The organism is Janthinobacterium sp. GW821-FHT03A03 (assembly GCF_059421435.1).
This window is the reverse complement of the sequence record NZ_JBWKUZ010000024.1, coordinates 1-55,805: the sequence shown is the minus strand read 5'-3', so window position 1 is coordinate 55,805 and position 55,805 is coordinate 1. Positions and strand designations below refer to the sequence as shown.

At 63.2% G+C, this 55,805-nt stretch carries 51 protein-coding genes (1 of these 51 running past the window's edge); 28 read left to right on the top strand and 23 right to left on the bottom strand.

All coding sequences use genetic code 11. The features are described from left to right. From mnmE to rpmH, 5 genes are all read right to left on the bottom strand, one after another. Positions 1 to 1,016, bottom strand: the 5' portion of a protein-coding gene (mnmE, locus tag AC07VI_RS26370; RefSeq protein ID WP_086147321.1) for a tRNA uridine-5-carboxymethylaminomethyl(34) synthesis GTPase MnmE. Its footprint begins 364 nt before the window's first position; only the first 1,016 of its 1,380 coding nucleotides appear in the window; the start codon lies at positions 1,014 to 1,016; the stop codon falls past the left edge of the window. Between the two features lie 186 nt (positions 1,017 to 1,202). Then, a complete protein-coding gene (gene yidC, locus AC07VI_RS26365; RefSeq protein WP_086147320.1) occupies positions 1,203 to 2,930 on the bottom strand; it encodes a membrane protein insertase YidC in 1,728 nt (575 codons plus the stop codon). A gap of 11 nt (positions 2,931 to 2,941) precedes the next feature. After that, the gene (gene yidD, locus AC07VI_RS26360) at positions 2,942 to 3,202 is read right to left on the bottom strand and encodes a membrane protein insertion efficiency factor YidD (protein ID WP_010401993.1); all 261 of its coding nucleotides are present in this window, start codon (positions 3,200 to 3,202) and stop codon (positions 2,942 to 2,944) included. Then, on the bottom strand, positions 3,199 to 3,651 hold the full coding sequence (gene rnpA / locus AC07VI_RS26355) for a ribonuclease P protein component (RefSeq protein WP_226936366.1): 453 nt from the start codon (positions 3,649 to 3,651) through the stop codon (positions 3,199 to 3,201). Before rnpA ends, yidD begins: the two co-directional genes overlap by 4 nt. An 8-nt stretch (positions 3,652 to 3,659) precedes the next feature. Beyond that, complete coding sequence (gene rpmH, locus AC07VI_RS26350; protein WP_010401996.1) at positions 3,660 to 3,794, bottom strand: 50S ribosomal protein L34; 135 nt, start codon at positions 3,792 to 3,794, stop codon at positions 3,660 to 3,662. Positions 3,795 to 4,418: 624 nt separating this feature from the next. Here rpmH and dnaA point away from each other — a divergent pair. The 6 genes from dnaA (at position 4,419) to AC07VI_RS26320 (ending at position 12,103) form a co-directional block, all read left to right on the top strand. Further along, the gene (dnaA, locus tag AC07VI_RS26345) at positions 4,419 to 5,813 is read left to right on the top strand and encodes a chromosomal replication initiator protein DnaA (protein ID WP_034754339.1); all 1,395 of its coding nucleotides are present in this window, start codon (positions 4,419 to 4,421) and stop codon (positions 5,811 to 5,813) included. A 274-nt stretch (positions 5,814 to 6,087) separates the two neighbouring features. Then, positions 6,088 to 7,194 carry a DNA polymerase III subunit beta gene (dnaN, locus tag AC07VI_RS26340; RefSeq protein ID WP_086147318.1) on the top strand — a complete coding sequence of 369 codons (1,107 nt, stop codon included), beginning with the start codon at positions 6,088 to 6,090 and terminating at the stop codon, positions 7,192 to 7,194. Between the two features lie 80 nt (positions 7,195 to 7,274). Further along, positions 7,275 to 9,773: a DNA topoisomerase (ATP-hydrolyzing) subunit B gene (gyrB, locus tag AC07VI_RS26335; RefSeq protein ID WP_099375508.1), complete on the top strand. Its 2,499-nt coding sequence runs from the start codon at positions 7,275 to 7,277 to the stop codon at positions 9,771 to 9,773. A gap of 142 nt (positions 9,774 to 9,915) precedes the next feature. Then, positions 9,916 to 10,893 (top strand): bifunctional helix-turn-helix transcriptional regulator/GNAT family N-acetyltransferase, encoded by a 978-nt coding sequence (locus tag AC07VI_RS26330; protein WP_099420312.1) that lies wholly within the window; start codon positions 9,916 to 9,918, stop codon positions 10,891 to 10,893. Between the two features lie 150 nt (positions 10,894 to 11,043). Beyond that, positions 11,044 to 11,787, top strand: coding sequence for a hypothetical protein (locus tag AC07VI_RS26325; RefSeq protein ID WP_492991791.1), 744 nt, complete (start codon positions 11,044 to 11,046; stop codon positions 11,785 to 11,787). Then, positions 11,738 to 12,103, top strand: coding sequence for a GGDEF domain-containing protein (locus AC07VI_RS26320; RefSeq protein ID WP_492991793.1), 366 nt, complete (start codon positions 11,738 to 11,740; stop codon positions 12,101 to 12,103). The genes AC07VI_RS26325 and AC07VI_RS26320 overlap by 50 nt, the downstream gene beginning before the upstream one ends. Here AC07VI_RS26320 and AC07VI_RS26315 read toward each other — a convergent pair. Next, complete coding sequence (locus tag AC07VI_RS26315) at positions 12,082 to 12,450, bottom strand: hypothetical protein (RefSeq protein ID WP_492991795.1); 369 nt, start codon at positions 12,448 to 12,450, stop codon at positions 12,082 to 12,084. The two genes, AC07VI_RS26320 and AC07VI_RS26315, sit on opposite strands and share 22 nt — an antisense overlap. A 123-nt stretch (positions 12,451 to 12,573) precedes the next feature. Between AC07VI_RS26315 and AC07VI_RS26310 the strand changes: the two genes are divergently transcribed. Both AC07VI_RS26310 and AC07VI_RS26305 read left to right on the top strand, forming a co-directional pair. Continuing rightward, the gene (locus AC07VI_RS26310) at positions 12,574 to 13,572 is read left to right on the top strand and encodes a hypothetical protein (protein ID WP_099375504.1); all 999 of its coding nucleotides are present in this window, start codon (positions 12,574 to 12,576) and stop codon (positions 13,570 to 13,572) included. 161 nt (positions 13,573 to 13,733) lie between these two features. After that, positions 13,734 to 14,885, top strand: coding sequence for an AI-2E family transporter (locus tag AC07VI_RS26305; RefSeq protein ID WP_086147312.1), 1,152 nt, complete (start codon positions 13,734 to 13,736; stop codon positions 14,883 to 14,885). Position 14,886: 1 nt separating this feature from the next. On the opposite strand, the gene AC07VI_RS26300 is transcribed toward AC07VI_RS26305, so the two are convergent. From AC07VI_RS26300 to AC07VI_RS26290, 3 genes are all read right to left on the bottom strand, one after another. Beyond that, a complete protein-coding gene (locus AC07VI_RS26300; protein ID WP_086147311.1) occupies positions 14,887 to 16,617 on the bottom strand; it encodes a methyl-accepting chemotaxis protein in 1,731 nt (576 codons plus the stop codon). A 351-nt stretch (positions 16,618 to 16,968) separates the two neighbouring features. Further along, positions 16,969 to 18,588: a toxin-antitoxin system YwqK family antitoxin gene (locus AC07VI_RS26295; RefSeq protein WP_139842586.1), complete on the bottom strand. Its 1,620-nt coding sequence runs from the start codon at positions 18,586 to 18,588 to the stop codon at positions 16,969 to 16,971. A gap of 41 nt (positions 18,589 to 18,629) precedes the next feature. Then, positions 18,630 to 19,544, bottom strand: coding sequence for a DMT family transporter (locus tag AC07VI_RS26290; protein WP_086147309.1), 915 nt, complete (start codon positions 19,542 to 19,544; stop codon positions 18,630 to 18,632). A 100-nt stretch (positions 19,545 to 19,644) separates the two neighbouring features. Between AC07VI_RS26290 and AC07VI_RS26285 the strand changes: the two genes are divergently transcribed. The 3 genes from AC07VI_RS26285 (at position 19,645) to AC07VI_RS26275 (ending at position 21,726) form a co-directional block, all read left to right on the top strand. Then, positions 19,645 to 20,433 carry an AraC family transcriptional regulator gene (locus AC07VI_RS26285; RefSeq protein WP_086147308.1) on the top strand — a complete coding sequence of 263 codons (789 nt, stop codon included), beginning with the start codon at positions 19,645 to 19,647 and terminating at the stop codon, positions 20,431 to 20,433. A gap of 116 nt (positions 20,434 to 20,549) precedes the next feature. Next, on the top strand, positions 20,550 to 21,149 hold the full coding sequence (locus AC07VI_RS26280; RefSeq protein ID WP_070224777.1) for a MarC family protein: 600 nt from the start codon (positions 20,550 to 20,552) through the stop codon (positions 21,147 to 21,149). A gap of 31 nt (positions 21,150 to 21,180) precedes the next feature. Continuing rightward, positions 21,181 to 21,726, top strand: coding sequence for a DinB family protein (locus AC07VI_RS26275; RefSeq protein WP_099420317.1), 546 nt, complete (start codon positions 21,181 to 21,183; stop codon positions 21,724 to 21,726). Here the strand turns inward: AC07VI_RS26275 and AC07VI_RS26270 are convergent. Together AC07VI_RS26270 and AC07VI_RS26265 are read right to left on the bottom strand one after the other, a co-directional pair. Beyond that, positions 21,691 to 22,881, bottom strand: coding sequence for an MFS transporter (locus AC07VI_RS26270; RefSeq protein ID WP_492991800.1), 1,191 nt, complete (start codon positions 22,879 to 22,881; stop codon positions 21,691 to 21,693). The two genes, AC07VI_RS26275 and AC07VI_RS26270, sit on opposite strands and share 36 nt — an antisense overlap. Then, entirely contained in the window at positions 22,878 to 24,059 is a 1,182-nt protein-coding gene (locus tag AC07VI_RS26265) for a serine hydrolase domain-containing protein (RefSeq protein WP_492991801.1), read from the bottom strand. Before AC07VI_RS26265 ends, AC07VI_RS26270 begins: the two co-directional genes overlap by 4 nt. Positions 24,060 to 24,172: 113 nt before the next feature. Here AC07VI_RS26265 and AC07VI_RS26260 point away from each other — a divergent pair, with 113 nt between their 5' ends. The 3 genes from AC07VI_RS26260 to AC07VI_RS26250 all read left to right on the top strand — a co-directional run bounded on the left by AC07VI_RS26260 (position 24,173) and on the right by AC07VI_RS26250 (position 30,491). Beyond that, positions 24,173 to 25,063 (top strand): LysR family transcriptional regulator, encoded by an 891-nt coding sequence (locus tag AC07VI_RS26260; protein ID WP_492991803.1) that lies wholly within the window; start codon positions 24,173 to 24,175, stop codon positions 25,061 to 25,063. A 207-nt stretch (positions 25,064 to 25,270) separates the two neighbouring features. Beyond that, on the top strand, positions 25,271 to 26,977 hold the full coding sequence (locus tag AC07VI_RS26255; RefSeq protein WP_099375500.1) for a methyl-accepting chemotaxis protein: 1,707 nt from the start codon (positions 25,271 to 25,273) through the stop codon (positions 26,975 to 26,977). Between the two features lie 175 nt (positions 26,978 to 27,152). Then, the gene (locus AC07VI_RS26250; protein ID WP_492991805.1) at positions 27,153 to 30,491 is read left to right on the top strand and encodes a DEAD/DEAH box helicase; all 3,339 of its coding nucleotides are present in this window, start codon (positions 27,153 to 27,155) and stop codon (positions 30,489 to 30,491) included. Between the two features lie 124 nt (positions 30,492 to 30,615). Here the strand turns inward: AC07VI_RS26250 and AC07VI_RS26245 are convergent, their stop codons facing one another. Both AC07VI_RS26245 and AC07VI_RS26240 read right to left on the bottom strand, forming a co-directional pair. Beyond that, entirely contained in the window at positions 30,616 to 32,025 is a 1,410-nt protein-coding gene (locus tag AC07VI_RS26245; RefSeq protein WP_086146551.1) for a heavy metal sensor histidine kinase, read from the bottom strand. Continuing rightward, positions 32,022 to 32,732 (bottom strand): heavy metal response regulator transcription factor, encoded by a 711-nt coding sequence (locus AC07VI_RS26240; RefSeq protein ID WP_086146552.1) that lies wholly within the window; start codon positions 32,730 to 32,732, stop codon positions 32,022 to 32,024. Before AC07VI_RS26240 ends, AC07VI_RS26245 begins: the two co-directional genes overlap by 4 nt. 138 nt (positions 32,733 to 32,870) lie before the next feature. Here AC07VI_RS26240 and AC07VI_RS26235 point away from each other — a divergent pair, with 138 nt between their 5' ends. Both AC07VI_RS26235 and uraH read left to right on the top strand, forming a co-directional pair. Continuing rightward, the gene (locus tag AC07VI_RS26235; RefSeq protein ID WP_086146553.1) at positions 32,871 to 33,371 is read left to right on the top strand and encodes a GlcG/HbpS family heme-binding protein; all 501 of its coding nucleotides are present in this window, start codon (positions 32,871 to 32,873) and stop codon (positions 33,369 to 33,371) included. A gap of 11 nt (positions 33,372 to 33,382) precedes the next feature. Beyond that, the gene (gene uraH / locus AC07VI_RS26230) at positions 33,383 to 33,790 is read left to right on the top strand and encodes a hydroxyisourate hydrolase (protein WP_086146554.1); all 408 of its coding nucleotides are present in this window, start codon (positions 33,383 to 33,385) and stop codon (positions 33,788 to 33,790) included. 12 nt (positions 33,791 to 33,802) lie between these two features. Here the strand turns inward: uraH and AC07VI_RS26225 are convergent, their stop codons facing one another. Continuing rightward, positions 33,803 to 34,501 (bottom strand): glutathione binding-like protein, encoded by a 699-nt coding sequence (locus AC07VI_RS26225; protein ID WP_086146555.1) that lies wholly within the window; start codon positions 34,499 to 34,501, stop codon positions 33,803 to 33,805. A gap of 190 nt (positions 34,502 to 34,691) precedes the next feature. Between AC07VI_RS26225 and AC07VI_RS26220 the strand changes: the two genes are divergently transcribed. Next, positions 34,692 to 35,117 (top strand): YdgH/BhsA/McbA family protein, encoded by a 426-nt coding sequence (locus AC07VI_RS26220; RefSeq protein ID WP_086146556.1) that lies wholly within the window; start codon positions 34,692 to 34,694, stop codon positions 35,115 to 35,117. 4 nt (positions 35,118 to 35,121) lie between these two features. Here the strand turns inward: AC07VI_RS26220 and AC07VI_RS26215 are convergent, their stop codons facing one another. Further along, positions 35,122 to 36,771, bottom strand: a complete 1,650-nt coding sequence (locus AC07VI_RS26215) for a methyl-accepting chemotaxis protein (RefSeq protein WP_086146557.1) — start codon at positions 36,769 to 36,771, stop codon at positions 35,122 to 35,124. Between the two features lie 285 nt (positions 36,772 to 37,056). Between AC07VI_RS26215 and AC07VI_RS26210 the strand changes: the two genes are divergently transcribed. Together AC07VI_RS26210 and AC07VI_RS26205 are read left to right on the top strand one after the other, a co-directional pair. After that, positions 37,057 to 37,485 (top strand): EamA family transporter, encoded by a 429-nt coding sequence (locus AC07VI_RS26210; RefSeq protein WP_099375497.1) that lies wholly within the window; start codon positions 37,057 to 37,059, stop codon positions 37,483 to 37,485. Positions 37,486 to 37,558: 73 nt separating this feature from the next. After that, positions 37,559 to 37,924, top strand: a complete 366-nt coding sequence (locus AC07VI_RS26205; protein ID WP_034781254.1) for a hypothetical protein — start codon at positions 37,559 to 37,561, stop codon at positions 37,922 to 37,924. 130 nt (positions 37,925 to 38,054) lie between these two features. On the opposite strand, the gene AC07VI_RS26200 is transcribed toward AC07VI_RS26205, so the two are convergent. Then, positions 38,055 to 38,462, bottom strand: coding sequence for a hypothetical protein (locus AC07VI_RS26200; RefSeq protein WP_086146560.1), 408 nt, complete (start codon positions 38,460 to 38,462; stop codon positions 38,055 to 38,057). Positions 38,463 to 38,657: 195 nt separating this feature from the next. Between AC07VI_RS26200 and AC07VI_RS26195 the strand changes: the two genes are divergently transcribed. Continuing rightward, positions 38,658 to 39,470 carry an AraC family transcriptional regulator gene (locus AC07VI_RS26195; RefSeq protein WP_086146597.1) on the top strand — a complete coding sequence of 271 codons (813 nt, stop codon included), beginning with the start codon at positions 38,658 to 38,660 and terminating at the stop codon, positions 39,468 to 39,470. A 47-nt stretch (positions 39,471 to 39,517) separates the two neighbouring features. On the opposite strand, the gene folE is transcribed toward AC07VI_RS26195, so the two are convergent. Next, the gene (gene folE, locus AC07VI_RS26190) at positions 39,518 to 40,084 is read right to left on the bottom strand and encodes a GTP cyclohydrolase I FolE (RefSeq protein ID WP_034754386.1); all 567 of its coding nucleotides are present in this window, start codon (positions 40,082 to 40,084) and stop codon (positions 39,518 to 39,520) included. A 79-nt stretch (positions 40,085 to 40,163) separates the two neighbouring features. Further along, on the bottom strand, positions 40,164 to 40,997 hold the full coding sequence (gene nudC / locus AC07VI_RS26185; protein ID WP_492991811.1) for an NAD(+) diphosphatase: 834 nt from the start codon (positions 40,995 to 40,997) through the stop codon (positions 40,164 to 40,166). A 292-nt stretch (positions 40,998 to 41,289) separates the two neighbouring features. On the opposite strand from nudC, the gene AC07VI_RS26180 reads away from it, so the two are divergent. The 6 genes from AC07VI_RS26180 (at position 41,290) to AC07VI_RS26155 (ending at position 50,644) form a co-directional block, all read left to right on the top strand. Then, a complete protein-coding gene (locus AC07VI_RS26180) occupies positions 41,290 to 43,620 on the top strand; it encodes a catecholate siderophore receptor Fiu (RefSeq protein WP_086146562.1) in 2,331 nt (776 codons plus the stop codon). A gap of 375 nt (positions 43,621 to 43,995) precedes the next feature. Continuing rightward, a complete protein-coding gene (locus AC07VI_RS26175) occupies positions 43,996 to 45,309 on the top strand; it encodes a dicarboxylate/amino acid:cation symporter (protein ID WP_086146563.1) in 1,314 nt (437 codons plus the stop codon). A 108-nt stretch (positions 45,310 to 45,417) separates the two neighbouring features. Beyond that, positions 45,418 to 46,410 (top strand): porin, encoded by a 993-nt coding sequence (locus AC07VI_RS26170; RefSeq protein ID WP_086146564.1) that lies wholly within the window; start codon positions 45,418 to 45,420, stop codon positions 46,408 to 46,410. Positions 46,411 to 46,672: 262 nt separating this feature from the next. After that, the gene (locus tag AC07VI_RS26165; RefSeq protein WP_086146565.1) at positions 46,673 to 48,583 is read left to right on the top strand and encodes a sensor histidine kinase; all 1,911 of its coding nucleotides are present in this window, start codon (positions 46,673 to 46,675) and stop codon (positions 48,581 to 48,583) included. After that, positions 48,576 to 49,919 (top strand): sigma-54-dependent transcriptional regulator, encoded by a 1,344-nt coding sequence (locus tag AC07VI_RS26160; RefSeq protein ID WP_086146566.1) that lies wholly within the window; start codon positions 48,576 to 48,578, stop codon positions 49,917 to 49,919. The genes AC07VI_RS26165 and AC07VI_RS26160 overlap by 8 nt, the downstream gene beginning before the upstream one ends. Positions 49,920 to 50,008: 89 nt before the next feature. Continuing rightward, complete coding sequence (locus AC07VI_RS26155; protein WP_139842548.1) at positions 50,009 to 50,644, top strand: hypothetical protein; 636 nt, start codon at positions 50,009 to 50,011, stop codon at positions 50,642 to 50,644. Between the two features lie 6 nt (positions 50,645 to 50,650). On the opposite strand, the gene AC07VI_RS26150 is transcribed toward AC07VI_RS26155, so the two are convergent. Both AC07VI_RS26150 and AC07VI_RS26145 read right to left on the bottom strand, forming a co-directional pair. Beyond that, positions 50,651 to 51,394: a metallophosphoesterase family protein gene (locus tag AC07VI_RS26150; RefSeq protein WP_086146568.1), complete on the bottom strand. Its 744-nt coding sequence runs from the start codon at positions 51,392 to 51,394 to the stop codon at positions 50,651 to 50,653. Then, positions 51,391 to 51,963 carry a GNAT family N-acetyltransferase gene (locus tag AC07VI_RS26145; protein WP_086146569.1) on the bottom strand — a complete coding sequence of 191 codons (573 nt, stop codon included), beginning with the start codon at positions 51,961 to 51,963 and terminating at the stop codon, positions 51,391 to 51,393. Before AC07VI_RS26145 ends, AC07VI_RS26150 begins: the two co-directional genes overlap by 4 nt. Positions 51,964 to 52,149: 186 nt before the next feature. Between AC07VI_RS26145 and AC07VI_RS26140 the strand changes: the two genes are divergently transcribed. Continuing rightward, positions 52,150 to 52,998, top strand: a complete 849-nt coding sequence (locus AC07VI_RS26140) for a porin family protein (RefSeq protein ID WP_086146570.1) — start codon at positions 52,150 to 52,152, stop codon at positions 52,996 to 52,998. Between the two features lie 6 nt (positions 52,999 to 53,004). Here AC07VI_RS26140 and AC07VI_RS26135 read toward each other — a convergent pair whose 3' ends face one another. Next, positions 53,005 to 53,514 (bottom strand): GNAT family N-acetyltransferase, encoded by a 510-nt coding sequence (locus tag AC07VI_RS26135; RefSeq protein WP_086146571.1) that lies wholly within the window; start codon positions 53,512 to 53,514, stop codon positions 53,005 to 53,007. 140 nt (positions 53,515 to 53,654) lie between these two features. Further along, positions 53,655 to 54,434, bottom strand: a complete 780-nt coding sequence (locus AC07VI_RS26130) for an acetoin reductase (RefSeq protein WP_086146572.1) — start codon at positions 54,432 to 54,434, stop codon at positions 53,655 to 53,657. 285 nt (positions 54,435 to 54,719) lie between these two features. Here AC07VI_RS26130 and AC07VI_RS26125 point away from each other — a divergent pair, with 285 nt between their 5' ends. Continuing rightward, complete coding sequence (locus tag AC07VI_RS26125; RefSeq protein WP_086146573.1) at positions 54,720 to 55,136, top strand: hypothetical protein; 417 nt, start codon at positions 54,720 to 54,722, stop codon at positions 55,134 to 55,136. Here AC07VI_RS26125 and AC07VI_RS26120 read toward each other — a convergent pair. Then, positions 55,133 to 55,615, bottom strand: a complete 483-nt coding sequence (locus tag AC07VI_RS26120) for a DUF1203 domain-containing protein (RefSeq protein ID WP_086146598.1) — start codon at positions 55,613 to 55,615, stop codon at positions 55,133 to 55,135. The genes AC07VI_RS26125 and AC07VI_RS26120 overlap by 4 nt on opposite strands. Between the last annotated feature and the right edge of the window lie 190 nt (positions 55,616 to 55,805).

Below are 55,805 nucleotides of genomic sequence, written 5' to 3'. Positions count from 1 at the left end.
TTCCACACGCGCACCACGGGCACGCCTTCGGGGAAGGCGGCAACGATGGTTTCATCGGCCAGCGTGGGGCCGTGGTCGGCGTCAAGCAGGTGCAGGATGACGTCGGCCTTGCCGATTTCGCCCCAGGTGCGCTCGATGCCGATGCGCTCGACGGCGTCGATGGTGTCGCCCGCGCTGCGGATGCCGGCCGTGTCGATGATGTTGAGCGGAATGCCCTCGATCTGGATGGTTTCGCTGACCTTGTCGCGCGTGGTGCCGGCGATCGGCGTCACAATTGCCACGTCGGCGCCCGCCAGCGCGTTCAGCAAGGACGATTTGCCCACGTTGGGCTGGCCGGCCAGCACGACATTCAAGCCTTCGCGCAGCAGCGCGCCCTGCGCCGCCTGGGCAAACACTTTATTTAACGCTGCGATGACGGCCTTTAACTGGCCGCGCGCATTCGATTTTTCCAGGAAATCGATTTCTTCCTCCGGGAAGTCCAGCGTTGCCTCGACCAGCATCCTCAAACCCGTCACCTGCTCCACCAGCGCGTGGATGGTGTTGGAGAACGCGCCCGACAGCGATTGCGAGGCGGACTTGGCGGCCGCTTCCGTGGAAGCGTCGATCAGGTCGGCCACGGCTTCGGCTTGCGCCAGATCAAGCTTGTCATTCAAAAACGCGCGGCGCGTGAATTCGCCCGGTTCGGCCAGGCGCAGGCCGCTGTCCTTGCCCGCTTCCAGCACGCGCGCCAGCAGCAGCTGCAGCACGATGGGGCCGCCATGGCCCTGCAATTCCAGCACGTCTTCGCCCGTGTAGGAATGCGGACCCTTGAAGTGGATGGCGATGCCCTGGTCGATGATGGCGCCATCGCTTTCCGTGAACGGCAAATAGGTGGCGTGGCGCGGTTTCAGCGTTTGCGCGCCGAACAGGGCCGTCATCAACGGTGCAAGGTTTTTGCCGGAGGCGCGTACCACGCCGATGCCGCCGCGTCCCGGTGCGGTGGCGATGGCGGCGATAGGGGAAGAATCAAGTTTCATGGCGTAATTGTAGTGTATTCGGGGAAGGCTGCAGGGGCCGCGCTATTGTCAGCGACAAAGCGGGCGCACATGAAAAGGGAGGTCTGTGGAAAACCGGCAAAACCCACCTTTTTTGACATCGGACCCACTGGGTCCGATGTCAAAAAAAAGCCCGCGCGAGGCGGGCTTTCTGTTCGCTGGCCGAAATTACTTGGCGGCAGGCGCGTATTTCTTGGTGATCACCCATTGCTGGCCGATCGACAGGACGTTGTTGACGACCCAGTAGAGCACCAGGCCCGACGGGAAGAAGAAGAACATCACCGAGAATGCCAACGGCATGAACAGCATCATCTTCGCCTGCATCGGATCGGCCGGGGCCGGGTTCAGCTTGGTCGTGATATACATCGAGATCGCGTACAGCACGGGCAGGATGCACCATGGGTCATGCTGGGCCAGGTCGGTGATCCAGCCTATCCATGGCGCGCCGCGGATTTCCACGGACGCGTTCAGCACCCAGTACAGGGCGATAAAGACCGGCATCTGGATCAGGATAGGCAGGCAGCCGCCCAGCGGATTGATCTTTTCCGTCTTGTACAGCTCCATCGTGGCCTGGTTCATCTTTTGCGGGTCGCCCTTGTAGCGCTCGCGGATCGCCTGCATCTTCGGCGTGACCAGTTTCATCTTGGCCATGCTGCGGTAGCCGGCGGCCGACAGGGGGAAGAACGCCAGTTTGATCAGGATCGTGAAGGCGATGATGGTCCAGCCCCAGTTGCCCAGCACGCTATGGATGTGTTCCATGACCCAGAAGATCGGCTTGGCGATGATGGTCAGCCAGCCGTAATCCTTGACCAGTTCCAGGCCAGGCGAAACGTTTTCCAACAGGTGCGCGATTTGCGGACCCGAGTACAGCTTGCTGTCCATGCTGGCCGAGGCGCCGGGCGCCAGAGTAGGCAATGGCAGCACGTTGCCGATGGCGTACAGGTTGGTGTCGAGTTTTTTCGTGAAGATGTCGCGCTTGACGTTCTCGGGCGGCACGAAGGCCGACACGAAGAAGTGTTGCGAAATCGCAAACCAGCCGCCGTTCGCCGATTGCGGATGCAGGCCCTTCATGGCGTTGTCGTTGCCCTTCTTCTCATCTTCCACGGCAGCTTTTTCGATCTTCTCGAACGTCATCTTCTGGTACTTGTCCTGTGGCGTGTACAGGGTAGGGCCGGTGAAGCTGCTGTTGAAGAAGGAGTCGCCGACCGGCTTGTTGCCGTCATGCGTCAGTTGCAGGTACAGCTGCGGCGTGACGGGCGCGGCGCCCACGTTGGACACGTCGTGGCGCACGTCAATGACGTAGTCGCCGCGCTTGAACGTGAACGTCTTGGTCAGCTTGACGCCGCCTTCGACCGCTTCCATGACCAGCTGGATCTGCTTGCCGTCCGCCAGGGTGCGTACGCCAGGCTGTACGGTAAAGCCCGAGTTATGCGTGGGGAACGGACCGCCGACCAGGCCCGACTGCGCCAGGTAGGTGTGGTTGGCGCCGACGTCGAACAGCACTTCGTTTTGCTTGCCTGCGTCAGGCTGGCACCATTTGAACAGGCCGAAGCAGCCGCCGAACCAGCCCGGATTGCCCGCGCCCTTGAATTTCAGCAATTCCAGACGCTTGACCTGGCCGCCCAGGGTGTCGATATCGACCTTGATGACGTCGGTGGTGATGGTAATCACTTCGCGCTTGAACGCGGCGGGATCGGTCGCTTCGCCAGGCACGGCGGTCGCGCCGGCAGCAGCCAGGGCGGCCGTCTTGGCCGGGGTGACAGGCGCCTTGGCGGTTTGTTCCGTGTTCGCGGAGAACATCGACGGCTTGCCGTTCGAGATCATCCATTCGTTCCAGAGAATTACCAGCGAGACGGAAAACACGATCCACAGGATGGTACGTTTATTGATATCCATTAGGGTATTTGTCAGGAGTGGTTGCAACCGCAAGCGGTCGTTGAAGATTGTTTGCAATCGGCCGGCGGCACCGGGTCGACGCCCCCTTCATTCCAGGGGTGGCAACGGCACAGGCGCTTGGCAGCCAGCAGGCTGCCCTTGGCAGTACCGTGCACGCGCAGCGCTTCCATCGCGTAATGCGAACAGCTCGGATAGAAACGGCAATTCTGTCCCAGCATGGGGCTGATCAGCAACTGATAAGCGCGCAGCAGGAACAGCAGCAGGGTTTTCATGGCGCGGATGGTGGTGGCGCAGCAACAGAACGGGCCTGGGCGGCGATTTGCGCCGCGAACAGGCGGCCCAATTCCTCACGCAGCTCGGCTTTGAGCCTGGTCGTGGTGGCCGGGCCATCCTTGCTGTTGACGGCGCGCGACAGACGCACCACGCAGTCGACCGGCGGCATCGCGCTGTTGCGAAACAGCTCGCGCGTGACGCGCTTGATCGTGTTGCGGGTCGCCGCGCGCGGCGCGAAACGCTTGGCCACAACGACGCCCAGCCGCGCATGCGGCAATTGATTGTGTCGGGTGTACAGCACAAAATGCGCTGTTTTTTGCGAAGGGCGCAAACGAAAAACGGATGAAAATTCATCCGTTTTAACGATACGCCGAAAGCGCGCGAAGTCGTGTGAACCTTCGCGTTGATTGCCGACTGGAGTACAGCTAGCCACGCGATCAGCTGTCAACGACAAGCCTAGACGGCCAGACGTTTGCGGCCTTTTGCGCGACGTGCGTTGAGCACATCACGGCCACCACGGGTAGCCATACGAGCGCGGAAGCCGTGCGTACGCTTGCGGCGAACGACGGAAGGTTGGTAAGTACGTTTCATGTTGGTCTCGCTAAAAACAAAAAAAATGCAAAATCGGGTCTGACGTCCCGTCAGTTTTTGGTGCCAATGACAATCGCGCACTTATGCCAAGGCACAAGCTGGCCAATCTCATCGCCCGCTGGAACGCGCACCAAATCGACTACGCGGAGCGATTTGCGGCCTCCGGTGCTCACTGTGCCTTCGCACAGTTGCGCGCCTCAGCCACAACTCATCACCGCTCGCTACGATTTGGCACTGCGTCGTTAATCCACGCTTAGTCCATATTGTCGTTCCAAATGAATAAACACGGAATACGGGCGGGGAACCCTGAATTATTCAGCATATGCCCCCCTCTTGTCAAGGATTGCCGTGATCGCCAGGAAATTTGCGCGCCGCTCCCCATCTGCCGCCAAGCCCGCACCAGCACTGCCTGAGACGGGATAACCGGGGGATAAGTCTGCTCTTATGCACACGGCGCCCCACCCTGCCGCAGAAAAATAACAGTCGTGCCTGTGGATAACTTTGTCAGTCGGGAGTAGAATAGCGCGTTACGTGTGGCGAGCCCTCGCGCGACGCCGGCCTTGCAACACGGTGACCGCAGGGCAGAATCGATACGCCCTCCCACACCTTTTCACATAGACATACATGGATAATTTCTGGCAGGCCTGTTCCGCGCAGTTGGAACTGGAGCTGACACCGCAACAATTCAGTGCGTGGATCAAACCGCTTATCCCTCTCGACTACGAGGAGGGCAAGCTGCGCATTGCTGCGCCCAATCGCTTCAAGCTCGACTGGGTCAAGACCCAGTTCGCCAGCCGCATCACGGCGCTGGCCATACAATACTTCGAAGCGCCGACGGAAGTGCAGTTCGTGCTCGACCCGCGCCTGGCCCTGCCGAAGAAGCCCGTTGCCGCCAGCACCCCGGCCAGCGATCCGAATGGCGGCGCCCCCAGCGCGCGCGCCGCGGAGCCGCAGCCGAGCGTGCCGGAACTGAGCATCGGCGCCGCGCCGCGCCGCGAGCAGAGCCGCATCAACACCGACCTGACCTTCGACAGTTTTGTGACCGGCAAGGCCAACCAGCTGGCGCGCGCCGCCGCCATCCAGGTGGCGAACAATCCGGGCGTGTCGTATAACCCGCTGTTCTTCTACGGCGGCGTCGGCCTGGGTAAAACCCACTTGATCCACGCCATCGGCAACCAGGTGATGGCTGACAATCCGGGCGCGAAAATCCGCTACATCCACGCAGAACAGTACGTTCGCGACGTAGTGACCGCTTACCAGCGCAAGGGTTTCGACGATTTCAAGCATTACTATCACTCGCTCGACATGCTGCTGATCGATGATATTCAATTCTTTGGCGGCAAGAGCCGCACGCAGGAAGAGTTTTTCTATGCGTTCGAGGCATTAATTGCCGCAAAGAAACAGATCATCATCACTTCGGATACCTATCCGAAGGAAATCACGGGCATGGACGACCGTTTGATCTCGCGCTTCGACTCGGGCCTGACGGTGGCCATCGAACCGCCGGAACTGGAAATGCGCGTGGCGATTTTGCTGAAGAAAGCCAAGCAGGAAGGCGTGACCTTCTCCGACGACGTGGCTTTCTTTGTCGCCAAGCACTTGCGCTCGAACGTGCGCGAGCTCGAAGGCGCGCTGCGCAAAATTCTGGCGTACTCGCGTTTTCATGGCAAAGATATAACGATTGATATCGTCAAGGAAGCCCTGAAGGACTTGCTGTCGGTGCAGAACCGCCAGATTTCCGTGGAAAACATCCAGAAAACGGTGGCGGACTTCTTCAATATCAAGGTGGCCGACATGTATTCGAAGCGCCGTCCCGCGAATATCGCCCGGCCGCGGCAGATCGCCATGTACCTGGCCAAGGAATTGACGCAGAAGAGCCTGCCGGAAATCGGCGAGCTGTTCGGCGGCCGCGACCACACCACGGTGCTGCATGCCGTGCGCAAGATCGCGCTGGACCGCACCAAGAACCCGGAATGCAACCATGAACTGCATGTGCTGGAGCAAACATTGAAAGGCTAAGAACGCCTGACCAAACCTGCTGCGCGTCGCGATTCGCGGCCTGCGATGCTCACTGTGCCAAAGCACGGCTCCGCGTCTCGGCCACGACTCACTGCCGCTCGCTACGGTTTGCTCAGGCGTTGCAAGCACGACTTGGCAAGGCTGGCTCAAAACGTGCTTTACCCTTATTATCTGGGAGGGCGCCGCAGCCGGTCTGTCGGGGCTCCCCATGGCAAGAATTGTTAAATTAATACGTTAAACGTCGTACTGTTCAACCTATACATTGAGGATAAATATGCAATTGGTCAAAACCACCCGAGATACCCTTCTCCGGCCACTGCAGATCGTGAGCGGTATTGTCGAGCGTCGGCACACTATGCCGATTCTGGCCAATATCCTCATCCGCAAAGACGGTGAAAATGTCTCCTTCCTGTCGACCGACACCGAAGTGCAGATCACCACGCACGCGGAAATCGGTTCCGGCGCGGACGTCACCGGCACCACCGTGGCCGCGCGCAAGCTGCTGGACATCCTGCGCGCGCTGCCCGAATCGGGCGACGTCACGATGACCCTGCTCAACAAGCGCCTGACCGTGCAAACGGGCAAGTCGCGCTTCGCGCTGCAAACCCTGGCGGCGGAAGAGTTTCCTACTGTGCAACAGGCGGAAAGCTACAACGCCTCCGTCACCCTGCCGCAGAAAACGCTGAAGCACCTGTTCAACATGGTGCATTTCTCGATGGCGCAGCAGGACATCCGCTATTACCTGAACGGCTTGCTGCTGGTTCTGGATGGCAATCATGTCATCGCCGTGGCCACCGACGGGCACCGCCTGGCGTTTTGCCAGGTGGCCACCGAGCAGACGTTCGCGCGCCAGGAAGTCATTATTCCGCGCAAGACCATCATCGAACTGCAGCGCCTGCTGGAAGAGAACGACGAGCCGGTGCAGCTGGACATCGCCGCCAACCAGGTGAAACTGACCTTTGCCGACATCGAACTGATCTCGAAGCTGGTGGAAGGCAAGTTCCCCGACTACACGCGCGTGATTCCTAAAGGCTACAAAAACGACTTCACCATCGGCCGCGATGAGCTGCTGCGCTCGCTGCAACGCGCCGCCATCATGACCAGCGACAAGTTCAAGGGCGTGCGCTGCATCATCACCCCGGGCAGCATGAAGATCAGCTCGACCAATGCGGACCAGGAAGAAGCCGTCGAAGAGCTGGAAATCGACTACGGCGGCGACTCCGTCGACATCGGCTTCAACGTGACCTACCTGCTGGACGTGCTGAACAACCTGAAGTGCGAATACGTCAATATCGCGCTGGGCGACTCGAACTCGTCCGCACTCATCTCCATCCCTGACAATGCGGACTTCAAGTACGTTGTCATGCCGATGCGCATTTAAGCGTAACCCAATGCAAAACTGGGGCCAGGCCTACAAGGCCCGGCCCCGCAATCAGCAATCGTTATTTGAGAAAGCAGTCCATGTCCGAGAATCCACAAGACACCCCGATCCAGGCCAAAACGGAAGAATACGGCGCCGCCTCCATCCAGATCCTGGAAGGCCTGGAAGCCGTACGCAAACGCCCGGGCATGTACATTGGCGACACCTCGGACGGCACCGGCTTGCACCATCTGGTATTCGAAGTGCTGGACAACTCCATCGATGAGTCGCTGGCAGGCCATTGCACGGAAATCCACGTCACCATCCACAGCGACAATTCGATCTCGATCACCGACAATGGCCGCGGCGTGCCGACCGGCCTGAAAATGGACGACAAGCATGATCCGAAGCGTTCGGCGGCGGAAATCGTCATGACCGAGCTGCACGCGGGCGGCAAGTTCGACCAGAACTCGTATAAAGTATCGGGCGGTTTGCACGGCGTGGGTGTGTCCTGCGTCAATGGTTTGTCGAAATTGCTGAAACTGACCATCCGCCGCGACGGCAAGGTCCATTACATGGAATTCGTGCGCGGCGTGCCGCAAGACCGCCAGATCGTCATGGCCGGCGACGTCGCGACGTCGCCGATCAAGGTCATCGGCGAGACGGACAAGCGCGGCACGGAAGTGCACTTCTGGGCCGACGAAGAGATTTTCACGCACGTGGAATTCCACTACGAAATCCTGGCCAAGCGCATCCGTGAACTGTCCTTCCTGAACAACGGCGTCAACATCAAGCTGTCGGACCAGCGCACGGGCAAGGAAGAAGTCTTCGCCTTCGAAGGCGGCACGCGCGGCTTCGTCGAATACATCAACAAGGCCAAGTCGGTCTTGCACCCGACCATTTTCCAGGCCACGGGCGAGCGCCTGTCGGACCAGGGCACCAACATCACGGTCGACGTGTCGATGCAGTGGAACGATGCCTACAATGAACAGGTGCTGTGCTTTACGAATAACATCCCGCAACGCGACGGCGGCACCCACCTGACGGGCTTGCGCGCGGCCATGACGCGCGTGATCAACAAGTACATCGACGAGCAGGAATTCGCCAAGAAGGCGAAAGTGGAAATCAACGGCGACGACATGCGCGAAGGCCTGACCTGCGTGCTGTCGGTGAAAGTGCCGGAACCGAAATTCTCGTCGCAGACGAAGGACAAGCTGGTGTCGTCGGAAGTGCGCGGCCCCGTCGAGGAAATCGTCGCCAAGACCCTGGCCGATTACCTGCAGGAAAAACCAAACGACGCCAAGATCATTTGCGGCAAGATCGTCGAAGCGGCGCGCGCCCGCGAAGCGGCCCGCAAGGCCCGCGACCTGACGCGCCGCAAAGGCATCATGGACGGCCTGGGCCTGTCGGCCAAGCTGGCCGACTGCCAGGAAAAAGACCCCGCCCTGTGCGAACTGTACATCGTCGAGGGTGACTCGGCAGGCGGCTCGGCAAAACAGGGGCGCGACCGCAAGTTCCAGGCCATTTTGCCGCTGCGCGGTAAAGTCCTGAACGTGGAAAAAGCCCGTTTCGAGAAAATGCTGTCGTCCGAGCAGATCACCACCCTGATCGCCACCCTGGGCACCTCGATCGGACCGGACGAATTCAACGTCGAGAAACTGCGCTACCACCGCATCATCATCATGACCGATGCGGACGTCGACGGCGCCCACATCCGCACCCTGCTGCTGACCCTGTTCTACCGCCAGATGCCGCAGCTGGTCGAGCGCGGCCACATCTACATCGCGCAACCGCCGCTGTACAAGGTCAAAGCGGGCCGCGACGAGCGCTATCTGAAAGATGACGCCGAAGAAGCGAGCTACATGATGACGGTGGCGCTGAACACGGCCGTGCTGGTGCCGCGCGAAGGCGCGGAAGGCATTTCCGGCGAGACCCTGGCCGAGCTGGTGCGCAAGTTCAACCTGTCGAACACCATCATGACGCGTTTGACCCGCGTCATCGACCGCGCCGCCCTGACGGCCATCATGACGGGCACGCAGCTGGACCTGTCGACCCTGGAACAGGCGGAAAAATCCGCGCTGGCCCTGCAGACGGCCATCAACGATACCGCCGTGCAAGTACACGTGCGCTCCGATGACTTGTCGGAAAAACACATGCTGCGCATCGAGCGCATGCACCACGGCAACGTCAAGGTCAGCGCCATCGACGCCGACTTCGTGCAAGGTCCGGACTACGCCGTGCTGAGCAACGGCGCCGCCACCTTCGAAGGCTTGATCGGCGAAGGCGCGTTCGTGCGCCGCGGCGAAGGCGAGCGCGTCAAGGAAATCGCCGTCGTCGACTTCCACCAGGCCATGCAATGGCTGCGCGACGAAGCCGAACGCACCGTCTCGAAACAGCGCTACAAAGGTCTGGGCGAAATGAACCCGGATCAATTGTGGGAAACGACGATGGACCCGACCGTGCGCCGCCTGTTGAAAGTGCAGATCGAAGACGCCATTGCGGCGGACCAGATCTTCACGACCTTGATGGGCGACGACGTGGAACCACGCCGCGCCTTCATCGAAAACAATGCGCTGCGCGCGGGGAATATTGACGTGTAAGCCAGCTGTTCCGGTTTGCGTTACAGCCAAGGCGGCCCTTCCGGGGGCCGCTTTTTTATGTCCGCAAAAATCTCAGCCTGCATTGACATGCTTGCCAAAAGCAATCAATAATCTGCCATAAGCAAGTAAATGAAGGCTGCACATGCATACGGATCAACTCAGCGAACGCACGGAGATCGTGCGCCGGTTTAACCGTTTCTATACGCGCCAGATTGGCGTGCTGCATGAACACCTGCTGGACAGCGCGTTTTCGCTGACGGAGGTGCGCATCCTGTACGAATTGGCGCATCGGGAGCAATTGACCAGTGCGGACCTGTGCCGCGAACTGGGCTTGAACGCGGGCTACCTGAGCCGTGTCATTGCCGGGTTCGAAAAGCAGGGGCTGATCGCCAAGACGCGTTCGCCCACGGATGCGCGCGCCACGCAATTGCAGCTGACCGAACAGGGACAGCGCACCCTCGCACCCTTGGTCGAGGCGTCGCGGCGCGACGTGGCGGCCATGCTGGAACGCTTGCCGCCGACGGCGCAGCAGGATCTGGTCGCGGCCATGGAGCAAATCCAGGGATTGCTGGGGGAGCCATCGCCCAGCTCATCGCCCAGCTATATCCTGCGCAATCCGCAGCCGGGCGACATGGGCTGGATCATCCACCGGCAAGCCGTGCTGTATGCGCAGGAATATGGCTGGAACAGCGAGTACGAGGCGCTCGTTGCCGAGATTCTTGCCAAGTTCGTGCGCGAATTCAACCCGGCCCGCGAGCGCTGCTGGATCGCCGAGAAGGACGGCAAGGTAATCGGTTCCGTCTTCATCGTCCGCCAGGACGACACGACGGCCAAGCTGCGCCTGCTGTATGTCGATCCCTGTGCGCGCGGCCTGGGCATCGGCAGCCGCCTGGTCGATGAATGCCTGCGCTTCAGCCGCCAGGTCGGCTATACGAAAATGGTGTTGTGGACCAACAGCATCCTCACCGATGCCCGGCGCATCTACGACAAGGCAGGCTTCCATCTGGTCGAGGAAGAGGCGCATCACAGCTTTGGCAAGGACTTGCTCGGCCAGGTGCTGGCGCGCGACCTGTGCCGCCCCGTGCCGCCGCATGTCACTGTGGCGGCGACAGGACAGTAGCCGCCGTTTTCCTGGCCCATCTCCCCACTGTCCCCAAGAAACCAGTACACTAGTTCCTGAGCGCAACTAATTTTGTACGCGCGCCATGCCGCCTGCCGTTGCCGGGAGGCGTCCCTGCCGCAAGGCCTGTTGTCCGCCTGGACGAATGCAATGTTCACTTCGCGCAGCCTGTCGCCTGCCTTCTATTACCTGTTCTTTTCAGGAGAACGGGAGCAGCAGCAGCGCTTTTTCAAGGAACTGCGTTTCATTTCGATAGCCATCCTGACGTTTGGCCTGGCTTGCTGGCTGGTCACGTTCAGCCTGACCTTGCCGCGCGCCTCGCTCGATCATGCGCAGGCGGCGCTGGGCGTGGCGGGCATGCTGGCCGGGCTGCTGCTGACCGTGTATGCGAGGTCGCTGCAGGCGATTATCGCCAGCGGCACGATCAGCGTGCTGTTCATCGCTTTCAGCTTTCGCGTGCTGATGCTGGGCACGGAAGATCCCGCTTTCTGGGTGTTGCCGCTGGGCGTGATGATCACGCTGACGACGGCGCCCATCTTCAGCGGCATCGCGTATTACCTGGGCGTGTCGCTGTGCGTGTGGGCCATCCTGGGGCTGGGGCAGTTTCCCGTGCATGCGGGCCAGGCCGACCAGCATTGGCCCGTGCTGGCCGTCATCATCAGCGTGATCATCGGCCTGGCGCTGAACATCTATTTTCTCGTCTTGCGCATTCACAACTACCGCGCCCAGCGCGAGCTGGCGACGATGGCCTACAAGGATGGCTTGACCGGGCTCAACAATCGCCGCATGTTCACGCAAGGCGCGCGCGCTGCAGCGCACGGCGCGCACGCCCGCCTATTTCCTGATGATCGACATCGACGACTTCAAGCAGATCAACGACGTGCATGGCCATGACGTGGGCGATGAAGTGCTGAAAAAGACGGCCGAAGTGATCGCCGGGCTGTCGGGCGAGCACCTGTGCGGCAGGCTGGGCGGCGAGGAATTTGCCGTCATCTACGTGGGCGAAAAGAACGCGGCCTGCGCCTTTGCCGCGCAGCTGGTCGATGCCGTCGAGGCGGCGTTCGTGCCGGAACGCAAGGTGTCCGTCAGCATCGGCGTCGCGGAACTGATCAAGGAAGCGGACCTGTCGCACAGCTACCGGCGCGCCGATGAATCCTTGTACCAGGCCAAGAAAAGCGGCAAGAACCGCTACTTGCTCAACGCCGCCTGAACGCCGCCGTCCGGGTGGGCATCGAGCAGCGCCAGCAAGGCTTGCGGCGCAATCTTCCACGGCTCGCGCTGCTCGGGGTCCACCTCACTCCAGCTGTCCTGCGCGCCGATCTTGAGAATGGTCAAGGGAATGTCCTTGCTCTCAAAGAAGGCCAGCATGCGGCGGATCAAACGGCTCACCTTGGCGTGGTCTTCCTGGTACAAAGAACAGGTATAGAAGCAGCCCTTCTCTCCCATGCGCAATTTCCTGGCCGCGCCGTCACGCGACTGGAGCACGTACTTGTGCAGGAACTCGGTCACGACCTCATCGTCAACAGGAATACGGCAGGAAATGGTGATCTTGGCCATGGCAAGGGGGACAGTGATTCAATAGACTAGCTTAGCAGAAAGCGTTTCATTCCTGAAATGTTAAGATCGCCCCGCGCGCATGCCGGCGCCCGGACCGGCATGGCGTCTCGACCAGGATTGCCATTGAACCTACGCCTCATCTATCCCCTGCTGTCGCTGTGCGCGGCCCTGGGCACGTCACCGTTTGCGCTGGCGCAAACGCCAGCGACTGAAGACGCCGCCTTCGTGGCCGCCACCGTGCCCGTCAGCGTGCCGTCGCCGCCGCTCAGCCTGAACGAGCATCCGCAAATCCGCGCCAGCGTTTTCAAGCTGCTCGGCTATGCGCGTGGCGACTATACGCAGGGCGATACCCTGATTGCGCTGCAGGTACTCGACAGCATGCGTTCGCTGGAACACATCCAGCGCACCATGCTGCCCGACGGGCGTTCCGTGCTGGCGTCCATCAACCCCGGCACGCACGGCGCGCAGCGCGCCGCCATGCTGTTCGATCCGCAACGCAAGCTGTTGGCGCTGGCCCTCGTCAACGGCCATTGCCAACACGACATTGGCGACGCCGTGCCCGCCTGCCTGCCGTCCACGCACGCCGTGCTGACGGTGTTTTTACCGCCGGACGCGGACGACGAGATGGCCGCGCCGCTGCTCGTGTGGGCGCGGCAGCTGCCGCCCATGCTGGCGCAGGCGGCGCCGGTACAACGGCAAAGCATTGCTGCGGTGGAATACATCACCACGCGCCCCGGCCAGCCCGGCTGGGAGCCGCGCGACGTGCCGCCCGGCTTTCCTGCCAGTCTGATGCATTTGCTGCTGCCGGCCGCCGAGTTGACGGGCAGCGCCAGCGGCGGCAGGGTCATCGCAGCGGCCGGCCCGGCCGGCACGCCCGCGGAAGCGGCCGAGGCCGGCGACGCGCCCCTGCCCGACACCAGCATCACCCTGCGCAGCTATGCCGATTTCCACTGGGTGCTCAATACCTATGCCAGGCTGGCCAAGGGCGCGCAAGTGAAGGGACATGACGACAAGGTCGTCTTCACCGGCAACGACGCGAGCGGCCGCTACACGGTGACCCTGCGCGAGCCGGGCACGAAAGATAGCGTACTCATCACCGTAGCCAGCTGGCGCACAAAATAAGGAAGGCGAACAGGGAAAGCATTGCCATTACGCATAAGAACATGGCATTTTGGCATTTTGCGGTATGATTTCCGGCCGTGCGGCGTGGCCTCATCCCTGCCTCGCCCACCCAGCCCTTCAAGCCAGCCACGCTTGCGTAGCATCCTGTCCTAAGGAGTCATATGTTCGGTTTTAACCTGCGCGTCGCCAAGATGGTGTGGACGGCTTTTCTCGTCGCTTTTTTGTTATTTCTCACCTACAAGGTCTCGTCGACCCTGATCGTCGTGGTGTTTGCCGTGTTCTTCAGCTACCTCGTGTATCCGCTGATCGGGTTGCTGGAACGCCATGGCCCGAAGCGCTTGCCGCGCACGGCCAATATCGGCATCGTCTTCCTCGTGGTGATCTTGCTGGTGGCGGTGCTGGGCTCCATCTTCGGGGCGCGCATCGAGGAAGAGGCGATCAAGCTCAGTGATCAGTTGCCGACCCTGCTCAAGGGCAATAACTTTGCCGAACGCATCCCTTTGCCGGAATTCATGGAACCGTTGCGCGCGCGCCTGCTGTCCTTCATGCAGACGCAACTGAGCAGCGGTACGGGACAAGCCATGCCGCTGGCGAAGGAACTGGGCTTGACCGTCATGCATGCGGCCAGCAACCTGATCTATCTGGTGCTGGTGCCCGTGCTGAGCTTTTTGCTGATCAAGGAAGGCCCGGACATGCGCGACGGCTTGCTGTCCCTGCTGAACCGCCCGAACAAGAAACTCTGGGGCGCCATCATCGATGACCTCGACATCCTGCTGTCGCGCTATGTGCGCGCCCTGCTGCTGTTGTCGATCGCCACGTTTGTCTCCTACAGCATCGCGTTTTCCCTGATGGGCGTACCGTACAGCCTGCTGCTGGCCGGTGCCGCCGCCTTGCTGGAATTCATCCCGTTTGCCGGCCCGCTGGCGGCCGCCGTCATCGCCGTGGTCGTGGCCGGTTTCAGCGGCTTCGAGCACGTATTCTGGCTGATCGGCTTTATCGCCGCCTACCGTCTGTTCCAGGATTACGTGGTCAACCCATATCTGATGAGCGAAGGCGTGGAAGTGAGCCCGCTGATGGTGATCGTCGGCTTGCTGGCAGGGGATCAGCTCGGGGGCGTGGTGGGCATCTTCCTGTCCGTGCCCGTGATGGCGGCCATCAAGATCGTCTTCGTCCGTGCCCGGGCGGCCTTGCAGGCGCGCCACGATGCACTGGAGAAAGCCGAACAGGCGGCGGAAGAAGCGCGCGCCCAGGCCCTGGCCGAGGCGGCGCGATTGCAGGAACAGGGCAGCAAGGTGGCCCTGGAACCTCGCTAGCTTAGAACTCTTCCCATTCGCCGCTGTTGTCCGCGGCGGGCTTGGCAGCACGCGGCTGGGCCGGAGCGCCTGCCGAGGCGCTGCGGCCAGGCGCCAGGCGCAGGGCCGGGCGTTTCAAGGCCGTGCCGGCGGCAGCCACGACAGGCTTGCGCAAGGCGGGCTTGGCCGCTGCCGGGCCGCTGTGGGCGGCGTCGAGCTTGAAGATGCTGACCATCTCGGCCAGCGCCGCCGCCTGTTCCTGCATCGATTCCGACGCGGCCGCCGCTTCTTCCACCAGCGCCGCATTTTGTTGCGTCACGGTATCCATTTCCGCCACGGCCTGGTTGATCTGGCCGATGCCCAATTCCTGCTCGCGGCCGGCGGCGCTGATTTCACCCATGATGTCCGTCACGCGGCGGATGCTGGAAACGATCTCATCCATCGTCGTGCCCGTCTGGCTGACCAGCGCGCTGCCGGCGCCCACGTTCTGCACCGATGCTTCGATCAGCATCTTGATGTCCTTGGCGGCGGAAGCCGAGCGGTGCGCCAGGTTGCGCACTTCCGTGGCGACGACGGCAAAGCCGCGTCCCTGCTCGCCCGCGCGGGCCGCTTCCACGGCCGCATTCAGGGCCAAAATATTCGTCTGGAAGGCGATGCCGTCGATCACGCCGATGATGTCGGCAATCTTTTTCGACGATTCGCTGATGGTGCCCATGGTATCGACCACTTGCGCCACCAGCGCGCCGCCTTTCACCGCCACGTCCGAGGCGGAGACGGCCAGCTGGTTGGCCTGGCGCGCATTGTCGGAGTTCTGCTTGACGGTCGAGGTCAGCTCTTCCAGCGACGAGGCCGTTTCTTCCAGGCTCGACGCCTGCTGCTCCGTGCGGCTCGACAGATCCAGGTTGCCCGACGCGATTTCATTGCTGGCCGTGGCGATGGCGCCGCTGCCGTCGCGCACGCCGCGCACGGTGGTCGACAGGCGCTCCTGCATCTGTTTCAGGCCGCCCAGCAGGGCGCCCATTTCGTCGTTGCGCGTGATGACGATGTCGTTGGCCAGGTTGCCGTCGGAAATGGCGCCAAAATGGCGCAAGGCCTGGTCCAGCGGGCCGAAGATGGCGCGCAGCAGCAGGAAGCTGGAAATAATCGTCAGCAAGGCGCCCACCACCATGCCGGCGATGGCCATGGCCACCTGGCTGTGGTAGCTGGACTGGCTGTCCGCATACATCCTGGCGGCCGAGGTAACCTGGTATTGCGTCAAGGTTTCAGCGGCCTGGTCCAGGGTGCGGTACAGCGGTGACAGACCCGTCATCATCAGCTTGTCCGCCTGCTCGATATTGTTTTCGCGCAAAGCCTTGCCCATGGCCAGCACGCCATTATTGATATAGTCGCTGCGCTTCTTGTCCATGTCGTCGGACAGGCGCTTTTCGTCCGTGCTTTGCGGCAAGGCCAGGTACACCTTCCAGGACTTGTTCGACGCTTCCAGGAATTGTTCCGAGCGCGCCAGGGTATCCTTGGCATCAGGCGCATCGGGGTGCACCATCACGCGATCCATCGTAAACCGGGCGCGGCCCAGGGCGATTTGCGATTCGCCGATGGCCTGCGTCGACGCCAGCTGATTGCTGTAGACCTCGTTGAGGCTGTTGTTGGCCGATTTCAGGCTGATGATACTCATCACGCCCAGCAAGGCGATCAGCACGCCCAGCACGCTCATGGTAGCGATCAGGCGCATTTTTATTGTTATATTCGACAGCATGCAGTTTTCCTTGGTAAGGGCGCGACCGTGCCACCGCCTGCCAAGTAGGGTAGCGGCAAACGCCAGACGGGCGGGTCACGTGAATTGTTCAGGACAGGTCGATACGGCGTGTGCGGCGGCAGGGGGGAAGGCGGCCCGCGCATATCGTCAGGAGTGCAAGACAGGGCAACGAGGTCGAGGTTTCCTGTACTTTTAATTTCCTGACTGCAAGATACAGGGAAAGATTACTAGTAGCAATATCCGTCTGGAATTTTCACGCTTTGTAACAAGCGGATGATGTTTTTTGCGCAGAACTGGCACTCCGCTGACGTGCGCGGTCGCGTGGGAATGCCATTTATGCTAGTCAACCAGTTAATACTCGGTTTCTTCGATCAGCTGGCCATCGTCGCGGAAATACTGAAACCGGCCCGTTTTCTTGCCCATGTCATAACTGCCAATCTGCTTCGGTTTTCCGTTCTGGAAATTCTCGATGTTGACGCCATGCAGCACGCCCTTGTTCCAGTTGCGGTGAAACTGCGGCAGTTCGCCGTCCGGATAAAACAGGGTTTCCGCGCCATCGCGCTTGCCGTCGGCAAAGCTGCCCTGGTAACGCCGCTTGCCATCCGGATAAAAACTGTCCATCGTGCCATTGAGCACGCCCAGGCGGTAGTGCTCGACCAGTTCCAGCCGGCCATCGGCCGCATACTGCTCCAGCTTGCCGTCAGGCTTGCCATCGACCATCGTCAACGCTTGCCTGCCGCCGTCGGGCGTCGCCCTCTTCCATGGCCCTTGCTTGATGTCATCGACATAGTTGCCGCCACCGCCAGGTTCCACCCACTGGCCCTGCCTCTTGCCATTTTTGTAATTTCCCTGCCATTGCACCACGCCACCGGCGCGGCGCTCGCTGGGACCGTCCAGGCGGTCTTTCACAAAATGGTCGTAACCGGTGAAACTGTGCATGTCCGCTGCGCGCCATTCGGCCACGCCCGGACTCACTTCCCAGCGGCCCGTGCGCTGGCCACGCTGCATCTGGCCCGTCGTCGTTTCGTCGCCGCTTGCATACGTCCATGGTCCCTCGGCCTTGTCGTCGACAAAGGCGCCGGACGAGCGGATGGTGTTCGGCTCTTCGTAATGCCATACTCCGGTACGCTTGCCCTGCGCATACAGGCCGCGGGCAAACACGTTGCCCACGCAGCAATTGACGTCATACTCGATGAATAGCCCGTCCTGGCTGGCGGCAAAGCGCTGCGGCTGCGTTTCCCAGGTGATCCACTTGACGTGGTAGCTGGGCGCGCGGCCGCCTTCCCAGCCCTTGCCCAGCAGATAGGTCACCGTGAGGAAGTGGCCATCCTTTTCCTGGAACGTTTTTTTATAGGCAAACGCCGGGGCATCGGGCGGCTTGCCTGGCAGTAACTCACCGTCGATATTGAAATAGCCGGCCAGGGTGCCGTGCGCATGCTCGATGGCGTCGAACTCGGCCACGCCCGTGGGCGCATAAGCGATGCTGTAGTCGATCAGTTGCAAGGAGGCCAGCGCCGCGCGCACCCGCGCCTCGTCCATGGCCCTGGCGCCGCGCACGATGGCGTCCAGCGCAGGCTGCCAGGCCGCCACCTTGACCATCTTGCCGCCGCTGCGCTCGTAGCGGTAGGCATGCAGGCCGTAGGCTGCGCCACTGTCGGCACTGCGGCTGAGCACGAACGTGGTTTCGCCTTCGCTGTCGAGATCCAGCTGGAACACGGCCTCGATGCTGGCCTGGCCGTACCTGTCCAGGTTCATGCGTTTGTCGCTATCCCCATTGCACTGGCAGTAGTAGCCGTTGACTTCGCCGTTTTCCCGCAGGAAAGCCAGCACCACGCCGCCGTCGCGGCGCTCGACGGCGCTGGCGTAAGCCATGGACGCGCCCGCATAAAAACGCGGCGCGGCCTGTGCCGGCGCCAGGGTGCCCCAGGCCAGCGCCATGGCCATCGTGCTCATCCAAAATGTTTGCCGCATGTCAACCCCACTGCCGAAAAACCGCCATTATGCATGGCCGTTCAGGCAAGACCCGACACCCCAGGACGCTGGCGCCACAGCGGCCGCTGCACCGTCTGCGCCAGCAGCACGCCCAGCAGCGAGATGCCGCCGCCGACCAGGTGATACCCATGCATGCTTTCGTGCAGCCAGACGATGGCCAGCAAAGCCGTCAGCAGGGGCAGCAGGTTGACGTAGATGCTGCAGCGGTTCGGCCCCAGCAGTTTGACGCCCTCGATCCACAGGTAGGACAGCACGATGGACGAGCCGATGCCCGCATAGCCGATCAGCGGCAAGGTAGTGGCGTCGAGCCTGGCGCTGCCGGGCGGCAGCAGCAGGAACAGCGGCAGCATGCAGGCCAGGGCCGCCAGCGCCTGGCAATAAATGGCTTGCCAGGCGGGAATCGTCAAACGCCAGCGGCGCAGCAGCACGCCGTACAAAGCGAAGATCAGGCAGGCCAGCAGCATCAGCGCATCGCCCGCATGCACGCCCTGCCGCAGCAAGGCCAGCACGTCGCCGCGCCCCACCAGGTACAGCAGGCCGCCGAACGACAGCACGCCGCCGGCCGCCATGCCCACCGTCAGGCGCTCGCCCAGCAGCAGCACGCTGAGCAGGGCCGTCATCAAGGGTGCCAGCGCCGTGACGATGGCCATGTTCGTCGCCGTGGTGCTTTCCGCGGCGCGGTAGGACAGGCTCTGGAACAGCGCCATTGACATCAGGCCGCACAGGGCCAGCTGCCACCACTGGCGGCGCAGCGCATGGCGGTTGCGCCACAGGGGGCGGGCGATAAACGGCGTCATCACCAGCAAGACCAGCACCAGGCGATAAAAGGTGATGGCCGTCGGCGCGATGCTGGACGCGGCCAGCTTCGAGACGACGACGTTGCCGGCCCACAGCAGCATGGCCAGAAACGGATACAGATAGGCGCGCACAGGCATGTATAGCTCCAGGAATAGTTGCGGGGAACCATCATGCCGCAGGTGCGCCGCGCCTTCTCGCGCTAAGATGTCCCTACCTGTCGCAAAACTGACCATATTGATGGATTGTACCTCCCCCGCCTTTCAGGAATTGCTGCCCGTCACGGCGCGCGCCATGGCGCTGGCCGTCGACTATGCGCATGGCCACGTGATTTCCGTGCACCGCCACACGCATGCGCAATTGCTGTACGCCATCGAGGGCGTGATGACCATCGAGGCGCAGGGCGGGCGCTGGGTGGTGCCGCCCACGCGCGGCGTGTGGCTGCAGCCCGGCATCGCGCACCAGGTGCGCATGAGCGGCGCCGTGAAAATGCGCACGGTCTTCATCGATTGCGCCAGCTCGCCATTGCTGCCGCGCCACAGCTGCGTGCTCGACATCAGCCCCCTGCTGCGGCAATTGATCGTCGCCGCCGTCGACATCGCGCCCGATTTCGCGGAAGGCGGCCGCGACTGGCATCTGCTGCAATTGCTGTTGCACGAACTGGGCAGCCTGCCCGTGCTGCCCCTGTATCTGCCCTTGCCCGTGGATGCGCGGCTGCGCGGCATCTGCGCGCGGCTGATGGCGCAGCCGGGCGAGCAGCTGACGGTGGCGCACTGGGCGCGGGAACTGGCGATCACCGAGCGCAGCCTGCACCGCTTGTTCCAGAAGCAGACGGGCATGCGCTTCGGCCAGTGGCGCCAGCAGGCGCGGCTGCTGCGGGCGCTGGAACAACTGGCGCGCGGCGGCAAGGTCATCGACGTGGCCATGGACAACGGCTACATGAGCCAGAGCGCGTTTACGGCCATGTTCAAAAAGCATTTCGGCACTACGCCGACGGCGTTTTACCAGGCAAAAGTCATCGCCGCGTAAAAAAAATGCTGCTATGCATCAATAATCATGGGCGATAAGCGCCGCTCTTGTTATCATCGCAAGCCTTATCGCACCGCGCCCATCCTGGCAGCGGGGTTGACCTCAATCACACCACCATGACACAGAATTTCTTCCAGACATTTATCCTGCTCTTGCTCGTCACCGATCCGTTCGGCAACGTTTCCCTGTTCGTCAATGCCCTGAAACGGGTACCGATCGAGCGGCGCTGGAAAGTCGTGGTGCGCGAATGCCTGATCGCCTTCGGCATCTTGCTGCTGTTTATGTTCTTCGGCCGCCATTTCCTGAACGCCTTGCAATTGTCGGAAGTGGCGCTGCGCATCGGCGGCGGCGTGATTCTGTTCCTGATCGCCATGCGCATGGTGTTTCCGCAACCAAATGCGGGCAATAGCGACCACGAAATGGGCGGCGAGCCGTTCATCGTGCCGCTGGCCATCCCCGCACTGGCCGGCCCGTCGGCCCTGGCCACCGTGCTGCTGTTTTCCTCGCATGAAGTCAATGAAGTGATCGCCCACGTGGCGGGATTGACGGCCGTGGCCGTCGTCTGGCTGGCCGTCTTCCTGTGCGCCGAACGCCTGCAGCGGGCGCTCGGTCCAAGGGTCATGACGGCGTTCGAACGCCTGATGGGCTTGATCCTCACGGCGATGGCCATTGAAATGCTGCTGGCCGGCATACGCGCGTTCCTGAAGTCCGTTTAATATTGTCATTCATCCACTGAAGGAGTCCAGCATGAGCCGTTGCGCCCACATATGCCTGATGGCCGATTACAACCAGTGGATGAATGCCAAGGTCTACGCGGCGGCGGCCAGCCTGCCGCCCGGCGAGCTGCAGCGCGAACGGGGCGCCTTTTTCGGCTCCCTGCTGGCCACCCTGAACCACGTGATGGTGGGCGACACCTTGTGGCTGCAACGCTACGCGCAACATCCGGCCGGCTTTCCCCTGCTCGCCCCCATCCGCGCCATCACGCCGCCCGCGTCGCTCACGCAGCCGCTGTTCGCGGCCGACGATTTTGCCGCCATGCATGCGCACCGGCAATGGCTGGACCAGATCATCGTCGACTGGGCCGCTTCCCTCCGCGAAGAAGACCTCGACCATTTGCTCGACTACCGCAACAGCAAGGGGCCGAACCGGCGCGAGTTCTTCAGCCTGCTCATGCATTTCTTCAATCACCAGACGCACCACCGGGGCCAGGCCAGCACCCTGCTGTCGCAGGCGGGCGTGGACATCGGCGACACGGATCTACTGTTTCGCATCCCCAACCATATCGAGGACTGAGGGCAGGCGGTAGCGCCACGCCTTGATCCCGATCAAGGCCAGCGCCAGCGCCCCCAGCAGCGCGCCGCAAGCCAGCGCGCCCTGCATGCCGTAGGACTCGATGGCCATGCCGCCGGCCAGCGCGCCCAGCGTCACGCCCAGGTTGATGGCGGCGATATACACGCCGATGGCGAACGCGGGCGCCTCGCGCGCTTCGCTGCTGAGCCACACTTGCGTGACGATCAGCCCGCTCGTATGCGCCGCGCCCCAGAACAGCAGCAAGACGGCCAGCGCCGCCCAGCCGATGCCGCCGCCCGCATATTCATACAGCAGCCAGTACGCCAGCCCCAGCAGCAGGGGCTGCAGCAAGACCGTGCGCAACACGTGCGTGCCCAGCTGGCGCCCCGCGAACAGATTGCCCGCCACGCCGCCCACGCCAAACACCACCAGCGCCAGCCCCGTCTGGCGCGCCGACAAGCCCGCCTCCTGCTGCAGATAGGCGGCCGCATACGCATACACGGCAAACATGGCGGCAAACACCAGCACGGCGGCGGCGATCGTGAGCCACAGGGCCGGTTTGCGCAGCACGGCCAATTGACGGCCATACGCCAGCGGCGCCTCCTGCGGCGCGTCGGGCAGGAACACATATAAGCCCAGCGCGGCCAGCGCATTGACGAGGGCGCAGGCAAGAAACGACGCCTCGTAGCCATACTGGGCGGCGATCCACGTGGTCATCGGGATGCCCAGCACCATGCCCATGCTGGTGCCCGTGAACGCATGCGCGCCGGCCCGCGCCGCCTGCTGCGGCGGATACAGGGCGGCGGCCGCCACCATGGCCAGCGAGAAATACACGGGGTGGAACAGGGCCGGCACCACGCGCAGCGCCAGCAGCAGGCCGAAGCGCAGTGCATACGCCGAGGCCACGCTGGCCAGCGCAAACACCAGCAGGGAGACGATCAGCACGCGCTTGCGGCGCCAGCGCGTGGCCAGCAGCACGAGCAAGGGACCGCCCACGGCGATCACCAGGGCGAACAGGCTCACCAATGAACCCGCCTGCGCCGCCGTCACGCCATGGCGCTGCATGATCATCGGCAAGATGCCCACCACGCCAAACTCGATGCAATACACGCCGAACAGGCCCAGCGCGAGGAAGACGATGGGATGCGGACGCGTCATGACATGTCCTTGGCGCCATACACTGCCTGGCACAGTTGCGTCACGAACGGCCCCGCCATGCCCTCCAGCGCCGTATTCGTGAACGCCACCACGGAGAGTTCTTGCGCAGGATCAACAAACCACGAGTGGCCATACGTGCCGCCCATGCGCCAGCTGCCCGCCGCTTCCGGCGTGGCGGCGGCAAGCGGGTCCGTCAATACCGTAAACCCCAGGCCGAAGCCCCGTCCCGGCCAGAATGGCAGCGCGAAGCCGCCCGTCTGGCTTTCAGCCATCTGGCGCGCCAGCGCCGGCGGCAGCAGCGGCGCGCCGCCCAGGCGCAAGGTTTCCAGCAGGCGCATGAAGTCGGGCGCGGAGCCGAGCATGCCGGCGCCGCCGGACGGGTACGCCTGCGCGTCGAGCGCGCGCGCCGGAGATAACGCAAACCCTGCCATGCCGTCGAGAAACGGCAGATGGTCGTCCCCCGCATCCAGCAAACGGCGCGGCCGGGCTTCTCCTGCTGCGCGGTCCGCATAGGCGACGGCCAGGCGCGCCGCGTCCGTGCTGATAAAACCCGTGTCGCGCATGGCCAGCGGCGCCGTCACCAGCTGTGCCACGGCCTGCGCCAGCGGCAGACCCATCACCGCTTCGATCACGGCGCCCAGCACGTCGGTGGCGATCGAATACGCCCAGCGTTCGCCCGGCGCAGACGCGAGCGGCACCGTGGCCAGGCGGCGCAGGTTGTCTTCCAGGGAAATACGGGACGCATCCATGCCGTCGGACACCCCCGCCCGCGCATACGCGCCGCCCGGCGGCTGGAAAAAACCGTAGTCGAGTCCCGCCGTATGCGTGAGCAAGTGGCGCACGGTCATCGCCGCCACGGCGCCGTCCGGCTGGCGCGGCGTGAAATACGGCAGCCAGCGCGCCACCCGGTCGTCCAGGCCCAGACGGTCCTGTCCCACCAGCGCCAGCGCGGCCGTCGAAACGATGGGTTTGCTGACGGATGCCAGGCGGAAGACGGCGTCTTCCACCATGGGCGTGCCCGCCTCGCGGTCCAGGTGGCCGGCCGCGCGGCGGTACACGTCCTGGCCACGGTGGCGCACCAGCACCACGGCGCCCGCCAGGCGCTGCTGCTGCAGCACGGCGTCGAGCAGGGGATCGATACGGGCGGACAGGGCCGCGGGAGAGAAGTTGTACATCATGGCGTAGCCTTTCAAATGATCAGGCTGCCAAGGTAAGCCAGGCGCAATCAAAGAAAAACAGGCTATAGTTTCAGTCTGTGCGGACGTTGACATCCGCAATCAAAAGGAAAACCATGGACAACCTGGCGGGATTCACGGCCTTCGTGCAGGCGGCGGAGCTGCGCAGTTTCGTCGCGGCGGGCCGGGTGCTGGGCATTTCCGCCTCGGCCGTGGGCAAGAGCATCGCGCGGCTGGAAGAGCGGCTCGGCGTGCGCCTGTTTCACCGCAGCACGCGCAGCATCGCGCTCACCAGCGAGGGCACGGTGTTTCTCGAACGCTGCCGGCGCATCCTGGGCGAGATCGAGGCGGCCGAACTGGAGTTATCCAGCAGCAAGAGCGCGCCCCAGGGCCGGCTGCGCGTCAGCCTGCCGCAGGTCGGCAGCCTGCTCAACCCCGTGCTGGCCGCGTTCGCGCGCGCCTATCCGCAAGTGGAGCTCGACCTCGATTTCAGCGACCGCCGGGTCGACGTCATCGAAGAAGGCTATGACGCCGTCGTGCGCGCGGGCGAAAGCGCCGACAGCCGTTTGATGAGCCGCCAGCTGGGCCAGTTCCAGCTGCAACTGGTGGCCGCGCCCGCCTACCTGGCGCGGCACGGCACGCCCGTGCTGCCCGCCGACCTGGCCCGTCACACTTGTCTGCTGTACAAATTTCCCAGCAGCGGCAAGGTGGAAGCGTGGCCCCTGCCCGAGTGGCCTGCCTTGCACGCGGCGGGCTTGCCGACTGTGCTCAACTGCAACAATGTCGACACCCTGCTGCACTTCGCCGAAAACAGCCTGGGCATCGCCGCCCTGCCCGACTTCGCCGCGCGCGCCGCACTGGCGGCGGGCCGCTTGCAGCCGGTGCTGGACGCGCACCGCCGGCACGACGGCGCCTTGCGCATCCTGTGGCCCAGCAGCCGCCACCTGACGCCGAAACTGCGCGCCTTCATCGACTTCCTGGCCGCGCACGTGTTTCCGCAAAACTAAGCCCGCATCCGGCGCCGCGCTCGTTGTTTCCACACGACAACTTATTTAATTTGCTACCATTTTTTAAACTTTTCGCGGACTTGATACAAGTTTTTGTATTGCAGTGCGGAATTTTGAGGAACAATTACAGGCTGGTCGCCCTTACGTATAAACCCGTAGCCCCGGCCTGTCGACGTTTCCTCACCACACCGCAATACGAAAGCAATCATGTCACTCACACAATACAAAATCGGCACCCGGCTCGGGATCGGGTTTGCTGTCGTCCTCGGCCTGCTGGTGGCCGTCTTGCTCGTCGGCCTGTACTCGATGGGGCAGCTGAGCGCGCGCACGCACGACATCGTGGCCGACAAGAACGTCAAGATGGCGGCGGCCAATACCATGAGCGACAACGTGCGCAACATTACCCTGGCGATCACCAGCATTGTGGTGGCGCCGACGGAAGCGCTGGTGCAGGCGGAACTGGCAAAGATCGGCGAAGCGCGCAAGAAATACGGCGCCGCCAAGGAAACCCTGCAAAAGAAGATCTCGACGGACAAGGAAACGGCCTTGATGGCCGAACTGGACGCGGCCCTGAAATCGGGCGCGCCGCTGAACAACAAGGTCATCGAGCTGCGCAACGCGGGCCAGACGGAAGAAGCGATCGCCTTTTTGACGCAGCAGGCGGCGCCGAGCCTGAAGATCGTGCTCGGCGCGCTCGACAGCCTGGTCGCGTATGAAGCGCAGCAGGCGGCGCAGGCGGCGACGGACGCCGAGACCCTGAGCACGAGCGCGCGCGCCTACATGATCATCCTGGGCAGCGTGGCCGTGCTGCTGGGCGCCTTCGTGGCCTGGATCATCACGCGCTCGATCACCCGCCCCATCAATGCTGCCGTGGGCGTGGCCGAAACCGTGGCCTCGGGCGATTTGTCCTCGCACATCGTCGTCGATTCCAGCGATGAAACGGGGCGCCTGCTGGGCGCCCTGAAAGCCATGAACACCAGCCTGCTGGGCGTGGTGGCGCAAGTGCGCCACGGCACGGATGCCATCTCCACGGCATCGAGCGAAATTGCCGCCGGCAACCTCGACCTGTCATCCCGCACGGAAGAGCAGGCCAGTTCGCTGGAAGAAACGGCCTCGGCCATGGAAGAACTGACCTCGACCGTGAAACAGAACGCGGACAATGCGCGCCAGGCGAACCAGCTGGCGAAAAGCGCGTCCGAAGTGGCCGTGCGCGGCGGCAGCATCGTCTCGCAAGTGGTCGACACCATGGGCACCATCAACGAGTCGTCGAAGAAAATCGTCGACATCATCGGCGTCATCGACGGCATCGCCTTCCAGACCAACATTTTGGCCCTGAACGCGGCCGTGGAAGCGGCCCGCGCGGGCGAGCAGGGCCGTGGCTTCGCCGTCGTCGCCACCGAGGTACGCAACCTGGCGCACCGCTCGGCCTCGGCCGCCAAGGAAATCAAGGAACTGATTGCCGCCTCCGTCGCCAACGTGGACACGGGTTCGCGCCTCGTCAATGAAGCGGGCCAGACCATGGGTGACATCGTCGACAGCATCGTGCGCGTGACCGACATCATGGGCGAAATCACTTCCGCCACGCACGAGCAGACCATCGGCATCGAACAGATCAACATGGCCATCGCCCAGATGGATGAAGTGACGCAGCAAAACGCGGCCCTGGTGGAAGAAGCGGCAGCGGCCTCGCAAAGCATGCAGGAGCAGGCGGGCGAGCTGGCGCACGTGGTGGGATTCTTTAAAACCGGCAACCATGTCGCCAGCGCCCCCAAGCCGGGCCCGGTGCGCGCAGCAGCGGCAGCGCCAGCCATCGCGCGTCCCGCCGCCCGGCCCGCCCCCGCGCGCAAGGCCGTGGCCGCCGCGCCGGCGCGCCGCAGCAACGCGGCCGCCGAGAGCGAATGGGAAGAGTTTTAACCCATAGCAACATCCTCGCCACACGAAAGCCAGGCAGGAAGTTGCTGCCTGGCTTTTTTTCGTCCGCCATCGCCACTTTTTTTGCCGCAAACCCCGCGCAATAGACAAAAGTGCAAAACGTGCAGCGTGCATACGCTTTACAATCCTCGCTCGCTTTACAAAATAATTGGTCATCATGAATCAGGCAGAACAGCAGCGCCTCCTGGCTATCCTGGAGTATTGGCACAAGATCGAATTCTTTATCCCGTTTGACCTGAATCAAATCACGGACGTTGAAGACCCGTCCACCGTGCGCCTCCTGCAGCGCGAACAGCTGGCGCAATTGCCGCCGCAGTTCGCCACGCAATGGCAAGTGCCGTCCGACCGCGAGATCGACGGCTTTAGCCTGTTCCTCGGCGTCTTCGACAAGGCGGAAATCAACAAGGCTTGCCCGCCGGCCAGCGGCCCGGAAAACATTGCCGAAACAGAAAAAACAGAGCTGCTGGGACGCTCGTGCTTTGCCCGCCTGAACCTCAATGCGCTGGGCGAGCCGCAGTTCGATCCTGTCTCCGTGTCAACCTTGCCGTGGGCCCTGGGCCGCGCCCGCACGCCGGACTGGTCGGGCCTGAGCCTGGACGCCTTCAGCGACAGCCAGCTGGCGCTGCAGGACAGCCTGCGCAACTTTGCGGCAAGCCGCGCCCCGCAGCCCGTGACGGACGAGACAGGCAATGTCTCGTCGCCCCTGTCCGGCATGGAAATCGCGGCCCTGGCCGACCTGCTCATGGACTGGGCCGGTTTCCGCCCGTCGGCAGGCCAGCCGCTGGCCGTGCTGGAATTGCGCACGCGCAAGAAGCGCGCGGCCGTGGCGGACGCAGACCTGGCCGAGGCCAGCCAGAACCGCAGCCTGGACTTCAGCGACGCGGTGGAACCGTCGATCGATATCCTCAACAGTTTTTACCTCGATGACCTGGAACAGATCATCCGCGCCTTGCGTGGAGGCAAGTTGCCCGCCACCGTCGCCGCCTATCTGACGCCGCTGGCCCAGGACGAGCGCATCGACCTGTACAGCCCGGCCGGACGCCAGGCGCTGGCCGCCATGCTCAATCCGGCGAACATGAACCGGGGCCACTGGCTGGAGGACGCCAGCTACGCCATGAGCCTGATGCAGCAATTCGCCATCCACGGCGCGCGCACCAGTTTGCATGAGCGCGGCATCTTTTCCGTCAACGGTCCGCCCGGCACGGGCAAGACGACCTTGCTGCGCGAATTGTTTGCCGACAACATCGTGCGCCGCGCCGCCGTGCTGTCCTGCCTGGACCGCGCCGGCGACGCCTTCATCGGCAAGGTGGCCGTGGCCTTCGAGGGCGTGCGCGACCCCATCACGATTGCCCGCTTGCGCCCGGAACTGACGGGCTTTGAAATGGTCGTCGCCTCGTCGAACAATGCAGCGGTGGAAAACATTTCCGGCGACCTGCCGAAACCGAAACAGCTGGGCAAGGAATGGGCGCGCACGCGTTACTTTGAAAGCGTGGCGCGCCGCGTGGTGGCCGACGGCAATGGCGCCAACCGCGCCTTGGCCGAGCAGGACGCGCCATGGGGCCTGATGTCCTGCGCGCTGGGCAACAGCGCCAACCGCCGCCGCTTCGTCAGCAATTTCTATGACGACGACTGGGATAAAACGACGGCGCGCAAGACGCCGAATGCGCAGAACATCCGCCAGTGGCTGGCCAGCTACCAGGGCGTCAGCTTCGCCCAGGCCGCGCGCGAGTTCCGCGAGACGGAACACGTGGTGGAAAAGGCCCTGGCCGAGCACGCGCAATATGCGGCCCTGTGGCAAGCCGTGGGCACCTGCACGGAAACCGATTTTATCCAGGCCAGCCAGCAGGCGCTAATTGCAGCCGAGCAAGAAATGGATGCGGCCAACGGCGCCCTGGCCGGCGCGCTGGCGCAGCAGGACACCTTGCTCGCCAGCAAGAAAGAATTGCTGGAAGAAGAACGCCTGGTGGCGCTGACGCAGCCCGGTTTCTTTGCCCGCCTGTTCCGCACGGCACCGGCGCGCGCCTACAAGGATGCCGTCATCGCCAATGCCGAGGCACAGCGCCAGGCCGCGCGCGACGTCTCCGCCATCAAGCTGCTGCTGAAGGGCGAACTGGAGCCGCGCTGCGAACGGGCCCGCCACGGCCTGCACATCGCGCTGCGCACGGCGCAGTCGCGCCAGCGCGAATGGGATGACAGCACGGAACTGCTGCGCCGCGCGCGCATGCGCTTCCCCACCATCATCGCGCCGGCCACGCTGGACGAGCTGGATGGCGACGCCCTGCAGATAGGCGGCTTGTGGCATGAGCCGGCGCTGGCGCGCTTGCGCTCGCGCCTGTTCGCCAAGGCCCTGGCCCTGCACGAAGCGTGGCTGGCGGAAGTGGCGAAGAAGGGCGGCCCCGGCTTTGGCGGCAACTTGCTGGCCGTGTCGAAATTGCTCAAAAACAAGCGCGCCTACGACCAGTCGCATATCGCCATGGTGTGGCACAGCCTGTTCATGGTCGTGCCCGTCGTATCGACCACGTTCGCCTCGTTCGCGCGCCAGTTCCAGGGCATGGGTCCCGAATCGCTGGGCTGGCTGTTCATTGATGAGGCGGGCCAGGCCGTGCCGCAGGCGGCGCTGGGCAGCCTGTGGCGCGCCAGGCGCGCCGTCATCGTGGGCGACCCGCTGCAGATCGAACCCGTGTTCACGGTGCCGGGCCGCCTCGTGCAGACCCTGTCCGCCCTGTCGTCGCATACGCAGGACGGCAGCTACGCGCCGACTGCCGTTTCCGTGCAGACCCTGGCCGACAAGGCCAACCGCCATGGCGCGACGGTGGCGGCCAGCAGCGCCCAGCCCTTGTGGATAGGCAGCCCCCTGCGCGTGCACCGCCGCTGCGTGGAACCGATGTTCTCGCTGGCCAACAGCATCGCGTATGAGGACAAGATGGTCTACGGTTTACCTGACCGCACGCCGCCGGCCGGCGCGCGCGGCCTGACGCGTGGCCCCAGCCGCTGGATCGACGCCGTCGGCCCCGTCAGCTACAAGCAGGTGGTGCCCGTGCAGCTCGATTTCGTGCTGGAAGTGTTATTAAAGCTGTACCGCCGCGACGGCAAGCTGCCGGACATGTATGTGATCACGCCATTCAAGGCCGTGCGCAACGAATTGCGCTCGCGCATCGTCGACATGGACTGGGACCGCCGCCTCGGCTACGGCAAGGCGCCGACGGCGCGCGAACTGCGCCAGTGGAGCAGCCAGATGGTGGGCACCGTGCACACCTTCCAGGGCAAGGAACAAAGCGTGGTGATGCTGGTCCTGGGCGCCGACGACAGCACGGTGGGCGCCGCGCAGTGGGCGGCCGCCACGCCGAATTTGCTCAACGTGGCCCTGACGCGCGCGCAGCATTATGTGTACATCGTCGGCAACCCGCTGCTGTGGGGGCAAATGCCGCATTTTGCTCCCGCCTGTGCGCAGCTGCCGCACACGGGCATGCATGAATTTTTGGTGGAAATGGGGTAGATCACCGGATCAAACCTGCTGCGCGTCGGTACAGGTGGCCTGCGATGCTCACTGCCTCGGCGGCCCCGTGCAAAGCACCGTTGCGCTTCTCAACCACCTCTCCCTTGCGTTCGCTACGGTTTTATCAGGCGTTCTCAACGGGGAAAACTAGGGTAAACGTCGTGGCGGCCGCGTCCGACGCCACCGTCGCGCTGCCGCCATGCAGCTGCATGATGGCCGTGACGATGGCCAGCCCCAGCCCTGTGGAGGCGGCCGAGTCGCTGCGGGCCGGGTCGGCGCGGTAAAAGCGTTCGAACAGGTGCGGCAAGTGGCGGGCGGGGATGGCGGGGCCCAGGTTGCTCACGCTCAGTTCCACACCCCCGTTCGCCGCGTGCGAGCGCAGCAGGATCGTGCTGCCCGGCGCCGCGTGGCGGATGGCGTTCGACAGCAGATTGCCCAGTGCGCGGCGCAGCAGTTGCGGCTCGGCCGTCACCGTGCCGCTGCCGTGGCAAGCCAGCGCCAGCTCGCGCTCCTCGGCCAGGCCTTCAAAGAAATCGGCCAGGCGCAAGAATTCGTCCTGCACGGGCAGGGCTTGCTTGATCAGGATCATCTCGTCCTGCTGCGCCCGCGCCAGGAACAGCATGCTGTCGATCATGCGCGACAGCCGTTCCAGCTCTTCCACATTCGACGACACCAGCTGTTCATACTCGTGCGCGCTGCGCGGGCGGGCCAGCATCACCTGGCTTTGCCCCAGCAAATTGGTGACGGGCGTGCGAAATTCATGCGCCAGGTCGGCGGAAAACTGCGACAGCCGCGCATACCCCTCCTGCAGGCGCGCCAGCATGGCGTTCAAGGCCTGGATCAAGGGCAGCAATTCCGTCGGCGCGCCGCGCGCCTCCAGCTGCTGCCCGAGCTTGCCGGGCCGCACGAGGGCCGCATGGGCGGCGATATTGCGCAGCGGCCGCAATCCCCGCAGCAGCATCACGCTGGCCAGCAGCGCCGCCACCAGCGCGCTGACGGCCACGGACACGACGATCTGCCAGCGGTAGGCGGCAAACATGGCCGTGCGGTCGCCGTAGACCCGGGCCACGAAAATATCGGCCATCTGCGCCGGCTCGCCGATGCGCGCGCTGGCCGCCACCACCCTGGCCGGATAGCCGTCGCGGCTGGTCCAGCTGACGATATCGCTGGCCGTCACGGGCGCGTCGACAGCCACGGGAACAGCATGCGCCACCATCTCGCCGTTCGGATTGACATCGATCAAACGCGTGCCATCGGCGCGCACGATGCGCACCAGGGAATTTTCTTGCCCGCTCATGGTGTCGCGGAAATACTGGGGCCGCTCGCGGATGATGTCGAGGGTGCCGGCATTGCCTAAGAGTTGCTGGATCTGCCGCAATTTGCCCAGCAATAAAATATCGTCGCGGCGCTCGATTTCCGCCACGAAAGAACGGTACAGATGCATGCCCAGGCCGGCCGACACGAGGGCCACGATCAATACGAACACGAGCGTGACGCGCAGGGTCAGCGAGCGCCGCAGTTGCGCCAGCTTCATGCGGCGGCGCCGTGCTCGGGCGCGGCGGGCGCGCGCAATTCGCAGACATAGCCCATGCCCCGCAAGGTGTGGATCAGCTTGGGCTCGAAGGGGTCGTCGAGCTTGCTGCGCAGGCGGCGGATGGCCGCGTCGATGACGTTGGTGTCGCTCTCGAAATTGATGTCCCACACTTGCGAGGCGATGATGGAGCGCGACAGCACTTCGCCCTGGCGTCGCGCCAGCAGATGCAGCAAGCCGAATTCCTTGGCCGTCAGGGTGATGCGCTGGCCTTGCCGGCTGACCTTGCGTTTCATCACGTCGATTTCCATGTCGCCGATGCGGATCACGTCGTCTTCACGGGGCGGCCCGCGCCGCAGCAGGGTGCGGATGCGCGCCACCAGTTCCGCAAAGGCGAACGGTTTCACCAGATAATCGTCGGCGCCCAGTTCCAGGCCCTTGACGCGGTCCTGCACCTCGTCGCGCGCCGTCAGGAAAATCACGGGCACGTCGGCGCCGCCCTCCTGCAGGCGCAGCGCGCGCAGCACTTGCCAGCCATCCATGATGGGCAGCATCACGTCGAGCACGATCAAATCGGGCGCGTCCGTACTCGCCATGTGCAGGCCGTCGCGGCCATTGCGCGCCAGGCTGACCGTAAAGCCGGACTCGGCCAGGCCGCGCAGCAAATAGTCGCCCGTCTTCGGTTCGTCTTCAATGACCAGGATGCGCATGGCGGCTTTCTAAGGGAAATATACAACCATTTTACGCCGCGCGCCGGGCGCCGCGGATGATAAAAATGTCATGCGGCGATCATCTTCTCGTAGGGCAAGACTGGCCATACTGGCGCCATTCTTTGACATGGAGGCCAGATGAAAACCCTGATGTTCTGCAGTACCCTGCTGTGCCTGCTGGCCAGCCCGGCACAGGCCCAGTTGCGCAATATCAATGACATCTCGCTGGCGGCGGCCAACAAGCTGGCGAATGCGGCCATGGCCGCGTGCCAGGCGCAGGGCCGGCACATCGCCGTCACTGTGCTCGACCGTGGCGGCAATGTCGTGGCCGTGCAGCGGGCCGACGGCGTCGGCCCGCACAACACGGACGCCAGCCGGCGCAAGGCGTACACGGCCCTGTCCACCAAAAGCGACACCTACACGCTGGCCGTGGCAGCGAACGCCAACCCGGACATGCGCAACCTGGCCACCGTGCCGGAACTGTTGCTGCTGGGCGGCGGCCTGCCCTTGCGCGCCAAGGGCGAAGTCGTCGGCGCCATCGGCGTGGCCGGTGGCGGTGGCGGTGGCGCCCTGCCAGACCGCGCCTGCGCCCTGGCCGCCCTGGCCGCCATCCCTGAACTCGATTCGCCCACCCTGTGAAAGCCACGACGATGACTTATTTGAAAAAAACCGCTGCCGCCCTGGCCTTCGCCAGCCTGTCTGGCATGGCCCTGGCCGCCAATCCCCTGAGCGTGCACATCCTCGACCTGCAAAGCGGCCAGCCGACGGCGGGCGTGACGGTCACGCTGGAGCAAAAGAAAGGAGATGCTTGGCAACCATTGGGCAGCGCCGTGACGAACGCGCAGGGGCGCATCGCGGCCATGTATCCAGCCGAGACGCCCATGCAGGCAGGCGACTACCGCATCGTGTTCAAGACGGGCGAACACTATGCGCGGCTGAAACAGGAAACATTCTTCCCGGAAATTCCCGTGCAATTCCACGTAGAAAAGACCGAGCAGCACTATCACATTCCGCTGCTGCTCAGTCCTTTCGGCTTTTCCACGTATCGCGGCAACTGAGGGGAACTAAGCCTAGCCGAGCGTCTTCGCCGTCTGCCCGAACAGCACGCTTTTCGCGTCGCCGCTGACGGTGGGCTGCACATTGATTTCGGCCGCGCGGGCATACGCGCGCACCGTGGCGGGACGGGCGGCGATGGCCGCGAACCAGCGCGCCAGGTGCGGGAAATCCTCCAGCTTCTGGCGCTGGCGCGCGTGCGGCACGATCCACGGGTAGATCGCCATGTCGGCGATGGAATAGTTGTCGCCGGCAACGAATGCGCGGTCCGCCAAACGCTTGTTCAGCACGCCGTATAGACGGTTGGTTTCATTGACATAGCGCGTGATGGCGTAATCGATGGGTTCGGGCGCGTACTGCACGAAATGGTGGTTCTGTCCGGCCATGGGGCCAAGGCCGCCCATTTGCCAGAACAGCCATTGCATCACTTCGGCGCGGCCGCGCACATCCATCGGCAGGAATTGCCCGCTTTTTTCAGCCAGGTATTGCAGGATGGCGCCCGACTCGAACAGCGACAGCGGCGCGCCGCCGTCTGCCGGCGCCTGGTCGACGATGGCGGGGATGCGGTTGTTCGGCGCGATGGCGAGAAACTCGGGCTTGAACTGCTCGCCCTTGCCGATGTGTACGGGAATGATGTTGTAGGGAATGCCCGCTTCTTCCAGGAACATCGTCACCTTGTGCCCGTTGGGCGTGGTCCAGTAATACAGGTCGATCATCGTCGTCTTTCAGCTCGTTGGCATGGGGTGGGCGTAACTATTGTCGCGCCGCAACTGGTGTGCATGGATATAATGCCACGTCAGCGGAAAACAAGACGCCGGGCGACGCACGGGCCATGCAAGCAAGCGCCCACTCTCGCCACAGGCACTCCATTCCGCCATTCCCGAGAACCACCAAAGAAAGCCGACCATGCGCAAACTCCTGATCGTCATGCTGTCCGTCCTGCTGTCAGGCTGTGTCCAGGACTTCGCCATCTATATGTTCGACGGCCAGGAGCATTCCCTGACCGTGCGCCGCCAGCAAAGTTATTTTTGGCAAGATACGGTGGAAGTGCAGCTGATGGCGACCAATCTGCCGCACTGCCAGCGCCTGCATACCCTGTCGACGGCGGCCCGGCCCGACATCAAGGTCGAGCTGTTCTCGGCCGGCGATGGCCTGTGGAACATCCGCATGGGCAAGCAGCTGTGGCAGGCGGAAACGAATACCTGCAATGAGCTGACGGAAATGGAAAACGACCCGAGAGCCGACCTGGGCCAGCCGGTCGGGCAATTCGTCGTCGTCGATGACAAGCTGGAATTCGAGCCGGCACCGCAAGCGGCGGCGCCAGCCCAGTAAGACCTTAGTGCGCGGCCAGGCTGCGCGCCGGCTTGCGGGCCACGGCGCGCGGCGCGCCAGCCGAACTGGCCGCCAGGCGCGGCGCCGCGGCGCCACCCTCATGCGCCGACAGCTTGAAGCGCGCCACCAGCTGCGCCAGCACGGCCGCCTGGTCCTGCATGCTCGACGCCGCCGCTGCCGCCTCTTCCACTAGGGCCGCGTTTTGCTGCGTCACGCTGTCCATCTCCGTGATCGCCTGGTTGACGTGGCCGATGCCCGTGCTTTGCTCGTGCGAGGCGGCCGTGATGTCGGCCATGATGTCGGTCACGCGCGAGACGGAAGCGACCACCTGATCCATGGTCGTGCCCGCCTGTGCGACGAGGGTGCTGCCGGCCGCGATGCTGTCGACGGAAGCGCCGATCAGTTCCTTGATTTCCTTCGCCGCGCCCGCGGACCGTTGGGCCAGGTTGCGCACTTCGGAGGCGACGACGGCGAAGCCGCGTCCCTGTTCCCCGGCGCGCGCCGCTTCCACGGCCGCGTTCAGGGCCAGGATGTTCGTCTGGAAGGCGATGCCGTCGATGACGCCGATGATATCGACGATCTTGCGCGACGAGGCGTTGATGGTGTCCATGGTGCCGATCACTTGCGCCACCACGGCGCCGCCCTGGCGCGCCACGCTGGACGCCGACTGCGCCAGTTCATTCGCCTGCACGGCGTTGCCCGTGTTTTGCGATACGGTCGAGGTCAGCTCCTCCATCGAGGCGGCCGTTTCTTCCAGCGAGCTGGCCTGCATTTCCGTGCGCGCCGACAAGTCCATATTGCCGCTGGCAATCTCGCTCGACGCCGTGGCGATCGTCTCGGCGCTATGGCGGATTTCGCTGATCGCATCGACCAGGTTGGCCTGCATGGTTTTCATCGCATACAGCACGCTGTGCTTGTCGCTGGCGTGCGTGCGCACGCTGCCGCTCAGGTCGTTGTTCGCGATTTTTTCCGCCACCTCGGCCGCATACTCGGGGTCGCCGCCCAGCGCATGGCGCAGGCTGCGGTTGATCACGACGACAACGGCCGACAGCAAGCCGCACACGAGCACCAGCACGCCCAGCGAAGTGAGCAGCGACTGGCGGAAGGCGGCGTCGATATCGTCCATGTACACGCCCACCACGAGGGTCCAGCTCCACGGCTTGTAGGCGACCACGCGGCTCATCTTCGGTTCGGCGTTCTTCTGGCCGGGACGGGGGAAATGATAGTGGACAAAGCCCTTGCCCGCATCGCTCTTGCCGACGGCGACAATGTCGCGGTACAGATAGGTGCCGTTGGCGTCCTTGAAGTCCGACATGTTCTTGCCGTTCGTTTGCGGCGCGGCGGGATTCATCACGACGACGGCGTCGAGGTTGATGATGGACAAATAACCGGTCTCGCCAAAGCGCATGCTCTTGATGACGGCGGTCGCCTGCTTCTGCGCCTCTTCCTGCGTCAGGGCGCCGCTGGCGGCCAGGTCGCCAAACATCTTCACGGCGCCCAGGCCCAGGTCGGCAGCATTGCTCAGGTCGGCGCTACGTTCCTCGATGCGGATCTTGCGGATTTCCAGGGCGTTATAGACAAAGATGACAGTGATGCACAACAAGCTGCAAATCAGGGGTATCCATAACTTCTGCCGGAACGTCAATTTCTTCATGTGCTGTCTCCAACTGTATATGTGCGGCGAAGGGGCATGGTCCGTACCCGGCGCTGCGGCCGGGAATGCGGCGGCGACGGCGCTCTGGCGGCACCGTTCAGACATATCCAGCATACGCTTGATCTACCGATATTTACAATGCCGGAAGGCAATGATTTTGCCCGGTGTTGTTAATGCGTTGCGACAATTGATGAGAATTGATGTTGCGTTGCAATAAGTTATTGCCAGCACCCGCCGTTCTTTTGCGCTACAGTCACTGCAGTTCCCCACCGCGCAAGGAGCCCCATGTCGACACCCCTTACCTGGCAAGGCTTTGCCATCCTGTCGGCCGTCTTCGCGGCCCTGACGGCCATCCTGGGCAAGCTGGGCGTGGCCCACCTGAACAGCAATATGGCCACCCTGATACGCACGGGCGTCATCCTGCTGGTGACGGCCGCCATCATTTCGCTGCGCGCGGAATGGCAGCGCCCCGGCGGCGGCAACTGGGTGGGCTGGACTTGCCTGATCGCCTCGGGCGTGGCCACGGGGCTGTCGTGGCTGTGCTATTTCCGCGCGCTGCAACTGGGGCCCGTCTCGCTGGTGGCGCCCGTCGACAAGCTCAGCGTGGCGCTGGTGATGCTGGCCGGCTGGCTGGTGCTGGGCGAGCCGTTCACCGTGAAAGCGGCACTCGGCGGCGGCCTGATCGTGCTCGGCTCGCTGATTTTGCTGCTGTGAGGCGATACACGGCACGCGGCGGCGCGCCTGTGTCAGAATGCACGCCGCATAGAATGAATCACGAAAGAACAGCATGACCAAGAACGAAGCCATGAAACGCATCAACGACCGCCTGGGCAAACCCACGCTGACGGACAAGAACACGCACTTTGCCAGCGTCGCCAGCTACGGCACGGACGAAGGCTGGTGGCTGAAGATCCCTTTTCTCACCTTCAAGCAGGAATTGCATTTCATCCTCAACAATGAAAAGACGAAAAGCTTCCAGCACCTGAAAATCGGCGCCAACCAGATCCTCAGCCCCGGCATGAAGTTCCGCAGCACGGGCGGCGCGGCCGACGCCTTCATGTCGGCCTCGGCGCCGAAGCGCCTGGTCGACCTGCTCGACGGCGGCAGCAAGTACAACTTCACCAAACATTTCGTCAACGACTACCGCTACTAAAACACCTGACCAAACCTACTGCGCGGCGCGCTTTGCGGCCTGCGATGCTCACCGTACTAGAGTACGGTTGCGCTTCTTAGCCACAAATCACTACCGCTCGCTACGGTTTTGTCAGGTGCTCTTCATGTCGTTAGTCTTCCCTTGGCGGCAGCCACACCCTGAGCAAATGCCGGGCGATGTCGAGCGCGTCGTCGCGGCTGGTGCCAAAGTGTAAAGGGTAGCCCCAGAACTGGCCGAACGTGGCGGCAAAGGCCTTGCCGGCCAGGCGCTTGGCCGCGCTCGGCTCGACGAGCACCATGCCCTGGATGTAGGCGCGCAGGGCGGCCTTGTGCCGCTTCATCCACAGCACGGCGCGCTTGCGCGCTTCCTGCGGATGGTCATGCCCGTCCTCGTCGAGGCCTTGCTCGCTGAGGATGACGAACGCCTGGCGGCGCGCCAGCAAGTCTTCGAACTGGGCGAACAGGGCCTCGTCCGGGCTGCCGGCGGCAGGGTCGCGGCGCATCCAGACGAGGGGGAAATCGGTGATATCGAGTTGCATGGGGGACTCCTTCAAAGGGGGTTGCCGTTCCTCCTGGCCTTCATCAGAACACGGGCGGCGGCGGTTGCCGTTGAAGCGGGGCTGCGGATAGCCATACGATACCGATGACGGCGCCCGGCGTCATTGCATACAATAGCCACAATATTATTCAATCCAGCCAAAGCCCCCGCCATGCCCTATCCCTTGCTGCCGAGCATGCTCTCCACCCAGCTGGGCCTCGACGCCGCCGCCTCCATCATCGATTTCGACGTCGATGGCGTGCTGCGCCCCGTACTGGCGCTGGGCCTGGCCAGCGTGCGCGAGGAATGGGAACAGGCGCCGCACCAGCACCGCAAGGGACAGCTGCTGTACGCCATACGCGGCGTGATTCATTGCGAGGTGGAAAGTGGCGTGTGGATCGTGCCGCCCCAGTGCGCCGTATGGATACCGGGCGGCCTGATGCACGCGGCCCAGGGCGTGGGCGAAGCCGAGTGCTATTGCCTGTTCGTCGAGCCGGCCATGGCGCCGGCCTTGCCGGCCGTCTGCTGCACCCTGGCCGTCTCACCGCTGCTGCGCGAACTGATCGTCAAGGCGGCCGGCTTTCCCACCCTGACCACCTTGCATGGCGCGCAAGAGCGGCTGGTGGCGACCCTGCTCGATGAACTGGCGGCGGCGCCCGTGGAAGACCTGCATCTGCCGATGCCGCGCGACGCGCGCCTGCGCCGCCTGGCCGCCCTGCTGCTGGCGCAGCCGGCCGACAAGGGCACGCTGGCCGAGTGGGCCAGCCGCATCGGCATGAGCGAGCGCAGCATGACCAGGCAGTCATTGGCGGAAATGGGCATGAGCGTGGGCCGCTGGCGCCGGCAGCTGCATGTGATCATCGCCCTGCAACGGCTGGCGCAGGGCCACAGCGTCAAGAAGATCGCGCTGGAACTGGGCTACGAAAACACCAGCGGTTTCGTCACCATGTTCCGCAAGGCCGTCGGCAAGCCGCCGGCGCGCTACCTGGCGGAACGGGAAACCCATTAAAAAAGGCGGCATATGCCGCCTTCGTCACGCATCGTCGCTTAAAACGATCAGCTTTCGCGTGCCAGCGCCAGAAATTCCGTGCGCAGCGCCAGGTTCGGCTGCATCTCGCCCAGCATGGCCGAGGTGATGGTTTCCTCGCCCGGCGTGCGGATGCCGCGGCTTTCCATGCACAGGTGGCGGCAGCGCACGACCACGCCCACCGACTTCGGTTCCAGCACTTCCATCAGCGCGTTGGCGATCTGCATCGTCATGCGTTCCTGCACCTGCAGGCGCTTGGAGAAGCAATCGACGAGGCGCGTCAGTTTCGACAGGCCGACGATCTTGCCATTTGGCACATAACCGATGGTGGCCTTGCCGAAGAACGGCGCCAGATGGTGCTCGCAATGGCTGTAGACGGGGATGCCGCGCACGACGATGAGCTCGTTGTACTGTTCCGCGCCGTCTTCAAAGGCTTTCAGCAAGTCCACCGGGTCCTGGCCATAGCCGGAAGTCCAGTGCTTCCAGGCTTTCGCCACGCGCGCCGGCGTTTCCAGCAAGCCAGGACGCTGCGGGTCTTCGCCAAAGCTGCTGATCAGCCGGCGCCAGTCGTTTTCGGAGAATTCTTCTTGAGACATGCTAAAACACCCTAAAATTTTCAATTGCCGCCAGTATATAGAAAATGTGGCAGGCTGCCTGAGCCGCCCTACTTTCCCGCTACGCCGGCGGCCGGTGCGCGCCGACCAGCAACGCGGAGATCGACACGCTCGAACTCGCTTCCGGCCAGACATCACCGGGGCCGAACCAGCGCGCCTCGGCAATCTCGTTCTCGTCGAGGCGGATCTCGCCGTCGAGGTAGTCAGCCGTAAACGCGATCATCAGCGAATGGGGAAACGGCCAGGATTGGCTCATGAAGTACTGCAGATTGTGCACGCGCAAGCCCACCTCTTCCATCACTTCGCGGTGCACGGCTTCCTCGATCGATTCGCCCGCTTCCAGGAAACCGGCCAGCGGACTGAAACGCTGCGACGGTGAATGCCTGTGCATGGCCAGCAGCACGTGCTGGCCCTTGCGGATGAGCACCATCATGGCCGGCGAAATGCGCGGATAGGCGAGCATGCCGCAGGCGGCGCAGGTAAAGCAGCGTTCGCCGCGCGTGCGCTGCATGGGCGTGGCGCACACGCCGCAATGGCGGTGCGTGCGCGCCCATTCGGCCAGCTGCGCGGCGCGGCTGGCCAGGCCCAGGAAGGCGTCGTCGACGGCATGGAACAGCGAGCGCATGGGGTGATACGCCAGGCCGCTGTCGGCCGGCAGCTGCTCCACATCCGTCCAGACCGTCTGGCAATAGCGGCCTTGCCACAGGCCGACGGGCTGGGCACGGCTCAGGTCGATATCGAGCGCCGCCGCCTCGGCGGCAGTGGGCAGGGTCAGCCCGGGCGCACGCAGCAGCAGGCGTGCGCGGTGGAAGACAAAGGTCAGCGTCTGCTCGGCGGCCGGGGCCGGTTCGGGCGCATCGATCAGGGGGACAAAGGCATCGGGAGTCTGCAGCATGCTTGGCGGTCAATTGTAAAGGTTGCTCATCATACTCCCGCCGCCCGACGCTTGCGCGCGTAGCAGCGGCCGGCCAGCAAAGCAAGCACGCATGCGGCATGACCGTGTTTTTTTTGCGGCACGCCCAATTCGTTGCGTAAACGAGACTGATAACGATTCTCATTTACGAATAAGCGCCCAATAATTACAATGTCGCTCTATTCGTCCACCGCCAGCCACTTGCCCGTGTGCCAACGCACCGCCGCGCAGCGCCAGCCAGGAACCACTACCCTGACCTTATCGAGAGAGCAAGATGGCAATCAAGAGCCGCAAACACGCCCCATCCCGTTTCAACCAGCACGTCGGCGCCGCCCTGGCCGTGATGCTGCTGCCCGTCGCCGCCCAGGCGGCCGACCCGGCAGGCCAGAGCGCGCCCGCATCGCAGCAAACCCTCAATGAAATCAAGGTCGTCAGTTCCAAGGAAAATGATTTCAAGGCCGAGAAAGCCTCGTCGCCGAAGTACACGGAAGAGCTCGTCAACACGGCGCAAACCATCGTCGTGATCAAGAAAGAATTGATCGAACAGCAAGGCGCGCTGACCCTGACGGATGCGCTGCGCAACACGCCGGGCGTGGGCACCTTCTTCCTCGGCGAGAATGGCAACACGAACACGGGCGACGCCGTCTACATGCGCGGCTTCGACGCCTCGGGCAGCATCTATGTCGATGGCGTGCGCGACGTCGGCTCCATCTCGCGCGACGTCTTCAACATCGAACAGATCGACGTGCTGAAGGGCCCGGCGGGCACGGACAGCGGCCGCGGTTCGCCGACGGGCTCGATCAACCTGGTCAGCAAGACGGCGACCATGGAAAACAAGTTCAATTCCCTGCTGACGGCCGGCAGCGGCAAGCAGAAACGCGCCACGGCCGACTGGAACCGCATCCTCGACAGCGATACCGGCACGGCATTGCGCCTGAACCTGATGACGCAGGACAGCGGCAATCCGGCGCGCGATGAAGTCAAGAACAAGCGCTGGGCCTTCGCGCCCACCGTCACCTTCGGCATCGGCAAGCCGACGCGCGTCACGGCCAGCTACCTGCACGTGGATCAAAACAACGTGCCCGACGGCTTCGTGCCCACCATCGGCCTGCCCGGCTACAGCACGCCGGACAGCATCACGCCGACGAACAAGGTCATCCGCACCTTCCTGAACGGCGCGGCCAGGGTCGATCCGAAGAACTTCTACGGCTCCACCGCGGACCACGACAAGGTCAAGGCCGACATGGGCACCTTGCGCATCGACCATGATTTCTCGCCCACGCTGCAGCTGCAAAACACCACGCGCTACGGCAAGACCCAGCAGGATTACCTGCTGACGGCCTTCATGGGCAGCACCGCCAACCTGAAGACGCCGGTCGCCACCGACCCGTCGACCTGGACCCTGGCGCGCTCGCTGCGCACGGTGAAGGACCAGGAAAACACGATCCTGACCAACCAGACCGTCATCAGCGCGCAATTCGACACGGGCGTGCTCAAGCACTCCGTGGTGGCCGGCGCCGAGTTCACCAGCGAAAAGCAGACCAACTACGGCTATGTGCCCGCCAGCCTGGGCACCATGCCGGACGCCAATCTCTACCATCCGAACCCGCGCGACCCCGTCACTGGCTACCAGCCCGTGCGCAGCGGCGCCTACAGCCAGGGCGAAGTCAACACGCAAAGCGCGTATGTCTTCGACACCATCAAGTTCGGCGACAAATGGATCTTCAACGGCGGCGTGCGCTTCGACCATTTCAACACCAGCTATGACTCCGTCACCCTGCAAACGGCCGTCGCCCCGGGCCAGGTGCAAAAATTGCCGGTGGGCACGCCTATTCCTGTTCACATCACCCTGAACGACACCTTCGCCAACGGCAAGATCTCGGCCCTGTACAAGCCGACGCCGGACAGCAGCGTGTATGCGCTGTGGGCCACGTCGAAGGCGCCGCCGGGCACCAACTTTACGCTGAGCACGGGCGCCAGCAGCGCGCAAAATCCGATCTATGATCCGCAGGAAACCACGACCAAGGAAATCGGCACCAAGTGGGATTTCCTGAAACAAAAACTGTCGCTGTCGGCCGCCATCTACCAGACGGACGTGAAAAATGAAGTGGAACAAGATCCCGTCGACCTGGTCTACTATCAGAATGGCAAGAAACGCGTGCAGGGCGTCGAAATCGGCATGGTGGGCGAAATCATGCCGAACTGGCTGGTCAGCGCCGGCTACACGCGCATGAATACCAAGGTCGAGTCGGGCAAGGTCGTCACGGCCAGCGGCATCAATAACCTCAGCTACACGCCGAAACAGGCGTTCACGGGCTGGACGTCGTACACCCTGCCCTTCGGCCTGAAGATCGGCGGCGGCGCCCGTTACGTCGGTGAAATGCTGCGCGGCACCGACGGCGCCGTCGGCACGCCGGCCCGCGTCGATGCCTACTGGGTCTTCGACGCCATGGCAAGCTATACCGTCAACAAGAACCTCGACTTGCAGTTGAACGCCTACAACCTGGCCGACAAGACCTATGTGGCGGCCATCAACAAGTCCGGCTTCCGCTACACGCCCGGCCAGCCCCGTTCGTTCAGCCTGACGGCCAATATCAAGTTCTAAACACGCATTGCGCCATATCAAGCCCCTCTTCGGAGGGGCTTTTTTATTGTCCTGATAATCTTGTCTTTTTGGCGCAGCGCCACCCTGCCGTGACTAGCGTATGAAAAGTCATACAGCGATGGCCTGCCGCGTCCAATATTTCGCGCAAACGTGCAAAGTTGCGACATCTAAGCAACAAAAAAAGCTTCCTCAAATCAACAACTTAAGAAGTTCGGTCCCAAATTCCCATTTCAGGCATATCCTTTGCTATGTACAGGTTTTGCTGCAAATAATCGCTGGCACGCAAGGGCTTGTTTTTGAGAAATATTGACTCCAAGCTTGAGTTGCTCGCAATCAATAATCCGCTCACAGCGGCGTTTCACCGGAGGAGTCATAATGAAAAAGAAACGGCCATTAACCCTGTACATCCTGATTGCCATGATCCTCGGCATTGCCGTGGGCTATGGATGCAACACCGCCTTCCCTGATGCCAAGCTCAGCGCTCAAATCGCTGGCAATATTTCCATCGTCACCGACGTCTTCTTGCGCCTGATCAAGATGATCATTGCGCTGCTGGTGTTCTCCACCCTGACGGTCGGCATCGCCCACATGGGCGACGGCAAGACGGCCGGCCGCATCGGCCTGAAAGCCATGTGCTGGTTCGTCGTCGCCTCGCTGGTCTCGCTGGCGCTGGGCATGGTGCTGTCGAACCTGATGCAGCTCGGTACCAACCTGGGCTTGCCATTGCCGGACGTACACGCTTCAACGAATTTGAAAACGGCCGCCTTCACCTTGAAAGATTTCTTCACGCATCTGGTGCCGAAGTCGCCGATCGAGGCCATGGCCAACAATGAAATCCTGCAAGTGCTGGTGTTCTCGATCTTCTTCGGCGGCGCACTGGCCGGCCTGGGCGAATCGGGCAAGACCCTGACGGCCGTCGTCGATCAGCTGGCGCAAGTCATGCTGCGCATCACCGGCACCATCATGAACCTGGCCCCGCTGGCCGTGTTCGCCGCCATGGCGTCCGTCATCACCACGCACGGCCTGGGCGTGCTGGTCACGTTTGCCAAGTTCATGGGCGGCTTCTACCTGGGCCTGATGTGCCTGTGGGCCCTGCTGATCGGCGCCGGCTTCATCGTCATCGGCCCCCGCGTCTTCAAGCTCGTGGGCCTGATCCGCGAACCGTTCCTGCTGGCATTCTCGACGGCCAGTTCGGAAGCGGCCTATCCAAAACTGCTGACGGCGCTCGACCAGTTCGGCGTGGACCGCAAGATTTCCAGCTTCGTGTTGCCGATGGGCTACTCCTTCAATCTGGACGGCTCGATGATGTACTGCACCTTCGCCGTGCTGTTCATTGCGCAAGCCTATGGTATCGACCTGTCGATCGGCACGCAGATCACCATGCTACTGCTGCTGATGCTGACCTCGAAAGGCATGGCCGGCGTACCGCGCGCCTCGCTGGTAGTCATTGCGGCAACATTGAACCAATTCAACATCCCGGAAGCGGGCCTGCTGCTGCTGATGGGTGTCGACCAGTTCCTCGACATGGGCCGTTCGGCTACCAATGCGGTCGGCAACGCCGTCGCCACGGCAGTCGTCGCCAAGTGGGAAGGTGGCCTGGCCACGGAAGAAGAAGCAGCCGCGGCCAACGCCGCCAACCAGAACACGGAAAGCCATTGGGGCGAAGCTGACCACGCTAGCAAAGCCTGATAGCGCCATGGCCCGCCACAAGCGGGCTATTTATTTGTTGTCCATGTTGAGTAACAAGCAGTCAGGTAGTGCGATCAGTAGTCATTCCAACCTATTAGAGAGATTTTCATGAAAAAAGTCCTGTTTACCCTGTTGGCCCTCGGCGCAGCTTCCGGCGGCGCATTGGCACAATCGAGCGTGACCATCTACGGCGTGGCAGACGCCGGCCTCGTGTTCGACAAGGATGCGGCCGGCGACCGCCTGAACCGCGTCGCTTCCGGCGTCGCCTCCGGCTCGCGCATCGGCTTCAAAGGCAAGGAAGACCTGGGCGGCGGCCTGGCCGCTACCTTCGTGCTGGAAAGCGGTTTCAATATCGATACCGGCACCTCGGGCCAGGGCGGCCTGCTGTTCGGCCGCCAGGCCTATGTCGGCCTGACCGGCAGCGCCGGCGCCGTCACCCTGGGCCGCCAATATTCTCCGTACTACCTGGCCCTGCGCGACGTGGCCGATCCGTTCGTCATCGGCCTGGCCGGCACGGCGTCGAACCTGATGGTGACGAATATCCGCGTCGATAACATGGTGCAATACAGCACGCCGACCTGGAGCAAGCTGTCGGCCGACCTGGCGTACGGCTTCGGCGAAGTGGCCGGCGACAACGCGAAAAACCGCAGCATGGGCGGCGCCGTGCACTACATCGACGGTCCGCTGAACGTGACCCTGACGCATCACCGCAAGGAAAATTCGCTGGCGACCCAGCAGACCCGCAACACCCTGCTGGCCACGCGCTACGATTTTGGCGTACTGCAAGGTAACTTCGGCTACGCCGACAACCGCGCCCTCGACGACAGCAAGAGCAATGACATCCTGGTCGGCTTCAGCGCCCCGTTCGGCGCCACCAAGCTGGTCGCGTCGTACATCCGCCACAACGACAAGAGCAGCCTGAACCGTGACGCCCAGCAATGGGCCATCGGCGCCTTCTACGCCCTGTCCAAGCGCACCGACCTGTACACCGGCTACGGCCACATCAGCAACAAGAACGGCGCCACCTTCGTCGTCGGCAACGCCACCGACAATGGCACCGGCAACAGCGGTTTCAACTTAGGTATGCGTCACACGTTCTAAGGACGTCGGCCAAAATCTACTGCGCGGCGCGCCTTGCGGCCGGCGATGCTCACCGGCTCGGCGCCACCGTACTAGCGTACGGTGGCGCTTCTCGGCCACAAGGGGGCGCCGAGCCCCACTGCCGCTCGCTACGGTTTTGTCGGACGTCGGAATGTCCGTGAAATATAAGCGTGAGCCGCCGGATGCATATCCGGCGGCTTTTTCTTTTGACGCAATATTTAAATGCGATACTGTGGGTTCTTGCAAGTTGGCAGCTGATTTTATGAATAGCAGTACTACCAAACCCTCCCTTTCCTGGCGCCAGCGCCTGTCGCAACGGTCGGGCCGCGAAACGCTGGCCTGGGGCGTGGTGCTGGCCGCCTGCCTGGCCACCGTCTGGCTCGTGTACTTCTGGACCGAACGCATCGCCATCGGCAAGCTGCAGGCCAGCGGCGCGCAGCGCCTCGAGGTGTATGTGAGCAGCCTGGAAAATGCGCTGGAGAAATACGACTTCCTGCCCAAGACCCTGGAGCTGAACCGCGACGTCATCCGTTTGCTGCAGCACCCGGAAGACCCGGTGCTGGTCGACACGGTCAACCATTACCTCGAGCAGATGAACGCCCAGGCGAAATCGTCAACGATTTTCATCAGCAACCTCGACGGCAACACGCGGGCCGCCAGCAACTGGCAGGGGCCCGACAGCTTTATTGGCGACAATATCTCATTCCGCCCGTATGCCCAGGATGCGCTGCGCGGCACGCCGGGGCGTTTTTATGGCGTCGGCACGACGCGGCTGGAGCCCGGCTACTTCTTTGCCCACGGCATCTACCAGAATGGCCACATGCTGGGCCTGGCAACGGTGAAGGTCAACCTGGAAACGCTGGAAAAGCGCTGGGTGCAGGGCGCCGACAAGGTCATGCTGGCCGACGAACACGGCGTCATCTTCCTCAGCTCCATGGCGGACTGGAAATACAAGACCCTGGCGCCCCTGTCGCCCGCCGTGCTGGCCGAACTGAACCGCACGCGCCAGTATTACTCGAAACAGCTGGAAGCCATCCCCTTCGTGTCGGACCGCCAGTTGGGCAATGGCGCGCGCGTGATCAGCGTGCGCGAACACGAGCATGCCGACGCGCCGCCGAAGATCAGCTCCAGCGTCATGACGCAGATCAAGCTCAAGTCGCCGCAAGGCTGGACCTTCATTTACCTGTCCGACCTGGCGCAAGCGAAGGCCAGCGCCCGCGCCGCGGCCGCCTTCTCGTGCGTGCTGCTGGGCTTTTTCATGCTGCTGTTCTTTTACCTGCGCCAGCGCCGCGCCGCCGTGGCGCAAAAACTGCGCGCCCGCGAAGACTTGCAGCACGCCTATGACAACCTGGAAGCCATGGTCGAGGAACGCACGTCGGAACTGAACGCCATGACGCAAAGCCTGAGCCAGGAAATCGAGGTGCGCAGCAAGGCCGAGCAAAAGCTGCACATCACGCAGAATGAACTATTTCAGGCCGGCAAGATGGCCGTGCTGGGGCAGATGTCGGCCAGCATCACGCACGAACTGAACCAGCCGCTGACGGCGCTGCGCACCATGTCCGACAATGCCGTCATCCTGCTCGAACGGGGCCGGCTCGACGACGCGCGGCGCAATCTGGCGAAGATCTCGCAAATTGCGGCCAGGATGGGGACAATTACAGGCCAATTGAAAGTTTTTGCGCGCAAATCGACGACCAGCCTGACTTCCGTCTCGATTCCCACGGCGATCAGCAACGCCCTGTTCCTCGTCGAGCGCCGCCTGCAGGTGGAAAATGTGCGTTTTACTTTGCAACTGCCGCCCGACGACATCTTCGCCATGTGCGAAAGCAACCGCCTGGAGCAGGTGCTGGTGAACCTGTATGCCAATGCGCTCGACGCCATGAACGGCAGCGACGTGCGCAGCCTGCGCGTGTCCGTCGAATGCACGCAGGAGCATGTGCTGATCCACGTGGCCGACACGGGCCCCGGCCTGTCGACGGAAGTGTATGAACACCTGTTCGAGCCGTTCTTCACGACCAAACCGCAGGGGCTGGGGCTGGGCCTGGGACTGGCCATCTCCGAACAGATCACGCGCCAGTTCGGCGGCGTGCTGCGCGCCGAAAACGCCCCCGGCGGCGGCGCCGTCTTCACCATCGAACTACAGATTGCAACGCAGGAGGAAAAACATGTTTGACGGCTTGAAGGTCTTGCTGGTCGAGGACGACCCCACCGTGCGCGAGGGCAGCGAGCAGGCATTGCAGCTGGCCGGCCTGGACGTGCTGGCGTTTCACTCGGCCGAACTGGCCTATAAACTGCTGACGCCGGATTTTCCCGGCATCATCGTCAGCGACGTGCGCCTGCCCGGCATGAGCGGCCTGGAGCTGCTGCAAGCGGTCAAGACGCTGGACCCGCACCTGCCCGTGATCCTCGTCACGGGCCACGGCGACATCACCATGGCCGTGCACGCCATGCGCACGGGCGCCTACGACTTCATCGAAAAACCGTATTCCTCCGACCAGCTGGTCGACGTCATCCTGCGCGCGCTGGAAACGCGCAGGCTCATGCTGGAAGTGCACAGCCTGCGCCGCCAGCTCGAGGACGGCGGCGGCATCGAAGCGCGCTTACTGGGCAATTCCGTGGCGATGCGCGACATACGGCGCTTGATACTCGACGTTGCCGACGAACCGGCTGACGTGCTGATCTACGGCGACACGGGCACGGGCAAGGAAATGGTGGCCCGCTGCCTGCACGACTTCAGCCACCGCCGCAAGCACAACTTTGTCGCCGTCAACTGCGGCGCGATTCCCGAAAGCATTTTTGAAAGTGAAGTCTTCGGCCACGAACCGGGCGCGTTCACGGGCGCGGCCAAGCGGCAGGTGGGCAAGATCGAGCATGCCGACCACGGCACTTTCTTCCTCGATGAAATTGAATCGCTGCCCCTGTCGCTGCAAGTCAAATTGCTGCGCGTGCTGCAGGAGCGCTATATCGAGCGCCTCGGTTCAAACGTGCCCACGCCCGTCGACGTGCGCGTCATCGCGGCTGCCAAGCTGGACCTGGAAGACTTGTCGCAGCAGCAGAAATTCCGCAGCGACCTGTACTATCGCCTGAACCTGATCGTGCTGCATCTGCCGCCGCTGCGCGAACGGCGCGAGGATATTCCCATCCTGTTCGAGCACTTCGTGCTGGCCGCCGCCGCCCGCTACAACCGCGCCGCACCCGTGGTTTCCAGCGCGCAGATGCGCAACCTGATGGCCCATTCCTGGCCCGGCAATGTGCGCGAACTGCGCAATATCGCCGACCGCTTCGTGCTGGGCATTGCCGGCGGCGCCTCGAGCCTGCTGGCGGGCGGCCAGGCCAGCCCCCTGTCGCTGGCGGAACAGGTGAACGGCTTTGAGCGCGCCCTGATCGAACAGGAACTGCGCGCATATTCGGGCAACGTCAGTGACGTGAGCGCGGTGCTGGGCTTGCCGAAACAGACCCTGTATCACAAGATGCAGAAGTACAACCTGGTGGCGGAAGAGTTCCGCTAGGGAACGGCACGGTGACAGGCTTGTCAAAAAGAGCAGCAATGTATTGCCTTATGGTATATATTGTTTCTTTTTGATAATTTTTTGAGCCAATGAAAAAACCTGCTTTCCTCTTTTCCCTCTTGCTCAGCGCCACCAGCTTTGCCCAGGATATCGCCACCACCGAAGCACCCGCTGCCGCCGCCGAGGCGGCCAGCGCGCCGGCGGCGCCGGCAACATCCACCGTCAGCCGTCTGCGCCTGTTCGGCCAGAATGGCGCCACCGCCTTCCTGTACCGCGACAGCAGCTGCATCCGCGGCATGTTCAGCGATGGCGTGGAAAAGGCCAGCGGCGGCATGAGCTCCGCCTTCGGCTCCCTGATCGGCACGGTCAGCAATACCAGCCTGGGCATTCCGGAAACGGCAACGTCGCAAAACCTGGCGCGCAAGGACGGCTTCTTCTCGAAGGCCTATTTCCGCGAATATGAGATTCCTGCGGGCAAGCCCAGCAGCCTGCGCCTGGGCTTCCAGGATGTCTCGCCGTTTTACGTGGCCAACGGCGTGCGCTTTGACAGCGTGTCGCCCAGCTGCCATGGCGACATCACCTTCACGCCGCGCGCCGGCGAGGATTACGAAGCGGCTTTCTCTTGGGAAGGCAAGCGCTGCAGCATCAGCATCAACCAGGTGATCGCCAGGGAAGGCAAGACGGAACTGGTGCCCGTGCCCGTCACCCGCGCACCGGGCTGCTGATACACCTCAGGCGGCGCCGACGTAGCCCGTGCGCAAGGGCGTAACCCAGTCGGGCCGGCCGTTGGCCAGCGCCAGCCGGGCCGCCTTGTCCCAGTCATACTCGACCGCATGCAACTGCGCCGTCCAGGCGCCGTCCGCGCCCTGCTCGGCGATGGCGTAGCGCGCGTGCGGCGTGCCGTTCTCCATCAGGTGCGGATAGCCGTGGTCGTCGTCATACGCCTGCAAGCCCACGCTGCCCGGGTTGAGGACCAGCCGCCCATCGGCCAGGCGCAGCATGCGCGGCATGTGGGTATGGCCGCACAGGATCAGGGCCGCCTCGGCCGTCCCGGCCCGTTCCGCCACCTCCTCCGGCGTGGCGGCGCGGCTGCCTTGCGGCGTGACGCTGTCGAGAAAATACACGAGGTCGCTTGTCGGCGTGCCATGCACGAGCAGCACGTCCTTGCGCAAGCGCAAGGTGGCGGGCAGCGCGTCCATCCACGCGAGTTGCTCGGGCAACAGTTGTGCGCGCGCAAAGGCGTCCGACGCGCCCATGCGGGCCGGATCGCCGAACAGCTGGCGCTCATGGTTGCCACGGATGGTGGGCAGGTCCAGCGCCATCAGCCGCGCCGCCGTGGCGCGCGGCTGCAGATGGCCCGAGACGATATCGCCGAGGTTGACGGTCACGTCCACGCCCCGTTGCGCAATGTCGGCCAGCACGGCCTCGAGCGCGTCGAGGTTGCCGTGGATATCGGAAATGGCGGCGATTCTCATGTGGTGTCTCCTCCTCTGGCACACCATTCTGCGCGCGTCAGACGATACAGGCAATGCGCGCGCAAGCGGTGGCCGGGCGGCAGGGCCGGATGCTCGAAGGTGGCTTGCTCGCGGCGCATGCCCAGGCGCGCCATCAGGGCGCTTGAGCGCACGTTGGGCAAGGCGGTGAAGGAGACGATTTCCGGCAGTTGCAAGCGTTCGTATCCCGCCTGCAGGGCGGCCTGCGCCGCTTCCTGGGCGTAACCTTGTCCCCAGTAGTCATGGGCCAGGCGCCAGCCGATTTCCACGCATGGCGAACACGGTAATTGCACGGCGGGAATATGCAGCCCCGTCATGCCGATGAAGGCATTGTTTTCGCGCAAAGCCACGGCCCACAAGCCCCAGCCCCGCCCGGCGATCAGGCTACGGCAGCGCAGCGCCATGGCATCGCTGGCCTCGCGCGACAGGGTGGACGGGAAAAACTCCATCACGCGGGGATCGGCATTCAGGGCCGCGAACGGCGCCAGGTCGCTGTCGCGCCATTGCCGCAGCAGCAGACGCGGCGTGTCCAGTTCCATGATTTCCTGCATCGTTGACTTCCTCTCATCACCAGTCTTGACATGCGGTTTAGCTGCGGTAGGACAAATCCGACGGCCACTTGCGCCGTGCGGCTACGTGATCCAAAAGCAACAATTGCTACCATTTCCTCATTGCATTTCCGTACCAGCCGCCCCGACGTCGCGGCCGTTTTCACTTTATTTTTGAGGAGTAGCCCCATGTTTGCCACGCCCGTCCCCGCCCGCCTGTCGCCACCACGTTTGCGCCATCTTGCCTTGCGCAGCGTCATGATGCTGGGCGTCATGGGCATTGCCACGGCCGCCGCCACGGCGCGGGCGGAACCGTCGCCCGCCCTGGACCGCGTCAGCATCTCGGTAGGCGCTTTTTCGGCCGAGCCGCGCATCAATATCGGCGCCGACACGCAGTTTGGCCGCATCGACGCGCCCGAATCCAAGCAGAGCCACACCACGATTCCCCGCGTAAAAGCGGACTTGCTGATCGGCGACCGCCACGGCCTGGCATTCGACTACTACCGCTACGACAAATCCTACACGCCGACGCTCACCGGCGAAACCATCATCAATGGCCAGCCCGTCACGGGCACGGCCACGGCGAACGCCGATCTGAAGCTGGACCTGGCCAAGCTGGCCTACAAATGGTGGCTCGGCAGCGGCAACGACACCTTCGGCATCGGCCTGGGCGCCGCCTACTACCATGCCAGCCTGAACGGCACGGCCACCGGCGTCGTCAATGGCGAGACGGCCACGGCGCGCGATTCCATCGGCGAGCACGCGTTCGCGCCGCTGCTGGAAGTGGGCTGGCGCCACGCCTTCACGCCGGACTTGCGCATGTACGCGGAAGCGTCGGGCATCAAGAAAAACGGCGGGCGCATCAACGGCCACATCTACGGCGGCAATATCGGCGTGGAATGGTTTCCGTTCAAGAACATCGGCTTCGTGGCCGACTACGGCATCTCGAAAATCAAGCTACGCCGCGACAGCGAACGCAGCGCGGACCTGAACGTGCGCCTGACGGGCCCCTCCGCCTATGTCAAGGTCCGCTTCTAAGGCAGCTCAGGCCGCCGGTTTCAGCAAAGTCAGCTGGAACTGCGGCAAGTCCGGATCCTCGTACGCCTCGATCCTGGCAAACGGCAGGCACGCAAGCGCCTGCCGCCAGAATGCCTGCGCTGCGGCATCGGCGCGGAACACTGCCACCATCCACGTGTGCGCGCTGCCCAGCAGTACCCGGCGCACCACTTCCAGGGCCACGCCCCGGCGCCGGTATTTTTTCAGAATAAAAAAGTCGCTGAACTCCCGCACCGGCAACGCGCCCGCGGTGGCCGGCTCCGTCATGTAAAAACCCGCCAGTTCGCCATCGACCTCGATCCAGTGCGCCGTGTGGCCCGCTGCATGCACATACGACGCCAGGCCCGCATCGCACACATCGTAGCGGCCGTCGGCCAGCACGTCTTCGCCGCTCCAGGCGCTATTGTCGTAACAGTACAGCTGGAACAGCCGGGCCAATACCGCCTCTTCGCCAGGGGCAATGGGGCGCAAGGCGATGAGCTTGTTTATTGCATGCATGATGAACTTTCCCGCGCGGTGGCGTTGATCCAGTCTGCGATCTTATCACCCCGGCATCCGTGCAATGAAACCTTGATGCAAAGCAAACAGGCGGCGCATTCCATGAGTGCGCCGCCTGTTTCTTATGCGCGGTCAATACATCAGCGGTATACGAGGCCACCATCGATCAGCGGCGCCTGGCCCGTCATGTAGTCGGAATCCGGCCCCGCCAGGAAGGAGACCAGGCCCGCCACGTCGTCGGGCGTCTCGGCGCGTCCCAGCGCAATGCCGTCCACGTATTTTTTATACGTCGCCCCCAGCTCGGCGCCCGTCACTTCGGCCATGCGCTTGTCGATCTCGACCCACATGTCGGTGCCGACGACGCCTGGGCAATACGCGTTGACGGTGATGCCGTCGGCGGCCAGCTCCCTGGCCGCCGCCTGCGTCAGCGCGCGCACGGCAAACTTGGTGGCCGAGTACACGCCCAGCAGGGCAAAGCCGTCATGCCCGGCGATGGAACAGGCATTGATGATCTTGCCCTTCTGCCGGCGCTTCTTGAAAGTCCTGGCGGCCGCCTGGATGCCCCAGAGCGTTCCTTGCACATTGATGCGCATGATGCGGTCGACCTCTTCCGGCGTAACATCGAGCAAGGGCTGCACTTGCGCGATGCCGGCATTGTTGACGATGATGTCGAAGCCGCCCAATTGCTTCTCGGCAAACGCCACCGCTTCAGTGACCTGATCGAGTTGCGACACGTCGGCAATGAAGGTGACGGCGCGGCGTCCCAGCGCGCGCACTTCGGCGGCGGCCGTGTCCAGCTTCTCCTGGTGCAGGTCGACCAGCGCGATATCGGCGCCATCCTTGGCCAGGCGCAAGGCGATGGCCTTGCCGATGCCTTGCGCGGCACCCGTGACCAGTGCGACTTTTCCGGAAATACCCATTTGCGTTCCTTTCAATACAGGGAAAAAGACTTGCAAAACCGGTCCGGCGCAGCGGCGCCCGCGGCCGGTTCCGCAGCATGGAGACGCGTCAGCCTACCTGAAACTGGCATTTGGCCGCCGCTTGAAACGTGCGCAGCCCAAAAAAAGTACATGGATCAAGAAAGGTGGAAAAACCGTCCTCGATGCGGCCATGCGCGCTGGCGTACAGGCGCCTGGCAGCCGCCGGCGTAAGATGGGCGGCAGCACCATCGCCTGCCTGTCAATCCACGTGCAAAGGAAATTCATATGCCGCGTCGTCACCTGTCCCTCCGCGCCAGCCTGCTGCTGGCGGCCCTCGTGTTTGCCACGCCCGCCTGGAGCGCCGATCCTGTCCACAAGGAAACAGTGGAATTGACGGCAGGCCAAGCCGCGTACAGCGTGAAAGGCAAGATCAAGGGCTACGCCACGGCCGAATACACGGTCACGGGCAAGGCGGGACAGACCCTCAGCGTCAAGCTGAAAACCAATCAGGCGTCGAATTACGTCAATATCCGCCAGGCCGGCCAGGAGGAAGCGCTGTTCGTCGGTGCGCGCAGCGGCAACAGCTTCCAGGGGGCGCTGCCAGCCGATGGCGCGTACACGGTGCAGGTGTATCTGATGCGCAATGCGGCGCGCAGGAATGCCGTGGCCAGCTACAGCCTGGAAATGCGCTTGCGCGATTAAGCCAGGGACAGGCCAACGCGGTCGATGCGGCCCGCATAACAGCCCCGCTTGGCATTGTGGACGTGGATATAACTGACGTCCGCATTGCCGAATAATCGTGCAATGACGGCCTCGATGGCGGTGCCTTCCACCACCTCGGCATCGAGCATCATGCCATCGGCGCAATAGGCGCGCAGCGACAACAGACGCAGCCGCATCGATTCCGGCACCTGGTTGACGGCATCGTACGCTTGCGTGGCCCCCTCGCGGACAAAAATGGCGTGGCAAGCCCGGTAGGGCGTCATGGCCGGCTGGCACACATGATTCAACAACAGCACGGTTTCGCCCAGCGCGGCTTCCACCATTTCTATACGGTCAGGAAATCCGGGATGCTGGTCGACCACATGGCGCCGCATGCCGCGCGCCGCCAGCTCGGCATCGGATAAAGCAAAAAAAGGCAGAAAAGGTTCGGGCGACAGCCCCGTGATGCGAAAATCCATGCGGTTCTCCTGCGTCGTCAACACTGCCATCAGACCAGCATCGGAACTGCGCCGCCATCCGTTTCTTGCTGTGGAATGTGACGATCCGACCCGGATGGCCTTCTGCAGCCCCTGCTGTCCAGTCCTAAAATAGGTTGACAGTATTTATTGCTGCACAAACGCCCGATGCACCGCATCGGGCGTTTTGTAC

What these genes read in the sequence shown, in the direction of transcription:
- yidC (WP_086147320.1), bottom strand. Translation starts at nt 2,930, where the DNA reads ATGGATATCAATAAACGTACCATCCTGTGGATCGTGTTTTCCGTCTCG.
- yidD (WP_010401993.1), bottom strand. Translation starts at nt 3,202, where the DNA reads ATGAAAACCCTGCTGCTGTTCCTGCTGCGCGCTTATCAGTTGCTGATC.
- rpmH (WP_010401996.1), bottom strand. Translation starts at nt 3,794, where the DNA reads ATGAAACGTACTTACCAACCTTCCGTCGTTCGCCGCAAGCGTACGCAC.
- dnaA (WP_034754339.1), top strand. Translation starts at nt 4,419, where the DNA reads ATGGATAATTTCTGGCAGGCCTGTTCCGCGCAGTTGGAACTGGAGCTG.
- dnaN (WP_086147318.1), top strand. Translation starts at nt 6,088, where the DNA reads ATGCAATTGGTCAAAACCACCCGAGATACCCTTCTCCGGCCACTGCAG.
- gyrB (WP_099375508.1), top strand. Translation starts at nt 7,275, where the DNA reads ATGTCCGAGAATCCACAAGACACCCCGATCCAGGCCAAAACGGAAGAA.
- AC07VI_RS26330 (WP_099420312.1), top strand. Translation starts at nt 9,916, where the DNA reads ATGCATACGGATCAACTCAGCGAACGCACGGAGATCGTGCGCCGGTTT.
- AC07VI_RS26325 (WP_492991791.1), top strand. Translation starts at nt 11,044, where the DNA reads ATGTTCACTTCGCGCAGCCTGTCGCCTGCCTTCTATTACCTGTTCTTT.
- AC07VI_RS26320 (WP_492991793.1), top strand. Translation starts at nt 11,738, where the DNA reads ATGATCGACATCGACGACTTCAAGCAGATCAACGACGTGCATGGCCAT.
- AC07VI_RS26315 (WP_492991795.1), bottom strand. Translation starts at nt 12,450, where the DNA reads ATGGCCAAGATCACCATTTCCTGCCGTATTCCTGTTGACGATGAGGTC.
- AC07VI_RS26305 (WP_086147312.1), top strand. Translation starts at nt 13,734, where the DNA reads ATGTTCGGTTTTAACCTGCGCGTCGCCAAGATGGTGTGGACGGCTTTT.
- AC07VI_RS26300 (WP_086147311.1), bottom strand. Translation starts at nt 16,617, where the DNA reads ATGCTGTCGAATATAACAATAAAAATGCGCCTGATCGCTACCATGAGC.
- AC07VI_RS26295 (WP_139842586.1), bottom strand. Translation starts at nt 18,588, where the DNA reads ATGCGGCAAACATTTTGGATGAGCACGATGGCCATGGCGCTGGCCTGG.
- AC07VI_RS26290 (WP_086147309.1), bottom strand. Translation starts at nt 19,544, where the DNA reads ATGCCTGTGCGCGCCTATCTGTATCCGTTTCTGGCCATGCTGCTGTGG.
- AC07VI_RS26285 (WP_086147308.1), top strand. Translation starts at nt 19,645, where the DNA reads ATGGATTGTACCTCCCCCGCCTTTCAGGAATTGCTGCCCGTCACGGCG.
- AC07VI_RS26280 (WP_070224777.1), top strand. Translation starts at nt 20,550, where the DNA reads ATGACACAGAATTTCTTCCAGACATTTATCCTGCTCTTGCTCGTCACC.
- AC07VI_RS26275 (WP_099420317.1), top strand. Translation starts at nt 21,181, where the DNA reads ATGAGCCGTTGCGCCCACATATGCCTGATGGCCGATTACAACCAGTGG.
- AC07VI_RS26270 (WP_492991800.1), bottom strand. Translation starts at nt 22,881, where the DNA reads ATGACGCGTCCGCATCCCATCGTCTTCCTCGCGCTGGGCCTGTTCGGC.
- AC07VI_RS26265 (WP_492991801.1), bottom strand. Translation starts at nt 24,059, where the DNA reads ATGATGTACAACTTCTCTCCCGCGGCCCTGTCCGCCCGTATCGATCCC.
- AC07VI_RS26260 (WP_492991803.1), top strand. Translation starts at nt 24,173, where the DNA reads ATGGACAACCTGGCGGGATTCACGGCCTTCGTGCAGGCGGCGGAGCTG.
- AC07VI_RS26255 (WP_099375500.1), top strand. Translation starts at nt 25,271, where the DNA reads ATGTCACTCACACAATACAAAATCGGCACCCGGCTCGGGATCGGGTTT.
- AC07VI_RS26250 (WP_492991805.1), top strand. Translation starts at nt 27,153, where the DNA reads ATGAATCAGGCAGAACAGCAGCGCCTCCTGGCTATCCTGGAGTATTGG.
- AC07VI_RS26245 (WP_086146551.1), bottom strand. Translation starts at nt 32,025, where the DNA reads ATGAAGCTGGCGCAACTGCGGCGCTCGCTGACCCTGCGCGTCACGCTC.
- AC07VI_RS26240 (WP_086146552.1), bottom strand. Translation starts at nt 32,732, where the DNA reads ATGCGCATCCTGGTCATTGAAGACGAACCGAAGACGGGCGACTATTTG.
- AC07VI_RS26235 (WP_086146553.1), top strand. Translation starts at nt 32,871, where the DNA reads ATGAAAACCCTGATGTTCTGCAGTACCCTGCTGTGCCTGCTGGCCAGC.
- uraH (WP_086146554.1), top strand. Translation starts at nt 33,383, where the DNA reads ATGACTTATTTGAAAAAAACCGCTGCCGCCCTGGCCTTCGCCAGCCTG.
- AC07VI_RS26225 (WP_086146555.1), bottom strand. Translation starts at nt 34,501, where the DNA reads ATGATCGACCTGTATTACTGGACCACGCCCAACGGGCACAAGGTGACG.
- AC07VI_RS26220 (WP_086146556.1), top strand. Translation starts at nt 34,692, where the DNA reads ATGCGCAAACTCCTGATCGTCATGCTGTCCGTCCTGCTGTCAGGCTGT.
- AC07VI_RS26215 (WP_086146557.1), bottom strand. Translation starts at nt 36,771, where the DNA reads ATGAAGAAATTGACGTTCCGGCAGAAGTTATGGATACCCCTGATTTGC.
- AC07VI_RS26210 (WP_099375497.1), top strand. Translation starts at nt 37,057, where the DNA reads ATGTCGACACCCCTTACCTGGCAAGGCTTTGCCATCCTGTCGGCCGTC.
- AC07VI_RS26205 (WP_034781254.1), top strand. Translation starts at nt 37,559, where the DNA reads ATGACCAAGAACGAAGCCATGAAACGCATCAACGACCGCCTGGGCAAA.
- AC07VI_RS26200 (WP_086146560.1), bottom strand. Translation starts at nt 38,462, where the DNA reads ATGCAACTCGATATCACCGATTTCCCCCTCGTCTGGATGCGCCGCGAC.
- AC07VI_RS26195 (WP_086146597.1), top strand. Translation starts at nt 38,658, where the DNA reads ATGCTCTCCACCCAGCTGGGCCTCGACGCCGCCGCCTCCATCATCGAT.
- folE (WP_034754386.1), bottom strand. Translation starts at nt 40,084, where the DNA reads ATGTCTCAAGAAGAATTCTCCGAAAACGACTGGCGCCGGCTGATCAGC.
- nudC (WP_492991811.1), bottom strand. Translation starts at nt 40,997, where the DNA reads ATGCTGCAGACTCCCGATGCCTTTGTCCCCCTGATCGATGCGCCCGAA.
- AC07VI_RS26180 (WP_086146562.1), top strand. Translation starts at nt 41,290, where the DNA reads ATGGCAATCAAGAGCCGCAAACACGCCCCATCCCGTTTCAACCAGCAC.
- AC07VI_RS26175 (WP_086146563.1), top strand. Translation starts at nt 43,996, where the DNA reads ATGAAAAAGAAACGGCCATTAACCCTGTACATCCTGATTGCCATGATC.
- AC07VI_RS26170 (WP_086146564.1), top strand. Translation starts at nt 45,418, where the DNA reads ATGAAAAAAGTCCTGTTTACCCTGTTGGCCCTCGGCGCAGCTTCCGGC.
- AC07VI_RS26165 (WP_086146565.1), top strand. Translation starts at nt 46,673, where the DNA reads ATGAATAGCAGTACTACCAAACCCTCCCTTTCCTGGCGCCAGCGCCTG.
- AC07VI_RS26160 (WP_086146566.1), top strand. Translation starts at nt 48,576, where the DNA reads ATGTTTGACGGCTTGAAGGTCTTGCTGGTCGAGGACGACCCCACCGTG.
- AC07VI_RS26155 (WP_139842548.1), top strand. Translation starts at nt 50,009, where the DNA reads ATGAAAAAACCTGCTTTCCTCTTTTCCCTCTTGCTCAGCGCCACCAGC.
- AC07VI_RS26150 (WP_086146568.1), bottom strand. Translation starts at nt 51,394, where the DNA reads ATGAGAATCGCCGCCATTTCCGATATCCACGGCAACCTCGACGCGCTC.
- AC07VI_RS26145 (WP_086146569.1), bottom strand. Translation starts at nt 51,963, where the DNA reads ATGCAGGAAATCATGGAACTGGACACGCCGCGTCTGCTGCTGCGGCAA.
- AC07VI_RS26140 (WP_086146570.1), top strand. Translation starts at nt 52,150, where the DNA reads ATGTTTGCCACGCCCGTCCCCGCCCGCCTGTCGCCACCACGTTTGCGC.
- AC07VI_RS26135 (WP_086146571.1), bottom strand. Translation starts at nt 53,514, where the DNA reads ATGCATGCAATAAACAAGCTCATCGCCTTGCGCCCCATTGCCCCTGGC.
- AC07VI_RS26130 (WP_086146572.1), bottom strand. Translation starts at nt 54,434, where the DNA reads ATGGGTATTTCCGGAAAAGTCGCACTGGTCACGGGTGCCGCGCAAGGC.
- AC07VI_RS26125 (WP_086146573.1), top strand. Translation starts at nt 54,720, where the DNA reads ATGCCGCGTCGTCACCTGTCCCTCCGCGCCAGCCTGCTGCTGGCGGCC.
- AC07VI_RS26120 (WP_086146598.1), bottom strand. Translation starts at nt 55,615, where the DNA reads ATGGATTTTCGCATCACGGGGCTGTCGCCCGAACCTTTTCTGCCTTTT.